At 30.8% G+C, this 57,671-nt stretch carries 49 protein-coding genes and 2 pseudogenes (2 of these 51 cut by a window edge); 38 read left to right on the top strand and 13 right to left on the bottom strand.

Going from position 1 to position 57,671, the window contains the following annotated elements; translation table 11 throughout:
* The 5 genes from LGK97_RS08485 to LGK97_RS08465 form a co-directional block, all read left to right on the top strand.
* A protein-coding gene (locus tag LGK97_RS08485) for a LolA family protein (RefSeq protein ID WP_226259324.1) crosses the window boundary here: on the top strand, positions 1-860 show its 3' portion. It extends 658 nt beyond the left edge of the window; only the last 860 of its 1,518 coding nucleotides appear in the window; its start codon lies beyond the left edge, outside the window; the stop codon is at positions 858-860.
* A gap of 233 nt (positions 861-1,093) precedes the next feature.
* Complete coding sequence (locus tag LGK97_RS08480) at positions 1,094-1,522, top strand: MarR family winged helix-turn-helix transcriptional regulator (RefSeq protein ID WP_413228426.1); 429 nt, start codon at positions 1,094-1,096, stop codon at positions 1,520-1,522.
* A gap of 24 nt (positions 1,523-1,546) precedes the next feature.
* A complete protein-coding gene (locus tag LGK97_RS08475) occupies positions 1,547-2,971 on the top strand; it encodes an MFS transporter (protein ID WP_226259323.1) in 1,425 nt (474 codons plus the stop codon).
* A gap of 90 nt (positions 2,972-3,061) precedes the next feature.
* Positions 3,062-3,250 (top strand): ferredoxin, encoded by a 189-nt coding sequence (locus tag LGK97_RS08470; protein ID WP_226259322.1) that lies wholly within the window; start codon positions 3,062-3,064, stop codon positions 3,248-3,250.
* A gap of 46 nt (positions 3,251-3,296) precedes the next feature.
* Complete coding sequence (locus LGK97_RS08465; protein WP_226259321.1) at positions 3,297-3,638, top strand: cupin domain-containing protein; 342 nt, start codon at positions 3,297-3,299, stop codon at positions 3,636-3,638.
* 115 nt (positions 3,639-3,753) lie between these two features.
* On the opposite strand, the gene LGK97_RS08460 is transcribed toward LGK97_RS08465, so the two are convergent.
* From LGK97_RS08460 to LGK97_RS20040, 3 genes and pseudogenes are all read right to left on the bottom strand, one after another.
* Positions 3,754-4,032 carry an SDR family NAD(P)-dependent oxidoreductase gene (locus LGK97_RS08460; protein ID WP_226259364.1) on the bottom strand — a complete coding sequence of 93 codons (279 nt, stop codon included), beginning with the start codon at positions 4,030-4,032 and terminating at the stop codon, positions 3,754-3,756.
* A 21-nt stretch (positions 4,033-4,053) separates the two neighbouring features.
* Complete coding sequence (locus LGK97_RS08455) at positions 4,054-4,509, bottom strand: DUF421 domain-containing protein (RefSeq protein ID WP_226259320.1); 456 nt, start codon at positions 4,507-4,509, stop codon at positions 4,054-4,056.
* A 15-nt stretch (positions 4,510-4,524) separates the two neighbouring features.
* A pseudogene (locus tag LGK97_RS20040) lies at positions 4,525-4,713 on the bottom strand (DUF421 domain-containing protein); the annotation flags it as partial.
* A gap of 504 nt (positions 4,714-5,217) precedes the next feature.
* Between LGK97_RS20040 and LGK97_RS08450 the strand changes: the two are divergent.
* From LGK97_RS08450 to LGK97_RS08420, 7 genes and pseudogenes are all read left to right on the top strand, one after another.
* Positions 5,218-5,598: a transcriptional repressor gene (locus LGK97_RS08450; RefSeq protein WP_226259319.1), complete on the top strand. Its 381-nt coding sequence runs from the start codon at positions 5,218-5,220 to the stop codon at positions 5,596-5,598.
* A 128-nt stretch (positions 5,599-5,726) separates the two neighbouring features.
* Positions 5,727-6,290 carry a 6-pyruvoyl trahydropterin synthase family protein gene (locus LGK97_RS08445; RefSeq protein ID WP_226259318.1) on the top strand — a complete coding sequence of 188 codons (564 nt, stop codon included), beginning with the start codon at positions 5,727-5,729 and terminating at the stop codon, positions 6,288-6,290.
* A 259-nt stretch (positions 6,291-6,549) separates the two neighbouring features.
* Positions 6,550-6,996: a MarR family winged helix-turn-helix transcriptional regulator gene (locus tag LGK97_RS08440; RefSeq protein ID WP_226259317.1), complete on the top strand. Its 447-nt coding sequence runs from the start codon at positions 6,550-6,552 to the stop codon at positions 6,994-6,996.
* Between the two features lie 135 nt (positions 6,997-7,131).
* A complete protein-coding gene (locus tag LGK97_RS08435; RefSeq protein WP_226259316.1) occupies positions 7,132-7,731 on the top strand; it encodes a nitroreductase family protein in 600 nt (199 codons plus the stop codon).
* Between the two features lie 300 nt (positions 7,732-8,031).
* A pseudogene (locus tag LGK97_RS08430) lies at positions 8,032-8,943 on the top strand (AAA family ATPase); the annotation flags it as partial.
* 50 nt (positions 8,944-8,993) lie between these two features.
* Complete coding sequence (locus LGK97_RS08425) at positions 8,994-9,872, top strand: HDOD domain-containing protein (protein WP_226259315.1); 879 nt, start codon at positions 8,994-8,996, stop codon at positions 9,870-9,872.
* A 175-nt stretch (positions 9,873-10,047) separates the two neighbouring features.
* On the top strand, positions 10,048-11,382 hold the full coding sequence (locus tag LGK97_RS08420) for a metallophosphoesterase (protein ID WP_226259314.1): 1,335 nt from the start codon (positions 10,048-10,050) through the stop codon (positions 11,380-11,382).
* A 39-nt stretch (positions 11,383-11,421) separates the two neighbouring features.
* Here LGK97_RS08420 and LGK97_RS08415 read toward each other — a convergent pair whose 3' ends face one another.
* On the bottom strand, positions 11,422-11,994 hold the full coding sequence (locus tag LGK97_RS08415) for an indolepyruvate oxidoreductase subunit beta (RefSeq protein WP_226259313.1): 573 nt from the start codon (positions 11,992-11,994) through the stop codon (positions 11,422-11,424).
* Position 11,995: 1 nt separating this feature from the next.
* The gene (locus LGK97_RS08410; RefSeq protein ID WP_226259312.1) at positions 11,996-13,816 is read right to left on the bottom strand and encodes an indolepyruvate ferredoxin oxidoreductase subunit alpha; all 1,821 of its coding nucleotides are present in this window, start codon (positions 13,814-13,816) and stop codon (positions 11,996-11,998) included.
* 237 nt (positions 13,817-14,053) lie between these two features.
* On the opposite strand from LGK97_RS08410, the gene LGK97_RS08405 reads away from it, so the two are divergent.
* Positions 14,054-15,154, top strand: a complete 1,101-nt coding sequence (locus tag LGK97_RS08405) for an NAD(P)/FAD-dependent oxidoreductase (protein ID WP_226259311.1) — start codon at positions 14,054-14,056, stop codon at positions 15,152-15,154.
* 106 nt (positions 15,155-15,260) lie between these two features.
* Here LGK97_RS08405 and LGK97_RS08400 read toward each other — a convergent pair whose 3' ends face one another.
* Together LGK97_RS08400 and LGK97_RS08395 are read right to left on the bottom strand one after the other, a co-directional pair.
* The gene (locus tag LGK97_RS08400; RefSeq protein WP_226259310.1) at positions 15,261-15,869 is read right to left on the bottom strand and encodes a hypothetical protein; all 609 of its coding nucleotides are present in this window, start codon (positions 15,867-15,869) and stop codon (positions 15,261-15,263) included.
* A gap of 120 nt (positions 15,870-15,989) precedes the next feature.
* The gene (locus LGK97_RS08395; protein ID WP_226259309.1) at positions 15,990-17,108 is read right to left on the bottom strand and encodes a serine hydrolase domain-containing protein; all 1,119 of its coding nucleotides are present in this window, start codon (positions 17,106-17,108) and stop codon (positions 15,990-15,992) included.
* Positions 17,109-17,360: 252 nt separating this feature from the next.
* Between LGK97_RS08395 and LGK97_RS08390 the strand changes: the two genes are divergently transcribed.
* The 13 genes from LGK97_RS08390 to LGK97_RS08330 all read left to right on the top strand — a co-directional run bounded on the left by LGK97_RS08390 (position 17,361) and on the right by LGK97_RS08330 (position 34,550).
* Positions 17,361-17,507 carry a hypothetical protein gene (locus LGK97_RS08390; protein ID WP_226259308.1) on the top strand — a complete coding sequence of 49 codons (147 nt, stop codon included), beginning with the start codon at positions 17,361-17,363 and terminating at the stop codon, positions 17,505-17,507.
* A 264-nt stretch (positions 17,508-17,771) separates the two neighbouring features.
* Positions 17,772-19,688: a ribosomal protection-like ABC-F family protein gene (gene abc-f, locus LGK97_RS08385; RefSeq protein WP_226259307.1), complete on the top strand. Its 1,917-nt coding sequence runs from the start codon at positions 17,772-17,774 to the stop codon at positions 19,686-19,688.
* A 46-nt stretch (positions 19,689-19,734) separates the two neighbouring features.
* On the top strand, positions 19,735-20,913 hold the full coding sequence (locus LGK97_RS08380; RefSeq protein ID WP_226259306.1) for an MFS transporter: 1,179 nt from the start codon (positions 19,735-19,737) through the stop codon (positions 20,911-20,913).
* A 24-nt stretch (positions 20,914-20,937) separates the two neighbouring features.
* Positions 20,938-21,744: a copper homeostasis protein CutC gene (locus tag LGK97_RS08375; RefSeq protein WP_319001554.1), complete on the top strand. Its 807-nt coding sequence runs from the start codon at positions 20,938-20,940 to the stop codon at positions 21,742-21,744.
* Positions 21,745-21,757: 13 nt separating this feature from the next.
* Positions 21,758-24,343, top strand: a complete 2,586-nt coding sequence (locus LGK97_RS08370; RefSeq protein ID WP_226259305.1) for a transglutaminase domain-containing protein — start codon at positions 21,758-21,760, stop codon at positions 24,341-24,343.
* A gap of 410 nt (positions 24,344-24,753) precedes the next feature.
* Entirely contained in the window at positions 24,754-25,983 is a 1,230-nt protein-coding gene (locus LGK97_RS08365) for an aminopeptidase (RefSeq protein WP_226259304.1), read from the top strand.
* A gap of 246 nt (positions 25,984-26,229) precedes the next feature.
* Positions 26,230-27,711, top strand: a complete 1,482-nt coding sequence (locus LGK97_RS08360; RefSeq protein WP_226259303.1) for a spore germination protein — start codon at positions 26,230-26,232, stop codon at positions 27,709-27,711.
* Between the two features lie 8 nt (positions 27,712-27,719).
* Positions 27,720-28,814 carry a GerAB/ArcD/ProY family transporter gene (locus LGK97_RS08355; RefSeq protein ID WP_226259302.1) on the top strand — a complete coding sequence of 365 codons (1,095 nt, stop codon included), beginning with the start codon at positions 27,720-27,722 and terminating at the stop codon, positions 28,812-28,814.
* Positions 28,811-29,923: a Ger(x)C family spore germination protein gene (locus tag LGK97_RS08350; RefSeq protein WP_226259301.1), complete on the top strand. Its 1,113-nt coding sequence runs from the start codon at positions 28,811-28,813 to the stop codon at positions 29,921-29,923. Before LGK97_RS08355 ends, LGK97_RS08350 begins: the two co-directional genes overlap by 4 nt.
* Before the next feature lies 1 nt (position 29,924).
* Positions 29,925-31,007 carry a GerAB/ArcD/ProY family transporter gene (locus tag LGK97_RS08345; protein ID WP_226259300.1) on the top strand — a complete coding sequence of 361 codons (1,083 nt, stop codon included), beginning with the start codon at positions 29,925-29,927 and terminating at the stop codon, positions 31,005-31,007.
* A gap of 84 nt (positions 31,008-31,091) precedes the next feature.
* The gene (locus LGK97_RS08340) at positions 31,092-32,213 is read left to right on the top strand and encodes a Ger(x)C family spore germination protein (protein WP_226259299.1); all 1,122 of its coding nucleotides are present in this window, start codon (positions 31,092-31,094) and stop codon (positions 32,211-32,213) included.
* An 83-nt stretch (positions 32,214-32,296) separates the two neighbouring features.
* Positions 32,297-33,442 carry a Ger(x)C family spore germination protein gene (locus LGK97_RS08335; RefSeq protein WP_226259298.1) on the top strand — a complete coding sequence of 382 codons (1,146 nt, stop codon included), beginning with the start codon at positions 32,297-32,299 and terminating at the stop codon, positions 33,440-33,442.
* A gap of 22 nt (positions 33,443-33,464) precedes the next feature.
* Positions 33,465-34,550 (top strand): GerAB/ArcD/ProY family transporter, encoded by a 1,086-nt coding sequence (locus LGK97_RS08330; RefSeq protein WP_226259297.1) that lies wholly within the window; start codon positions 33,465-33,467, stop codon positions 34,548-34,550.
* Between the two features lie 72 nt (positions 34,551-34,622).
* On the opposite strand, the gene LGK97_RS08325 is transcribed toward LGK97_RS08330, so the two are convergent.
* Both LGK97_RS08325 and LGK97_RS08320 read right to left on the bottom strand, forming a co-directional pair.
* Positions 34,623-34,829 carry a hypothetical protein gene (locus tag LGK97_RS08325; RefSeq protein ID WP_226259296.1) on the bottom strand — a complete coding sequence of 69 codons (207 nt, stop codon included), beginning with the start codon at positions 34,827-34,829 and terminating at the stop codon, positions 34,623-34,625.
* 23 nt (positions 34,830-34,852) lie between these two features.
* Positions 34,853-35,017 (bottom strand): hypothetical protein, encoded by a 165-nt coding sequence (locus LGK97_RS08320; RefSeq protein ID WP_226259295.1) that lies wholly within the window; start codon positions 35,015-35,017, stop codon positions 34,853-34,855.
* A 481-nt stretch (positions 35,018-35,498) separates the two neighbouring features.
* Here LGK97_RS08320 and iscB point away from each other — a divergent pair, with 481 nt between their 5' ends.
* The 3 genes from iscB (at position 35,499) to LGK97_RS08305 (ending at position 38,052) form a co-directional block, all read left to right on the top strand.
* A complete protein-coding gene (gene iscB / locus LGK97_RS08315; RefSeq protein WP_226259243.1) occupies positions 35,499-36,845 on the top strand; it encodes an RNA-guided endonuclease IscB in 1,347 nt (448 codons plus the stop codon).
* Positions 36,845-37,246: an IS200/IS605 family transposase gene (gene tnpA / locus LGK97_RS08310; RefSeq protein WP_226259294.1), complete on the top strand. Its 402-nt coding sequence runs from the start codon at positions 36,845-36,847 to the stop codon at positions 37,244-37,246. The genes iscB and tnpA overlap by 1 nt, the downstream gene beginning before the upstream one ends.
* 80 nt (positions 37,247-37,326) lie before the next feature.
* Positions 37,327-38,052, top strand: a complete 726-nt coding sequence (locus LGK97_RS08305) for a hypothetical protein (protein WP_226259293.1) — start codon at positions 37,327-37,329, stop codon at positions 38,050-38,052.
* 460 nt (positions 38,053-38,512) lie between these two features.
* On the opposite strand, the gene LGK97_RS08300 is transcribed toward LGK97_RS08305, so the two are convergent.
* The 3 genes from LGK97_RS08300 to LGK97_RS08290 all read right to left on the bottom strand — a co-directional run bounded on the left by LGK97_RS08300 (position 38,513) and on the right by LGK97_RS08290 (position 46,282).
* The gene (locus tag LGK97_RS08300; RefSeq protein ID WP_226259292.1) at positions 38,513-40,264 is read right to left on the bottom strand and encodes a recombinase family protein; all 1,752 of its coding nucleotides are present in this window, start codon (positions 40,262-40,264) and stop codon (positions 38,513-38,515) included.
* Positions 40,265-40,796: 532 nt separating this feature from the next.
* A complete protein-coding gene (locus tag LGK97_RS08295) occupies positions 40,797-45,272 on the bottom strand; it encodes a hypothetical protein (RefSeq protein WP_226259291.1) in 4,476 nt (1,491 codons plus the stop codon).
* A gap of 122 nt (positions 45,273-45,394) precedes the next feature.
* Positions 45,395-46,282: a hypothetical protein gene (locus LGK97_RS08290; protein WP_226259290.1), complete on the bottom strand. Its 888-nt coding sequence runs from the start codon at positions 46,280-46,282 to the stop codon at positions 45,395-45,397.
* A 490-nt stretch (positions 46,283-46,772) separates the two neighbouring features.
* Between LGK97_RS08290 and LGK97_RS08285 the strand changes: the two genes are divergently transcribed.
* From LGK97_RS08285 to LGK97_RS08275, 3 genes are all read left to right on the top strand, one after another.
* Positions 46,773-48,251: a hypothetical protein gene (locus tag LGK97_RS08285; RefSeq protein ID WP_226259289.1), complete on the top strand. Its 1,479-nt coding sequence runs from the start codon at positions 46,773-46,775 to the stop codon at positions 48,249-48,251.
* A 262-nt stretch (positions 48,252-48,513) separates the two neighbouring features.
* Complete coding sequence (locus tag LGK97_RS08280) at positions 48,514-49,362, top strand: hypothetical protein (RefSeq protein WP_226259288.1); 849 nt, start codon at positions 48,514-48,516, stop codon at positions 49,360-49,362.
* A 305-nt stretch (positions 49,363-49,667) separates the two neighbouring features.
* Positions 49,668-50,216 (top strand): antirestriction protein ArdA, encoded by a 549-nt coding sequence (locus LGK97_RS08275; protein ID WP_226259287.1) that lies wholly within the window; start codon positions 49,668-49,670, stop codon positions 50,214-50,216.
* Positions 50,217-50,314: 98 nt separating this feature from the next.
* Here LGK97_RS08275 and LGK97_RS08270 read toward each other — a convergent pair whose 3' ends face one another.
* Complete coding sequence (locus LGK97_RS08270; RefSeq protein ID WP_226259286.1) at positions 50,315-50,797, bottom strand: stalk domain-containing protein; 483 nt, start codon at positions 50,795-50,797, stop codon at positions 50,315-50,317.
* Between the two features lie 187 nt (positions 50,798-50,984).
* Here LGK97_RS08270 and LGK97_RS08265 point away from each other — a divergent pair, with 187 nt between their 5' ends.
* The 6 genes from LGK97_RS08265 to LGK97_RS08240 form a co-directional block, all read left to right on the top strand.
* Positions 50,985-51,353 carry a hypothetical protein gene (locus tag LGK97_RS08265; RefSeq protein ID WP_226259285.1) on the top strand — a complete coding sequence of 123 codons (369 nt, stop codon included), beginning with the start codon at positions 50,985-50,987 and terminating at the stop codon, positions 51,351-51,353.
* Between the two features lie 113 nt (positions 51,354-51,466).
* Positions 51,467-52,138 (top strand): hypothetical protein, encoded by a 672-nt coding sequence (locus LGK97_RS08260; RefSeq protein ID WP_226259284.1) that lies wholly within the window; start codon positions 51,467-51,469, stop codon positions 52,136-52,138.
* Between the two features lie 316 nt (positions 52,139-52,454).
* On the top strand, positions 52,455-53,756 hold the full coding sequence (locus LGK97_RS08255) for an Ig-like domain-containing protein (protein WP_226259283.1): 1,302 nt from the start codon (positions 52,455-52,457) through the stop codon (positions 53,754-53,756).
* Positions 53,757-54,635: 879 nt separating this feature from the next.
* Positions 54,636-55,256, top strand: coding sequence for a hypothetical protein (locus LGK97_RS08250; RefSeq protein WP_226259282.1), 621 nt, complete (start codon positions 54,636-54,638; stop codon positions 55,254-55,256).
* Positions 55,257-55,281: 25 nt separating this feature from the next.
* Complete coding sequence (locus LGK97_RS08245; protein ID WP_226259281.1) at positions 55,282-56,430, top strand: hypothetical protein; 1,149 nt, start codon at positions 55,282-55,284, stop codon at positions 56,428-56,430.
* Between the two features lie 199 nt (positions 56,431-56,629).
* Positions 56,630-57,671 carry the 5' portion of a site-specific DNA-methyltransferase gene (locus LGK97_RS08240; RefSeq protein WP_226259280.1) on the top strand. Its footprint extends 944 nt past the window's final position, so only the first 1,042 of its 1,986 coding nucleotides appear in the window; its start codon is at positions 56,630-56,632; its stop codon lies off the right edge, out of view.

Here is a 57,671-nt window from a genome sequence, read left to right as displayed (position 1 = left end):
ACGCAAGTATAGATTTTAAAGATGCCATACCAAAAGAGCTAATGGTATATAATTTACCAGAAGGGTTCAAAGAAGTGAATACCAGCCCTGAACAACTAGTAACCAACATTGAGGAAGCTAAAGGCATTGTTGACTTTATGCCAAAGTTACCACAAGAGATTCCTAATGGATACAATAAAGGTATTATATCTGTAGTCACTAATGATCAAACTGTTAAGACAAGTTACACTTCCACAGATGAAAAGAAAACTATAATACTTTTGCAAGGAAAATCAAAGGGTAAATTAGTACCTGTTTATTCTGCAATCCTTGGAAAAGTCGATAATAATATTGCAGAAATACAATATCCTATGGAAAGCACCTCTAGAGTATTAGGTGGTGGTATGTATGACAGTATGACTAATATAAATTCCATTAGGTGGCAACAGGATGGGTTAGAATTTACAATGCTTGGAGATACAACGCTTACAGAATTAGCTACATTCATAAAAGCCACCACCAATAGCACTGTGGAGTTGCCAAAAGATGAAGCATTGATAAAGGCACCTAAAGTAAAAGTTCCCTATGATTTAGAAACTGAAAGAAATGATCAAAAAAGTATAGATGCAGGACATTCACCTTGGAGACTTGACCCTGTTTTTGTTTCCCAAGTTTTTGTAAGTTTAAAAATTTCACCTCAAGGTATTGTAGGAGATTATCCTATTAAAGAAGAGGATTTAAAACTTATTGAAAAAAATGATAAAGAGGCTATTGTTGAGGTAAGTGGAAGTAAAACACCTATAACAAAGGTTTACTTAGAGAGATTAGTAAGACAAGATTCTACAGGGATATGGACTGTGGTTGGATATGACCCAAAATAACCTTTCAAACCTTAATATTATAATTTAGAATATTTTTATATAAATTAGGATTTTGTTTTATAGAATTAGCAAGTGGAAACTAGGATTTAGTAACTAGTTTTTACTTGCTAATTTTTTCTTTGCATAGCAAGAAATATAGTTGACTAATCAATCAAATATGGTTATAATAAGGTTGACTTGTCAATCAAAATGATAATGATTTCTTTATAATAAGATATGAAAGGGGTTAACCATTGCAAGAGGATATGATACTTTTGATTAAATTAAATAATAAGATCTTCAGAACTACACAAGTCTACTTGGATAAAGCATTAAAAGAATTCGGATTAAGTAGCGGTTCTTACCCATACTTACTTGTATTAAATAAAAATGAAGGTATTAGTCAAAGTCAGATAAGTAAAGAGATAGGTTATGATAAGGCAATGTCAGCGAGAACTATCACAAAACTTATAAATCTTGGATATTTAGATAGAAAAGAAGATGAATCTGATTCTAGAGCATATAAGTTATATTTAACAGGTAAGGCTAAGATTATAATTCCAAAGATCCTTGATGAAATTAACAAGTTGGCAAATTCTATAACCGTGAATTTAAGCGAAGAGGAGAAGAGTATTACAATGGATTCCTTAAGCAAGATTCTAAATAACATTAAAAACATTTAAGTCAATACATAAAGGAGAAACAGAATGGATTTAGTAAAAGATAGTGGTAACAAAAATAGGTGGATGATATTATTTATAGTTGTAATGGTAACTTTTATGTCTACCCTAGATAGTAGCATTGTAAATGTAGCACTGCCTGTTATGGCTAAGGATTTGAACGTAACATCAGCTAGCATCCAATTGGTAGTAACAAGTTATTTAATTATAATTTCAGCAACCATATTAATATTTGGAAGATTGGGAGATATGCTAGGTAAAACAAAGGTATTTAAGTTTGGAATAGCTTTGTTTACAGTAGGTTCTTTATTTTGTGGAATAACAAGCTCACTTTTAATTTTAGTTATAGCCAGGGGAGTACAGGCAATAGGTGCAGCTGCGGCCATGGCAAACAGTCAAGGTATTATTGCTGAAGTATTTCCAGCAAATGAAAGAGGAAGAGCACTAGGAATTACAGGAACCTTCGTGGCTCTAGGATCTTTAGTGGGTCCACCTTTAGGAGGATTCATAGTAGATGCTTTTAGTTGGGAATATATATTTTTAATAAATGTGCCAATAGGTATAATAACTTTATTTTATGGTTTTAGGATGCTTCCTAAAGGACACAAAACTACAAAGGGAAAGCTAGATGGATTAGGATCAGTGCTATTTATGTTTGCAATAGTTCCTTTATTTGTAGCTCTAGGTCAAGGACAAGAGATTGGATTTACTAAACCAATAATCTTGCTGGGCTTTTTATTGGCAATTATCTCATTTATTGCGTTTATTATGGTGGAGAAAAAACTCGAAAATCCTTTATTAGAATTACAGATTTTTAAAGATCGCTTATTTTCACTGAGTATTTTTTGTGGGTTTCTATCTTTTGTAGGTATTTTTAGTTCAATAATTATTCAGCCTTTTTATCTTCAAGATGTACTTAAACTCTCTCCGGGATCAGCAGGATTAGTACTTACAGCATATCCTTTAATTTTGGCTGTAGTAGCACCAATTAGTGGATATTTATCTGATAAAATAGGGTCGGAGGTTCTAACTTTTATTGGTTTATCGTTGATATGTATAGCCTTATTATTAATGTCAACGCTAAATGAGCATTCTTCTATAATAAACATGATATCTTTTATAGTAATAATGTCCATTGGAAGCGGACTATTTCAATCACCTAATAATTCCTTAATAATGTCTACGGTACCTAGAGACAAATTAGGAATTGCTGGAAGTGTAAATGCACTTATAAGAAATCTTGGAATGATATGTGGAATAGCCTTAGCTACTACCATTTTATATAACAGAATGAGTTATAAAATGGGATATCATGTAATGGATTATGTTGTAGGACGAGATGATATATTTATTTACGGCATGAGGATTGTGTACATAACTGCAGCAGCAATTTGCATGATTGGGGTGGTTTTAACTGCATTAAGATTATATAGAAATAAAGCTAAAGTTTGATTCAAATCACATCTATAACATTTAGTTCTGGTTATAATTAACTCATAAAGATTCACTAGGAAAAACACTTAAATAAAGGAGATTGTTATTATGAAAGCTTTTGTGGATAAAGACACTTGCATAGGATGTGGGTTATGTGAAGGGATATGCCCCAAAGTTTTTAGGATGGGCGATGATAACCTTGCAAATGCATCAGAAGATGAAATTCCGGAAATACTAATTAAAAGTGCAAAAGAGGCAGAAGATGCATGTCCAGTAAGTGCAATAATAGTAGAATAATCAATATCATAATTAAAATTAAAAGTTAAATGAAGGAGGAAATACTATGAAAATCGAAAAAATATCGGACAAAATAATATATAGCGAGGAAAAGTTTACTAAAAGGGTTCTTTTCAATGAAAATAGGCTTTTAAACTTTATTCTAAACTTTAAACCAGGCCAAGGAGTTCCAGCTCATAACCACGAGCAAAGTGATCTTATAGTTCACGTACTTGTTGGTAATGGTGAAATGGGTGTAGATGGCGTTATGCACAATATTACTGAAGGGGACGTTATACATTGCAAGGGCACTGAAGTATTTAGTTTAAAAAATACTGGAGATAAAGATATGTCACTTTTCGTAATTCTTGGACCAAATCCATCTCCTGTGTATTCAAAAGAAGTATAGTAAATAGACTTAAAGATTTTATAAAAATCTTAACTGACGTTTGGATATACTTAATAGTATAAGATAAGAAATAATAAAAAACCTTTGAAAATTAAATTTTTCAAAGGTTTTTTGATTATAATTGTTTATATAAAATTTCTTTTTTATCACCCTTGGTGTAAAGTTCCCAATAGGATTCAGCGATTAGATCTGGATCAAAAAATGTTCCTGATTGTACTACCCCGCCAATAGTGATAGTACCAACAGTAATTCCACAAGGTGACAGTTCATCTGCCAGTGTGAAAGCTAAATTCCGTAAACCTGCTTTGCTTATTGATGCAGAAGCCCTTGAAGCAACCGGATTTAATGCTAGCATTCCGCCAGTAAATAGGATTGTTCCTTTTTGGCGTTCAATTCTGCTAAAATCTTTTCCCCATTATAAGTCTTTACTATTGTTTTTAGTAATTACCTCCAACTGTCCACCCGATGTGAATCCTGCAAATATTATATCTGTTATGTCTTTAACATTTTTTAAATATAGTTGTTCCTCTAACCATGATCTATCCTTCTCTGCCAGCGCTAAATTTGATTCTATAATTCTTCCGTTAATAATCAAATTTAAAGTCAAGCCTTTATATGGTGTAGATATTTTTAAATCTTTAAGTGTTACCGTATTATATGGAGCCTTCTTCAACACACTCAATTCCCCATCTACTTCTAGTAACGCAAATTCTACCTCAGATAAATCAAATATGTCTTTCTTTCGAAGTTGCATTAGTAAATCCTCTATGTTATACCTTGCCTTTTTCAAACTTATGTCATTTACCATCCCGTTTTTTATTAAGATTAAAGGCTCGCCAATGGTAAATCTTTTAGATGACAAGTTTTTCATATTTATATACGAAATAATTATCGGAACAATAACCCAAACTGCAAGTGCAATAATACCCTTGTAGATGCTTACTCGTTCATCAATACTTACTGTACCTGCTATCGCTCCAATTGTAACTCCAGATATATAATCATAATGCGTTATTTCAGATAACTGCTTTTTACCTGTTATTCGAATAAGTATAAAAAGTACTATAAATATAATTAAAGGTTTAAAAATGTTGCCATAGATATACCCACAAATATCTTCCTTCCACCTCTTGCTAAGGAGTTAATCCTAGATATTATTATGACCATTAACAAGACAATAATTCATTGTTTGGAAATATGAGTAGGATTGGATTCAGAAGTTAAAATGTAAAAAAATTAACCTTTACTACATCCTTGAGTAAGGGTCGACATATCATAATCTATAAATAGGTAGTTTTATATTTATCACATTGTAACTTCACCTAAAGCCATATTCATTTCAATAATCCTACGCGAAAATATTCTGTGGAAAGATATGCCACTATGATAATGCATGTAAAGCAGACATAGGCACTTCCTTTCGGTGGAATTAGGATATGGTAACTTAATTCTAACCGACATTCTCTATCTCTGCTCTAATTTTTCCCTTTACTGTCCAATATGTATTTCTATTGACATAATATACTTATTGAGATATTATACTATTAAAGAATTAAGTGCCAGAAGGATTGATTATATTATGAATAAACGCATCACCATTCAGCGTTCTTTAGTTCTTGAAGCAGTAAAAGGGTTGCAGTGTCATGCTACTGCTGATGAGATCTACGATACTATTGTGAAGGAACATCCCAATATTGGCAGAGGGACAGTATATCGGAATCTGAACCTATTGTCCGATATCGGTGAAATTCGTAAAGTGGAAATGCCAAGCGGAGCTGACTGTTTCGAACATCAATGCCACGAGCATTATCACGCAAGGTGCGTAAAGTGCGGACAAGTCTTTGATGTGGAAATGGAGTTTATGGCAGATTTGGAAAAGAACATTAAAGATACTCACGGGTTTGAGTTTACCGGCCATGATGTTATTTTCAAGGGTATCTGCCTTGAATGTAATACATGATTAGTTAAGGGGAGTATTGTAATGATAAATCTGAAATATCATAGGTACAAGCAGTTGGCAAACTAAAATATGTGCACATGCGGGAGCAAAAAACACCCGTAAATATATATAGTAAGAGGAGAATAAAAATGAGAAGTTTTACTACATTAGACTTACAATATGCACACAGGTTCTATGGATTCAAAGGCGAAGCACAGTATTTGCACGGACATACGGGGATACTGACAATTGAAGTTGAAAATACAGTAAACATGGGAGTTAATATGGCATTTCCATGTAATGAAATTAAGAAAACTGCTTGGGAAGTTTTGCAAAACTTTGACCATGCGTTGATTTTAAGAGAAGACGATCCATTGCTTCCTGCTATTCTTAGCGTATACGAAACACAAGGCATTAAGAACGGTGCACCAACTAATATGCAAAAGGGTCCTGCTTTCAAGACGGAACTTGCAACAGCTTATCCGGAATGCCGTCTAGTTGTTACGAAAGAAACAATGACCGTTGAAGGTATGGTTAAAATAGTTTACGATTTACTAAAAGATAAGCTAAATATTGTTAAACTCACGTTTACAAGCGGAGTAAATGGTGCTTCAGAACAGTACGAGCCCCAAGAAGATCTAGACCGTTGTCCTTTATGCGGCATTACATTAGACGAAAATGGCCTCTGTCATAAATGTGGATACAAGAAATAGTCTTATTCGATAGCGAATTTGCTTAGCACATACCCCACATGAGGAGCATGAACAAATTATTAATACAATTTGTTTAGCTATAGTGTATTTAAATTTAATGTGTTTTAAAATCCCCCAGACTTAGTTTAAAGTCTGGGGGATTTTTATTACCAACTTTTAATTTATAAGTAAAAGTTATTAATGGTAAAGCGATATTAAGTCATAAAATATATAATAAAAAATATTTGACAATATTACTAATTAGTAATATATTATAAATATGAATAATAATAAAAACACTTATGGAGAATTAGAAGATTTAAATTTAAAAGCACTAATAGCATTAAGTAGATGTGCACAGAGTGTCCATAAAAGAGAATATAGAACTATTAAAGAAGGTGGGTTAACAGTTTCCCAGTTTGCAGTACTTGAGATATTATATCATAAAGGAGATTTAAGGGTCTGTGAAATAATAGATAAAATCCTTTCTACAGGTGGCAACATGACTGTGGTCATAGATAACTTAGTTAAAGAAAATCTCGTTAAGAGAACCATTGACACAAAGGATAGGAGAGTTAATGTCATAAGTATTACTGAGGAAGGAAGAAATCTTTTAAGCAGAATTTTCCCCAGACATTTAGAAAATACAAATGAAATATTTAATGTCTTAACATCAGCGGAAAAGAAAAATTTAATAAGCTTGTTAAAGAAGTTATCAGGTGTATAAATACGTACACCTTGCATTTTATTTATTTATTACTAATTAGTTATAATTTAGTTGTGATGAGATTAGAAAGCAAGAAGAATTATATAAAATAAATCGGTGTACAAGAAAGTACATTAGATATGAGGAGTGTATATTATGAAAAAAGATTTTTATGCTGCAGTGTCAGCTAGGCGTTCAGTTTATGGGATTAGCAAAGAAGAGGTTGTTTCTGATGAGAGGATTCAAGAAGTTATTGAATATGCAGTAAAACATACACCATCAGCATTTAACTCTCAAAGTGCAAGAATAGTTTTATTATTAGAGAAGCAGCACGACAAACTATGGGACATTACAAAAGAGGCATTAAGAAAGATAGTCCCTGTTGATCAATTTAGTTCTACTGAGGATAAAATAAATTCGTTCCGCAGTGGATATGGCACAGTTTTATTCTTTGAAGATAATAGTATAGTTGAATCTCTTCAAGAACAGTTTGCTACTTATAAAGATAACTTCCCAGTTTGGTCGTCACAATCCAGTGGAATGCACCAATATGTTATTTGGACTGCATTAGAAATAGAAGGGTTTGGTGCTTCGCTTCAACATTACAATGAACTTATTGAATTAGAAGTAAAGAAAGAATGGAACATACCAGATAATTGGAAACTTATCGCACAAATGCCTTTTGGAAAACCTGTTGTAGAACCAGATGAAAAACAGTTTCAGCCATTAGAACAACGTATTAAAGTATTTAAATAAATTGCAACCATAATTTGTTTTCTAATAATTAATTAAGGCTATCAGTGAAAGCAAACATGAAAAGACTATAGAAACTAAAATAGGTTAGGTCTTCCATCAAATTATGATTGATAGACCTCACCTTTTTTTATCATCTTTTATGTTGTTACAAATGCAAACACCCAAAGCTTTCGCCACATCTTGACAACATTCGATGCAACCCAGGGGGTCTTTTGTTAACAATTAAAATTCTCTCACTAGCTATATTATTCCGCATATAAATGGTAAGATTAAACAATGAGAATGAAGGAGTGAACTTATATGAAGAGAATACATTATGGCATTTCTAATTTTGAAGTTTTAAGAGAAAAAAAATATCTTTATGTTGATAAAACATCGTATATAGATATGCTAGACAAATATTCACCCTATCAGTTTTTTATAAGACCTAGAAGATTTGGTAAAAGTTTATTTATATCAATGCTTGAGAATTACTATGACATAAATAAAGAGAATAAGTTTGAAGAGTTATTTGGAGATTTATATATAGGTAAAAACCCAACTTAAGAGAAGAATAAATATCTTGTTTGGAGGATTAGCTTTGCAGGAATAGATGTTGGAAATGGAGAAGAAGGTTTAAGAAAAAGTTTCAATTTTAAAGTTAGGTCCTCGGCTAAAGAATTCTTATTTAAATATGCTGATATATTAGGTGAAACAAAATTACCATCCGAAGAAATAAGTGCAGAGATGGTAGTAGAACATATAAATATGCTTAGTAAAATATATAATAAACAGGCTTTTGTTCTCATAGATGAATATGATAACGTTGCAAATGAACTAATCACCGGAGGTAAACATAATACATATAATCGATATCCTAAAGAAATGATAGATAATAATGTAAAAACAGACTATGGCAAAGTTAATCAGCTAGCCTATAACTTCAATGATAGAGAAGCTTTAGATGAAATAATGTGTACTGGTGAAACATCAACAGTTCTTGTGGATAGATTTAATATTCATACTATGTACAGCGAAAAAGAAAATTTTAAATCCCTACTATTTTATCTTGGGATGCTTACTATAAAAGAGCAGGGACCTCTTGGGACTGTATTAAAGATACCTAACTATGTTATAAGGACTATTTATTGGGAACAGCACTTTCAAAATATAAATGAAAATTATAATATTGAAACTCAGACAATTAGAATTGCAGTAAATGAAATGAGAATGAGCAGGATATAAAAATCTTATGTTGAAATAGTATATGGGGAGATGATAACGTGAATAGTTTAGAGATTCTTGATGTTTTTAATAAGTCCGATGAGTTGCCAGTAATGAATAGTGAGATAACTAAAGTAATAAACATGATTAGTGATTCTGAAAATATCGATATTGGAGAGTTTTCTGATAAAATAGCTAATTGTGGCAATTTAAGTGAAGTTCTATTGAGGAATGTTAATTCAGGCTATTTTAAATTGCAAAGAAAAATAGATTCTTTAGAAGAAGCAATAGTGTACTTAGGAATGCGAACTGTTGAAAAGTTAGCAATTGCCTATTTAATTAAGTCTTTGATTCCAGTTGAAATAGGAAAATCAAAAGAATTAAATAGAGATAAGTATTGGAAACATTGTTTGGCTACTTCAATTGCTGCAAACTTGTTAGCTGAGAAACTAGGGAAAGTAGATAAGTATAAGTACTTTGCTTATGGCTTGATCCATGATATAGGAATTGTAATACTGGATATTTGCTTACCTAACCTTATAGATGAAGTTGTAAATATGCAAAAGAAAGGAATTCATCAAATTGTAGCTGAAAGATTAGTAATGAAGGGATTTACTCATGAACAATCAGGACGCTGGCAATGTGAAAAGTGGGGATTACCTGAAGACATAAAAGCAATTGTAGAGCATCATCATACTCCTTTATTAGCTGAAAAATATTTTGAAGAAGTCAATATTATGTGTCTAGCAGATTCAATTAGTTCATTCTACTATGAGAGGTTATTGTGCTTGAATACAAGCTATGTGTTCAATAGAAGTGTAATGAATAAACTGGGAGTTACAGACAATGACATTGAAGAAATAAGTAGAGTACTTCCTATAAAAGTTGAAGAGGCAGATAAACAACTCAATTTTAATTTGTTCACTGTTTTAAAATAATAGTATATATATGCCAGTGATACTGGTAGATATGGGTAAAAAATAATAAAAAACCTTTGAAAATTAAGTTTTTCAAGGGTTTTACGTTTATAATATAGGTATATTAATTTAAAAAGTAATTATTTTTACTTATGGAAAATTACAATGGACATACTAAATTACTTGGAGGACGTCTATGAAAAACAAGAAAAAATTATTAATTGTAGGGTTTGTAATACTAACTTTTATTTTAACTTCCCTATATATTAAATCAGGAACTAACAAAATTAGTCCCCAAATAAAAGCAAAGGAGGATGTTACATTTTTTGTAGCATCAGACATGCATTATTTAGCTAAAACCTTAACTGATAATGGGAAAGCATATAAAACATTTATAGAAACGGGAGACGGGAAAGAGCTTAATTATATTGATGAGATAATGGAATCATTTGTATCTGATATTAAAATTAAGAAACCTAATGTGCTAATTTTAAGTGGCGATTTAACAACAAACGGAGAAAAATCTAGCCATTTGGAACTTGCTAAAAAACTTAAAAAGGTAGAAGAATCAGGTACGTCAGTTTATGTAATTCCAGGAAATCATGATGTTTTTAATCCTTATGCAAGAAGCTTTAAGGGTGATAAGCAATATATAACTGACTATATAAGCGACATGGATTTTAGTAAGATATATGGAGATTTTGGTTATAATGATGCCATATCAAGGGATAAAAGTACTTTAAGTTACCTAGCTACACCCTCAGAGGATATTTGGCTATTAATGCTTGATACCAATGAATATAAGAATAATATTATGCTTGGATTCCCAGAGGTTGGAGGAGTGATTGGGAATAGCACTTTTGAATGGATAAAACAATGCAGTAAACTTGCAAAGGTGCATAACGCAAAGATTGTTACAGTTATGCACCAAAATCTATTGGACCATGTAACGGGAATTACGAAAGGGTTTACCATTGATAATAGTAAAGAAGCAGTGACGGTTTTTAGTGAGGTAGGCATACAACTAAACTTAAGCGGACATATTCACATTCAAGATATTAAACTATATGACAATGGCAGTGGTCCCATTTATGATATTGCAACAACTGCATTAAGCGTATATCCGCAGCAATATGGTATTTTAAAGTATTCAGCGAAAAGTGGCTTTGACTATAATACATCTCAAGTAGATGTACAAAGCTATGCAAAGAATTTAAATCTGAAGGACCCCAATTTAATTAATTTCAAGGAGTATTCAAAAAAATCTTATGAAACTCACGCTTACAACTCTGCAATTAGTAGGTTATTAATATCTGAGGAGTATACGGATGAAGAAAGCAAAGAAATTGCTAAAACAAAAGTGATGCAGAATATATCGCGGAATATGGGAACAACCAATCAAGATAAAGAAGCAATAATGAATTCTAAGGGATTCAAATTATTGGAATCATCCAAGTCAGGCTATTTTAAGAATAATTTTGATAGTGATAATAATAGAATAGACAATAATAAATTACATATAAAAGGCTAAAGAAAAATCTTTAGCCTTTTACTATCAATGAGGATACTTTTAAATTTTTCTTCCAGCCTTAAATGCAGCAAAATTAGCATCTATGGTTTTTGTGGGAACTCTTTTCTCAATAACATTAAGCCAAGTTTCTTCACTAAAGGGTAAAAGTTTTGATAACTTTCCTAGTAGAACAATGTTTGCTGTTTTAATGTTACCAATAGATCTTCCAATTTCTTTTGCATTGATAGAAATAACTTCGTATCCTTTACTTTTCAAAGTGTCTTTTATATTTTCAGGATACTCATCTTTTTCAATGAGAACTCTATTCGGGAAGATAATCTCTTCATTAAGTATAATTTTTGCACCTGATTTTAAAGAACTGCAGAGCCTTAAGCCTTCCAGTTGCTCCATGGCAAGTAATATATCTCCTTTACCTTCTGGTATAAGTGCTGAGTGAACTTTTTCTCCAAATCTAATGCTCCCCCAAACCTTACCGCCTCTTTGGGATAATCCGATAACATCATTTGTTTTTATATCAAAGCCTTCTATAAAGGCAACCTCTGCTAATATATCAGTAACCATAACCAACCCTTGACCACCAACGCCAGATATATAAATATTTGTTACACTCATTTTATTTCACTTCCTTTTTGTCAATGATATTACTGCTTTTTATGGCTCCAACTGGGCAGACTTGAGAGCACACTGAGCATCCAACGCACATATCAGGATTAATATATGAGTTTTTCTTTTCTTTTCCAGGGTACATTTTCATGGAAATAGGAGGACAATTTGTACGTATACAATTTCTACAGCTTATACAAACATCTGGATCTACGTAAAAATGTGGTTTCTTTATTTTAAAATTTAGTGCACAAGGACGAGTTGTAACCACAACAGATAGACCTTCTCTTTTCATAGCTCCATTAATTACTTCCTTTGTTTCTTTATAATTAAATTGATCCACTACTGTTATATCCTTGATTCCAAAGGATTTTAAAATATCAGGAATATTTGCATGATATATAGTTTCATCTTTAAAATAGTCCCCAGTTGTTGGAGTTGTTTGACCACCAGTCATAGCAGTAGTTCTATTATCCATGACAATCACTGTAATATTTTCTGTAGTTTTAGCAAGCTGTAAAAACCCTGTCATTCCTGAGTGGAAGAAGGTTCCATCTCCAATAGTAGCTACAATGGGCTTACTCTTGTTTATTTTAGAGTGTACAGTAGCGACGCCAAGAGCCATACCAAGTGAAGCGCCCATACTTATATTGGTTTTATGAACTTCAAAAGGTTCATATATTCCTAGTGAATAACAGCCTATATCTCCTATAACAGTGGCATTGTTTGCTTTTAGAATATGGAAAATAGGTCTATGAGGGCACCCAGAACAAAGCATAGGTGTCCTTATAATAATGGGTTCCTTTTCAACTATATGCTTATTTTCATCACTGTTATCTTCTTTTGAATTTACTAAAACTCCAGCCTTTTGTAAGCCTCTTTTTACATCTTCAATGGTAAGCTCCCCTGTGAAAGAAAAGAATTCTTTACCCTTTGCTAAGATTCCATTAATTTTAAGTTCCTCTTCCATAAAAGGCAGCATTTCTTCAAGCACAATTATATTTTTATAGTCCTTGCTTAAACCTTTAATTTTAGCTATAGGAAGTGGCCAAATCATTCCAAGCTTCAATATGCTTATATCTTCTAATTGTAATTCTTTTAAGGATTCATATACAAGGCCAGAGGTGATAATTAAAAAATTCTTCCCTTTTCCTTCTTCCAAAACATTATGCTGGAAGGTTTCATTAAAAGCTTGAAGCTTCTCCATTCTTTCTTTCATAAAATATTGCTGTGCATTAGAATTTGGAGGAAGCATACAGTATCTTGATTGATCAGGAGTGAAGCCTTCGGGAATAGATTCTTCTCGCTCACCTAATTCTACAACACCTCTAGAATGGCATAACCTGCTAGTAAGTCTTATAAGCACAGGCGTATTAAACGCCTCACTAATAGCAAGACCTAGCTTTGTAAAAAGTTTAGATTCTTCTGGAGTTGCTGGATCTAAAATAGGTATGTTGGCATATTTGCCCCAAACTCTACTGTCTTGTTCATTTTGCGAACTTGAAAGACCAGGATCGTCTCCAACAACTAATAAAAAACCACCATTTGTTTTTGTTTGAGTAAAAGTCATAAAAGGGTCACTTGCAATATTTATACCTACGTGTTTCATAGAAACCATAGATCTAGCACCTGCTATGCTAGCACCCATTGCAAGTTCCATTGCTACTTTCTCATTTGTACCCCAATCACTATAAATTTCATTATATTGCTTTAGTGAATCTAAGATTTGCACAGTTGGAGAGCCAGGGTAACTAGATGCAAGCATCCCTCCACCCTCATAAAAGCCTCTACTTATGGCTTCATTACCAGTTAAAATTACTTTATTACTCAAAATGCCACCTCACCTTTATAATTATTTAAATGTAGCTTTTAGTGCATAAATATTTATATTTTTTTAATAATTACTATCTTATGATTATTATTCTACGTTAATCCTTAAATTCCTCCTTTTTTATAAATTAGTGCCACCCAGGTGGCAAGTGGCATCTTTTGAATTTATTTAATGAATCATAACAATGTATATAAATTTAATTGATGTATACACTATATTAAAAAAGGAGATATATCAATGGAAGTTGCTATAATGGGAGCTGGAATATCTGGGCTTTCTTGTGCCATCACCCTAGAGAGACATGGAATTACACCAACTATTTTTGAAAAAAGAAGTAGTGTAGGTGATAGATTTGTTAATGGAGAAGCAATGTTTAGCATATTTAATAGACCGGTAAAAGACAGTATATCTTATCTATCAGAAAATTATCATATAAAGTTAAAACCTATAGATGAAGTTGAAAAACTATTTATACACTCTAAAAATAAGATAGGAGCTATTGAAGGGGAAATTGGGTACACAAATGTACGTGGAAGACATATAGATTCCTTTGAAAATCAATTAAGAGATCAAGTTAAAGCAAATATAAATTATAATTCCACCTGTGAATACCAAGAACTGTGCAAAAACTTTGATTATGTAGTATTAGCCACTGGAGATGGGGAGTATGCTTCTCGTTTAGATAACTACAATAACAATCTTACTTGCAGCATAAAGGGTGTAACAGTTCAAGGAGAATTTGTAACAAGCAACCCACATGTGTTTTTTAATTATGATATAGTTTCTAAAGGGTATGGGTGGCTTATACCATTCTCAGCAAAAGAAGCAAATTTAGTTATGGCTTATCCTGATTATCCTGAAAATATAAAATTGGATGTAAATGATATATGGGAAAAATACTATAACTTAGTATGTAAGAGTTTGGACCAAAACTTTAAAGTAACAGATAACTTTGAAATTACAAAGTATATGATGGGGATATGTAACAAAGCTAAAATTGATAATACATATTTTGTTGGGAATTGCTTTGGAGCCATTTCACCAGGCATGGGATTTGGGCAATATACGTCAATATTAACAGGAATATACTCGGGGCAAGATATTTGTGGAATAGGAAATTATGAGGAACTTACTAAACCCCTATTTGAAAATTACAATCATTCTCTTGTACTTAGAAAGTTTATAGAAGATTTAAGCGATGATAAATTGGATAATGTAGTTAAAAGTTTAGATAGTAAAGTTGTAGGGAAATTAGTTGATGCTATATGTAGTAATAAGAATGGTATAGAAATCCTTAAGCTGGCAACACCTACTATGAGAATAATGAATAAGATTTGAATAAGTAAAAATCAGTTAATCCACCAATGGGTTAACTGATTTCTTTTGGAAATCTTTTTAGTTAGTATAAATATTCTACATACTAAGGCAGAACATTTATATTAAATTATTTTTTCATTTCTTGCTTTCCAGTTATTTTACTTGTAGCATCCATTTTGAATGTGGATTTAGCTTCATCCGTAGTAAAGTATACATTTCCCTCAACTGTAGCATCTTTTAACTGGAAGTTGCTTGCTGAAACATAAAGGTCACCTTTGAAAGTTCCATGTTCTATACTACCCATAGGACTATTAAATGTCATTTTTGGTGCAGTTAAGATGTATCTTGCTGTTACTACATGATTTTCATCTTGAGCGTATAAAGCTATCTTACGTTGTATAATGTCTTTGCCAGCTGTGTCTTTTTTGCCGTTTTTATACTCACCTTCGACTAAAAGATCTTTATTAATAGATAAATCTTGTGTTGTAGCAATAATCCATGTACCTTTGCTACTTATTGCTTTTTCAAAGGCAGCTTCAGTATTTACTATTGAAGCTGTAGTTACTACATTTGGTGTTGTTTCCGGTGGTGTGGTTTGTGGTGGTGTTACTTGTGGAGTTGTCACCGGTGGAGTTGGCGTTGGTGTTACTGTTGGTGTCTTTACAGGTGTTTTAGCACAGCCTGCAAATAGTAGTGTTGATAGAGCTAATGTTAACAATATACTTTTTATTTTCATTATAAATCCTCCTTGTTATAAATATAGTTTATACTTCAAACCTAGTATAACCAAAAGGACGAAAATTAATGTTTTTTTACTAAGTATACAAGAAGAATATTATTATTTCCTAGAAAATATTTATTTAATATAGTCCTTTACTAAAAAGGTTAATTCCTCCATAGATATATCACCGAAATTACTTACAATTATAATTGTATTTTTTTCTTCTACATTTCTAAATATATAGCTTCTATATCCAGAACCTACTCCATAATGCTCATAGCAAGTATCTTCATTTGAATTTTTATACACATACCAACCATAACCATAATTATTTTGGTAAGATGTATATATTTTATCATAAGACTCTTTACTTATAAGTTTTTTATCTTTCAAAGCGTTATCCCATTTTATCAAATCTTCAACGCTAGAACAGAGTCCTGAGGAGCCACGGATTGTTCCAATATTTGTTTCAGTCCAAGATTTATCTGCCTTATCTTTTTTAGAAGATAAATATCCTACAGCTAAGTTATCAATAGAAGAATTTTCATTTTTAAAGCCTATGTTTTTCATATCTAAAATATTAAAAATATTTTCAGTAAAATAGGAATCTAAGGTTTTACCAGATGCTTTTTCTATAATATAACCTAATAAAATATACCCAGTATTACTATAACCAAAACTTGAACCTGGTACAGAGGAAAGAGTTACTTCAATTTTCTTTGCAGTAGCATCTATTTTACTTGAAGGTCTAAATTTTCTTATATCAAAGGTGTCAGGATGCTCTGGCAACCCTGAAGTATGAGTTAGTAGCTGATGTATTGTTATTTCATTTCCATGTGGAAATAGAGGTAAATATTCATCAATTTTATCATTTACATTAAGCAATTTTTTTTCTTCAAGCTGCATAATAGAAAGAGCAGTAAACTGCTTTGTTAAGGAAGCCAAGTCAAACTTAGTTTGAGCTGTATTACTTATTCCCTTTTCAAAATCTGCCTTTCCATAACCTTTGTCTAAAATAATGGAGTCATTTTTAGTAACATACACATACCCGCTGAATTTGTCTGCACCAAAAAAATCAGTAAATAATGTATCGGTTTTTGAGCGTGCATCTTTTAACTGCTGATCTTCAGTATTAACAACTGAAACCGTATCATTGTTAACAACAGAAGCCTTGTCATTATTTTTTTGTGCACAAGCTATAAATACAGATGTAGATAAGATTGCAATAATGCTAAATAGTGTTATCTTTTTCATCTAAATATCCCCCTCTTTAGAATAATAATACATTTTATTGATTAGAATACAATTTTAACATGAGTTAAACTGAAAGTATAGAAATTATTTGTAAATATATTGCTTATGTGTTTTATTATTATAATAGCTTATGGTTTCTGTATAAATAATATTGAACTTTACCATAAAATAATAAATTCCAATGTTGATATTTAATAAAACTTATGGTAATATTAATACGTTAAACTTAAAAAATATATGGAGGTGTAAACGATGGCTAAGTTCTTTTTAGAAAATTCAATTTTAAACAGATTACCAATGGCATTATCTGGAATTGCTCATGTTGATTTCATGCTTACGGGAGAAGTCTACCCAAAATTGAATATATCACTAAAAAGAAGTGAGTTATCTTTGCCTTAAATACATTATAAATTTGTTATGTGTAAACCCAGGTGAGGATTGTCTTACCTGGGTTTTTTAGTTTTGATAATAGATAACTAAATGCAATTGCTCAACTGTACTTTGCAACATTTTAATAATGTGCCAATACAGATGACAAATTATTAGTGAAATCTTTAAAAAATAAAATCAAAATACAAAAAACCTCGGTAGGAGTTGCTTACTGAGGTTTTATTATTTTTAGCAGAAAAATTGCACAAAGCAAGCATATAGGAGGAATTAATAATGATAGAATTAGCATTAAAAGAAATAGAAAAATACTTCGGAGGAAATAGAATTTTTAGCAATATTACATTTGAAGTACAAAGCACTGAAAGAGTTGGGTTAATAGGAAGGAATGGTACTGGTAAAACCACAGTATTTAAAATTATTGCTGGTATTGAAAAGCAAGATAAAGGCAGCATATCTATAAGAAAAAATTCAACGATAGGATACTTACATCAGATACCGGTTTTTCCAGAGGAATTTAAGGTGATAGATGTTTTGAAAACTGCATTTGAAGCACAATATGAGATAAGCAGGGAATTAAAGGTATTAGAAATGCAGATGTGTAGTTTAAAGGAAAAAGAATTAGAGCATACGTTAAAAAAATATGGAGATCTTAATGAGCTTTATGAAACAAAAGGCGGATATGAAATAGAAGAGAAAATGAGTAAGGTTTGTACAGGTCTTAAAATTACTGAAAAACTTTTAAATAGGGAATTTATGAGCCTAAGTGGTGGAGAAAAAACCATTATAATGCTTGGTAAAATCCTACTTGAAAATCCAGAAATACTTCTTTTAGATGAGCCCTCAAATCATTTAGATGTGTCATCTATAGAATGGCTTGAAGGTTATCTTAAAGCATACAAAGGTTCAGTAATAGTTATTTCACACGATAGATATTTCTTGGATAGAGTTGTAACAAAAATAATTGAAATTGAAGACGGGGAAACGTCTTTTTACAATGGTAATTACTCTTATTATGTTAATGAAAAACAAAGAAGGGTTTTTGAACAGTTTGAAGATTACAAAGATCAACAAAAGAAAATAAAGGCCATGGAAAAAGCAATAAAACAACTAAGAGAGTGGGCTATTCAAGGGGGTAATGATAAGTTTTTCAAAAGAGCAGAGAGCATGCAAAAGAGGTTGGACAAAGTAGAAAGAGTGGATAAGCCACTAATTGACCAACCTAAAATCCAATTAGACTTTGCGGATACGGATAGGTCTGGAAAAGATGTGGTAAGTATTAAAGGCTTATGCAAAAGCTTTGGTGATAAAAAAATATTAGAGGACTTATATTTAGAGGTTAAATATGGCGAGTCCACAGCTTTAATTGGTGATAATGGAAGTGGAAAATCAACAATTATAAAGATACTTTTAGGTGAAACCAATGAAGATATGGGTGAAGTAAAGCTGGGAGCTAGCACTAAAGTTGGATATCTACCTCAAAATATTAGCTTTAATAATGAAGAGTTAACAGTACTAGAGACTTTTAGAGAGGATATGAGTATTTTAGAAGGTCCAGCAAGGGGAATTCTTGCTAGGTTTTTATTCTATGGGGAGAGTGTTTTTAAAAAGGTTAAAAATCTTTCTGGGGGAGAAAAAAGCAGGCTTAAACTTTGCAAATTAATCCAAGAGGATATAAACTTTTTGATACTTGACGAACCTACAAATCACTTAGATATAGATTCAAGAGAAAACCTTGAAGAGGCTCTAACAGAGTTTAAAGGAACTATACTATTTATATCCCACGATAGGTTCTTTATAAATAAACTTGCGGAAAGAATATGTGAAATAGAAGATAAAAAAATCAGCAATTATAATGGTGGTTACGAGTATTACCTTGAAAAGAAGAATGAATTCAAGAAAAATAAAATCGAAACTCCAAAAGAGCCAAGCAAAAATAAGCAGCAAAATGCAAACAACCAGCAAAGCCATGAAAAATCTAAAAAGCAAGTAAGTACCAATAAATTAAAGCAAGTGGAAAACTTAGAAACTATAATACAAGACCTTGAAGCAAAGCTAAAAGATATAGATATTGAAATGCATGATAATGGTGCTGAGTATGAAAAACTAATAGAGCTTGGCAAGAAAAAGGAAGATATACAAAGGGAGTTAGATACAGTCATTGAAAAGTGGATGGATATAGAAAACTCTTAATAGCAGATAGTGTTAACACTATCTAATGGCAAATGGGGGAAGTAAAATGGAATATAAAAAGGAACTGAAAAAAAATATACCTAAAAATTATGTGTTTACATTTTTAAGAGACTTTGATCTTACACATGGAATATGGATGATATATTTAGCATCAAAAGGCTTAACATTAACACAACTTGGCCTAATAGAGGCTATATTTCATATAACTTCATTTTTCATGGAAATACCTACAGGAGCAGTTGCAGATATTTGGGGACGAAAAATTAGTAGGATTTGTGGAAGAATAGGTCAATTATTATCCGCTATTATAATGGTGTATTCTAATAGTTTCTTTGGGTTTACAATAGGATTCATAGTTACAGCATTATCCTATAATCTAGAATCAGGAGCTGGTGAAGCCTTGATATATGATTCCTTAAAAGAAACTGGTGATGAAGAAAAATATATGAAAATATCAGGAGTAAACGAAATAATAATGCAAACAGCTCAGACCTTTGGACTACTACTTGGTGGGTTTTTATCTAAGTTTAGCTACAGTTATGCCTATGGTGTAACTATAATTGTTAGCTTAATATCAATAATGCAGGCTTTGTCTTTTAAGGAACCCAGTGTTAAAATGGAAGTGGAAGAGAAAACTTTCAAAATATTTAAAAATCAAGTAAGAGATAGCTTTAAGATTATAACTGAGAATAAAAAATTAGGATTTTTAATCTTATTTTCACAAGCGATTTTTATGTTTAATACAAGCATCTTCTTTTATTTTCAAAACTATTTACTAGGTAAGGGTATTTCAAAAGGAAATATTGGTGTAATACTAGCTATTTCAGCATTTGGCGCTGCAATTACAGCATCTCAAACCCATAAGATTGAGAAGAAAGTAGGGGAAAAAGTAATAATATTATTACTCCCCCTAATTATTTCTATATGTATATGGGGAGTGGCCTTAAGTAAATATTATTACGTGTTTTTTATAATTATAAACAGTATTGAGTCTATTATTTTCATCGCTGTGGGTGACTATACAAATAAATTGATACCATCAGATAAAAGAGCCACAATACTTTCTATGGCAAGTATGATATTTAGTTTATACATGATAGTTATATTCCCTATTATAGGTAAACTTGGTGATGTGTATTCATTGCAGTTTTCATTTAAAGTTTTAGCTTTAATTGCAACTCTTATGGCTTTAGTAAACATTATTGTTCTTAGAAGAAATAAATAATATATTACACAGGAGGATTGAGTTATGAATGAACTAAGATATAGGCAAGTACATTTAGATTTTCATACTAGTGAGTATATTCCTATGTCATTTATTTTGGAAGCTTGTGTGGATTCAGTAGAATCAGCTATGGAAGCAGTAAAAGGTGGAGCAAATCGTCTTGAACTTTGTAGTAATTTAATCATTGGTGGGACTACACCTAATATAAACTTATTTATATTAATAAAGGAAAAAACCGATATAAAAATTAATGTTTTAATAAGGCCGCGATATGGCGACTTTTGTTACACGGAAGATGAATTTGAAATAATGAAAAGAGATATTCAAATGTTTAAAAAGGCTGGTGCAAATGGAGTAGTTATAGGCACATTAAACCCAGATGGAACACTAGATATAGCTAGAATGAAAGAGCTCATAGCAGAAGGTGATGGAATGTATATAACTCTTCATCGTTGCTTTGATCTGTGCAAAGATGCTTTTGCTACATTAGAAGAAGCGAAGAAGCTGGGGATAAATTGTATTTTAACTTCAGGTCAGAAAAATAAATGCACAGATGGTAGAGAGCTTTTAAAAGAACTGGTGGAAAAATCAGAAGAAGAAATAGAAATTCTCATAGGAAGTGGCATAAATTCAGGCAATGTAGAAGATATAATAAGCTACACTAAAGCCTATGCGGTACATACTTCTGGAAAGATAGAAATTGAAAGTGATATGAAATATAGAAAAGAAGATATAAGCATGGGCTTTCCTATACTTAGCGAATATGTGATTCTAAGAACTGAAGGTGAGGAAATAGCAAGGGTTAGGAAGGTCATGGAGAAGTTTTTTTAAAAGGGGGGCAAATATGCTGTACACAGATGAGGTAAAACAACATGTAAAGTCTAGATTCCTAAAGGCTCTAGACTTACTTGGATATAAGAAAGAAGATATATTTTGTAATCTTTCTAAATGCATGGAAGAGGAAAGATTTTTAATGGAATACTTATATTCCACAATGCCTTTAAGTGATATCATAAGCTATGATTTTCAGCTGTTTTATGAATATGTTAAACATGCTATATTTTTAAGGGAAAACACCCCTTGGGGAGATAAAATTCCAGAAGATATTTTCCTCAATTACGTGCTTCACTATCGCATTAACAATGAGAATATAGAAGACTGCAGAAAAATATTTTATGAGATGATACATCATAGATTAGAAAATAAAACCATGCATGAGTCGATATTAGAAGTTAATTATTGGTGCGCAGAAAATGTAACCTATAAATCAACAGATGATCGGGCAATTTCACCGCTAAGTTTACTTAAATGTGCCTATGGAAGGTGTGGAGAAGAATCTATTTTTACAGTTACTGCTCTTCGAAGTGTTGGAATACCTGCAAGACAGATATACGCTCCAAAATGGTCTCATTGCGATGATAATCATGCTTGGGTGGAGGTATGGTGTGAGGAAGAATGGCATTATATAGGAGCATGTGAGCCAAAACCAATGCTGGACAAAGGATGGTTTACTGCAGCTGCTTCTAGAGCCATGGTTATTCACAGTAAGGTATTTTCTGATTATTGTAAGAATGAGGATGTAATCTCAAAGAATAAGTCAGTAACTATCACTAATAATATTAGTAGGTATGCAGACTTTAAAAATTTTTGTGTGAAGGTTATAAATTCAGAAAATATGCCAGTAGAGGCTGCAGTGGTGAGATTTGAAATACTTAATTATTCTGAACTAGCACCAATAGCGACATTGCATACAGATGAAAAAGGATTAGCCAAGATAAATATTGGGCTTGGAACAATAGCTATTCATGTTGTAAAAGATGATAAATTTATTTGCAAAATAGTTGATACAAAAGCTTCAAGTAAAATTATATTTAACATTGATGATGCAGTAGAGCACGAGGAAGAGGTAGAAGTAGAGCATATTGATATTGTACCGCCAATGGATAAAAGGGTCTTGACCTACATGATAACAAAAGAAGAGAAAGCCCAAGGGAAAAAAAGATTTGAATATTGCAATACTATTAGAGAAGAAAAAACTAGTAAAATAATAGCAACTATAGATAAAATACAGCACATAGATAAATATGATTTTGAAATTAGAAACATTCTATTAAGCTCCATGGAAAACTATACTGAGATATTAGAATTTTTAAATTGCCACAGTAATGATGAGGATTTAAAAAACAGAGTAAACTTATTAAGGTCTTTATCAAGGAAGGATTATGTGGACAGTAAATGTAACATATTAAATTCTCACATTAATAATGTTGATGGTTTTCTGAAGGGTTATCCTGAAGAAATATATTTAAACTATGTACTTTGTCCAAGGATATACCTAGAAAAAATCACAGACTTTAGGCCCTATATTATTAACCATTTTAATAATGACTTAAAAGAGACTTTTATAAAGAGTCCTGCAAAGCTATGGAAGTTTATTAAAGAAAATATCACAGAACTTCCAGAACATGAATATGAAGAGTTATATGCTACCCCTGTAGAAGTGCTTAAAATGGGAATGGGTAGCCTTATATCTAAAAAGATTTTATTTGTTGCTATATGTAGGAGCTTTGGTATACCTTCTAGGATAAATAGTAGCGATTTATCTATAGAATATTATGATGAAAGCAAAGATGCATTTATAAAAGTAGAGGATAAATATAACACATTAAATTCACAGATTCTAATTAATAATATGGATAAAAAGGACCTTTACTACTATCAAAATTGGACTATAGCATCATTAGAAAATGGAGTCTATAGAACCCTTGTTTTAGATGAAAATATACCGGTGGGAAATGAAATAAGCATTACTGTTAATCCCGGGCATTATAGAATTTTAACCTCTAATAGATTGCCTAATGGAAGTATATTTGCAGCGAAGTATACTTTTCAGGTTAATCCTAAGGAAACAAAAGTTGTAAATATAAGCCTTAGGGATGCAAAAATTTTAGACTTGTTAGAGAATTATCAGCTTAAAGATTTTAATCTTATGGATAAAGAGGGAGATATAGTAAAGGCTTCTGATTTAATAAAAGATAAAAAAAGCATCATTATATGGATTGAAGAAGGAAAAGAACCAACAGAGCACATCCTAAATGAAATCATAGAAATGCAAAAGGATTTTATAAATATAGAGAAGCAAATTATATTGGTTCTAAGAAACAATGAGGCAAAGCAGAACAAAACACTACAGAGAGTGTATGAACTAATTCCAAACATACAAACTTATTATGACGATTTTTCTGAAAATGTAAATACCATAGCCAGAAGAATGTATTTGGACCCAGATAAACTACCTTTAGTGCTTGTTGCTAATAGTTGTGATAGTATTAAGGATACTACCACTACAAGCATAAACGGAATCTATGCTTGTAGTGGATATAATGTGGGAATTGGAAGTATGCTTATTAAGATTATGGATCTAGCCTAAGTGAACTACCACCACTTATAGAAGTGGATGGCTTCCTATAATTCTTCCCAACCTACAAAGTAGGATATTATTTTATGGGATATCAGTTTCCAAGGCTATGGGTTTTTAAGGTGAACCCTTTCCGTAGTTCCTACGGTAATTTGAAAACCTATAATATTATTATAACCAATTTGATACTAATTATACAAATGTAATTATTGTAAATGGTATCGAACCATTTATAATAATATGCTATCAATCACCCACCTAAGAGGTTTGTGAATTTCGCACAAAATCAGTTAAAATCATGAGAGAAATATTTTAATGTTGGATTTTTATGGTATAATATATAAAGGAATATGATTAAATTATTATAAACAAAGTTAATGAAACACATAACGTATATGTTAATTGTAAAGGAGAGTTTTATTATGAATAATGAATTATTAGAAAAGTATGCACTCTTATTGGTGAAGACAGGAATTAACATTCAAAAGGATCAAACATTGGTTGTCAATTCGCCTATAGAATGTGCTTCTTTTGCTAGAATGGTTTCTAAAATTGCTTATGAGCAAGGTGCTAGAGAAGTAGTTATGAATTGGAGAGATGAATTATCCTCTAAAATTAAATTTATGCTTGCACCAGAAGAGATTTTTGGGGAATATCCAGACTGGCAGAGAGATTTTTACTTATCAAATGTGCGCAAGGGAGCAGCTTTTTTAAGCATTTCAGCCTCAGACCCTGAGCTTATGAAAGAGGTTGACTCTGAAAGAATGGCAAAAGCAAATAAAGCAGCTAGTACTGCTATAAAGGAATATAGAGAAAGACTTATGAGCAATAGAAATGTTTGGTGTGTAGCATCAATTCCAACTGTAGCTTGGGCAAAAAAAGTTTTCCCGGAATCATCAGAGGATGAAGCAGTTGAAAAGCTTTGGGGCTCCATATTTAAAGTAGTGAGAGTTGATACAGAGAACCCTGTTGCTTCATGGGAAGAACACAAAGGCAAGTTAAAGAAAAGTATGGATTTTTTAAATTCAAACAAATTCAAGTATTTACAATATAAAAATTCATTGGGTACTGACCTTAAAGTTGAGCTTCCAGAGGATCACTTGTGGCTTGGAGGTTCAGAGTATACCCCTGAAGGAGTAGAGTTTATAGCTAATATGCCTACGGAAGAGGTATTTACACTTCCTAAAAAGACTGGTGTTAATGGAATTGTAGTAAGCTCAAAACCTTTAAATTACAATGGAAATCTAATTGAAAAGTTTTCACTTACTTTTAAAGAAGGAAAAATTGTAGATTTTAAAGCAGAAGAAGGCTACGATACTTTAAAGAGTCTTATTGAAACTGATGAAGGATCATGTTACCTTGGTGAAGTAGCATTAGTGCCACATGATTCTCCTATATCAAATTCAAATATATTATTTTATAATACACTTTTTGACGAAAATGCATCTTGTCATTTGGCTATTGGAAAAGCGTACCCAGTGTGTATTAAAAATGGTGAAAATCTCAATGATGAGGAACTTGCAAAATTAGGAGTTAATGATTCTCTTACACACGAAGATTTTATGGTTGGAACTGAAGACTTGCAAATAATAGGTATTACAAAAAATGGAAAAGAAATATCTGTATTTGAAAATGGGAATTTTACATTTTAGATACATTTGAGATCAAAATGTAATAAAAATAAGAATTAGAATTTAAAAGAAAAGATTAATAATGAGACACCTTAATTTCTTAAAATATATAGAAATTAAGGTGTTTTTATTTTTAATTTTTATAAGATAAAAAAAAGTGGATATTTTAGACTATATAAGAGAAACTATATAATAATAGAAATCAAAGTTAGAATCAATTTAAAATCTTAAAGTTATTTATATATAAAAAAAGGCGTGGTGATTGCAATGGAAAATGGAGATCTAAGTGGAAATATAGAGCTAATTAGAGAGGGGCTAGGCGGGCAAAGTCCTATTGTAGTAAAGCATTTTTATATTGGCATTGACCAGCCTTTAGAAGCTGCTATTATTTATGTCAATGGTCTTGCTAACAAGGATATTATTGATAGGGATGTATTAAATCCTCTTATGCTTCATATAGAAGAAAATTTAAATGGGAAGATAGGTATAGGAGATTATCTTTGCAAAAGATATATTTCAATGAGCAATACATTAGTAGAATCAGATTTAAATCTTTTACTAGATCATCTTAAAAGAGGAAAAACTGTAGTGTTAATAAATGGTGCTTTAGAAGTAATAGTAGCTGATACTACAGGTGGTACACAAAGGGCTATGATAGAGCCTATGAATGAAACTGCAGCAAAAGGCCCAAGAGATGGTTTCGTAGAAAATTTAGAAATAAATGTTAGTCTTATTCGAAGAAAAGTCAAGGATAAGAATCTCACCTTTGAGTCATTTAAAGTAGGAACGCGACTGCAGAGTGATGTGGTATTGGCATATGTAAATGACATAGTAGATAAGCAAGTGCTGCAAGAATTAAAAAAGAGAATAGAAGCCATTGATGCAGATAGTGTACTATCAGCTGGAAAGCTTGAGCAATATATTGAAGATTATACTTACACGGTCTTTCCACAATGCTTTAGCACAGAGAGGCCAGATAGAGCTATTGCAAATATGTTAGAGGGAAGAATAATTGTTATTGTAGAAGGAACACCACTGGTGCTTACATATCCAGCAATATTCATGCAGTTTTTCCAGGCTGTGGAGGATTATACTCAAAGAACAGTAATTTCATCTTTTGTAAGACTTCTTAGGATTATGGCGGCTATTATTGTTGTTACCCTACCCTCTGTTTATTTAACACTAATAAAATTTAATGTAGAACTTATACCTATAAAATTTGTAACTCCCATTGTTCAGTCAAGGATAGGAATTGCACTAACTCCATTTTTAGAGATTTTGGCTATGGAAATAGTTGTGGAGTTTTTAAGAGAGGGGGGCTTAAGGTTACCTACTAAAATAGCTCAAACACTAAGTTTAGTGGGTGGTATTATTATAGGTGATACAGCAATTAGATCTAAAATGGTTAGTCCTACTACTTTGCTTATAGTGGGGATTACGGTAATTACTACCTTTTTAATTCCTAATTATGATATGTCTCTTTCTATTAGAATTTTACGGTTTCCAATGCTAGTTTTAGCAAATATTATGGGTATCTTTGGAATAGCAGTAGGATGGTTTTTAATTTTAGTTCATCTTTCATCTTTAGACAGTTTAGGTGTACCTTATTTTGAGTTTCATAAAAGTGACTTAAAGGATACCTTTATTAGAGCGCCTTTGTGGAAGATGAACAAGCGGCCAGAGGGAATTCCAAATACAAACCCAATAAGGCAGACAGATTATAGGTATAAGTTTAAGAAAAAAAGGTAGGGAACGAAATGGAAGGTAGCTCTAATAAAAAGCAAAGTTACTTAACTGTAAATCAGTTTGCACTTATTATCTTCGGTAGCATTGTTGGAGTAGGTATTTTATCACTTCCAAATGGTGTGGTAAAAGAAGCTCATCAGGATGGCTGGATTTCAACTTTAATAGGGGGGGTATATCCCTTATACGTTGTAATTATAGCAAGATATATAAGTAAGAAATTCCCTAATGATAGTATACTGATTTTAAGTAAAAAATATTTTGGCAGAGTTTTTGGAAGTATTTTTAATTTCATTTTTGCAACTTACTTTATTTATACTGCATCAATGATAGGAAGTTATTATACTAACCTAATGCGAAATTATATAGTTGGATTTTTAACTCCTTTTAAAATCATAGCTATCCTATTTATGTGCATTATTTATGCATCTTCTAAAGGATTGAAAGTAATAGGAAAGATTAGCGGGATTTCTTTTTATATTACAATAATCCTACTTTTCTCACCTATATTAGCTTTGAGAGAGACGGATATTACAAATATTTATCCTGTATTTGGTTCTGGGGTTAATTCAATATTTAAGGGAAGTCTAAAATCAATTTTTTCTTATTCTGGAGCAGAAATAATTTTACTAATTTATCCTTTTCTGAAAGAGAAAAATAAAATGCTGATATCTTCATTTGTAAGCGTAATACTGGTTATAATTGTATATGTATGGTGTGTATTTATAACCACCTATTATTTAGGTCCGGATATTGTGACCAAAAACAATTGGTCCTTTTTATTAGTGCTAGGAAGTGTAACCGTAACAGTAATTAATAATTATAGATACATTTTTATGACATTTTGGAGTTTAGTTGCATTTAAAAGCATAAGTATTAACACTTATGCAAGTTTATATACTTTAAAAGATTTTACATATAAAATGGAGATGAAAAAGCTTTACTTTTTAATGTATCCACTACTTGTATATTTAGCGTTTAAATATGGCAATGAAATAAGTAGGCAAAATATTAACAATAATGTTGAGCCCTATTATGTGATATTTAATTTATTATACATGACGATTATCGCAATACTTGTATTTTTTAAGGAAGGAGTTAAAGCTTGAACAAGAAAAAATATTTCATCATAATCATTGGTGTTTTTATTTATATATTTATTACCCTTGGGCAAAACCGTATTCCTATTGAAGAGTTAGAAACTGTTATTGGTATAGGTTATGATATAGAGAGAAAAGGAGAAGGAACCATTGAATATAGTATACCAATTAGTGTAAATGTTTACAAGCCTAATGGCGTGCAAGCGAACTTGATATTTAAGGAGCAAGCTCAAAACTTAGGAGAAGTAATTCAAAAAAGACAAGAAAAGATGAGTAGAAAGTTTGTCCAAGGACAAGAAAGAGTTATTTTGATTAGTGAAGATTATGCAAGGTATGGTTTAAAAACTTTAATCGAGGATAAATTTAGAAATTCAGAAACAAACGATATGGCTTATATGGCGGTATGTAAAGGTAGAACAGACGATTATTTGAAATGCAAGGTAAAAGGTTATAGCAACGCTTCAGAGTATATAGGCGGGCTGATAGATGATTCCGATGAATACAGTTTCTTTTCTGACAATTATAAAGTAATAGATGCCTATGTGAGGATTGGAGCGGAGGGTAGAGAGTTAGCACTTCCATATATAGAAATAACAAAAGAAGGAATAAAAGTAACTGGTATGGCTATTTTTAATAAGGATAAAATGGTTCAAATTGCAGATGGCAAAGAGAGTAAGATGATTAATTTTTTAAGGCGCGGCAATGCAAAAGGGATAATGTCATTGCAAAAGAGTAGTAAAGCCTACATTGATTTTGAAGGAAGGACTGGAAAGAGAAAAGTTACATGCTATAAGCAAGGAGATAAATACAGTTTTAATATTGATTTAACCTTTACAGGTGCAATTATTAGTAATGAAATGTATGATGATATTTTAAAGGATAAAAACACAAAGAAAGAATTTGAAAAAGATATGGCAAAAAGTATAGAAAAACAATGTGATGATTTCATTACGGTAATGAAAAATAATTATAAAATAGATTGTATTGCATTAGGAAGAGAAGTGGCTGCCAAGTATGGAAGGCAGAAAGGTATAGATTGGAATGAAGTGGTTTCTAATGCAGATATTAAAGTAAATATAAAGGTTAATGCGGATTTACAAGGTAGAGGAGATTATTAGGATGCAGATAGAAAAGAAAAATCTACTAACTCCAAATGAAGTTACTTTTATATTAATAGGAATTATGCTTGATGTAACAGCAGCAAATTTACCTAATGGGGTAATGGATACTGCAAAACATGATGGGTGGATTTCTGTACTAATAGGAGCTATATATCCACTATATATAGCTCTCCTAGCTATATATGTTAGTGGGAAATTTCCTAAGGATAATATTTTAGTACTCAGTAAAAGATACCTTGGAAAGACTCTGGGAAACATATTAAACTTTCTTTTTTTATTAAGCTTTTTTAGTTATCTTCCAGCCTTGATTTCAGTTATAGGGGTAATTATAAGAACAGATGCAGTGCCTATTTTAACTCCTTTTAAAATTTATGTGGTCTTATTTTTTGCATGCGTATACGCTGCCAGTAAAGGAATAAAAGTGCTAGGAAGGGTATGTTCTATAGCCTTTTGGATGGTGCTGGGAATCATGATCCCTACAATTTCTATTTTAAAACAAGGAAGCCATTTAAATATAAGCCCCATATTTGGAACAGGTATTGTAAACATTTTAAAAGGAAGCTTATCTTGTGTTTATGACTACTCATTAATGGAACTTATATTTTTAATTTATCCATTTATAAATGACAGTAAAAAGATAAAACGTTCCGCTTTAAATGCAGTAGGATTCACTGCTATTATATATACCTGGATTACTTTTATAACCATATATTATATGGGGGAAGATATAATTCCCAAAGCAACATGGAGTTTTTTCACAGTTACAGAGGCGGTAACTGTCGAAATAGTAACTAATTTTAAATATATTTTTGTGTTTTTTTGGATAATAATAGCGATTAAATCTGTAGCCATATTTAATTACGTATGTGTTTTTATTTTAGAGGATATTAAAAAGATAAAAAGCAAAAAAATAGTATATGTAGTTATGGCGGTGGTCGTTACTATGATTGCAAAGACCTATTATGGAGATACGCTCGCAATGGAGCAAATAACAAAATATACATCTCCAATTAGCACTATATACAATGTAATATATCTAACCCTCATGGCGAGTTTAATATGGATAAAAAAAGGGGGTTGAAGCCCTAAATGGGCTTCGACGGGTAATTTATGAGCGAAGCGAGTGGGGTTAATTACCCCGGGTTCCGACTAAAAGGAGGACAAAATGAAAAAGTATATGAATATAATATTTATTATTCTTTTGTGCATTACTTTCCTTATCACAATGTTTGGCGGTGAAAAAATGAAATTAAGAAGTGCGGAGGAGATGGATATTCATGTGGGAGCAGGAATAGGGATAGATAAAAATGGTGAAGAAAATATAGCATATAGGGTTTCTGCCACCACTAATGCATATAAAGAAGATGAAACAACTGAAAGTGTATTAAGTGTTGGAGTAGGAGATACTATAGGGAAAACAAGAGAAGATAGACAAAAAAAAGAAGGGAAAAGATTTTTTTTAGGACTTTTGAAAGTTTATATAATAGATGAAGAATATGCAAGACATGGGGTAATAAATTTCATAGATATTAATTTTAAGAATCCTGTGCTCAATACCAATACATTTATAGTGGTATGCAAAGATAAGAATGAAAAATATTTTAATTTTACCACACCAGGATATGATAACGCAGCAGAGTATATAAGTGATATGATTAAAAGTTCAGTAAACTATAATTTTTTTAAGGAAGGATACATGTTTAAAGATGCAGTATTATCAATAGATGCAGAAGGAAGAAATATGGTTAGTCCCTATATTGAAATAACAGATGCTGGAATTAAAATAACAGGAATTGTAGTTTTTAAAAAGGATAAACTAGCTGCTATTTTGGACATGGAGGATACAAGAACAATGAATATGATGAGAGATAGCAATGTAAATGGGATATTAACCATACAGGGAGATTCAAAAAAATATGTAAATTACAAAGCAGAAGCTAAAAGAAAAATTACCTGTAAGAAAATAGATGATAAATATGTTTTTGTCATTGACTTAGATTTAAAAGGAGAAATTATTAACAATGAATTATATGAAAATATGTCGGAAAAGGTAGAGGTAATACAAAAGTTTGAAGAAGATATGGCAAAACAAGTGAAAGAAACATGCACTACTTTTTTGGCTAAGATGAAGAATGAATATAAGGTAGACGCACTACAGCTAGGATGGGTTGCAGCAGCCAAATATGGAAGAGACACAGGTGTAGATTGGGATAAGGTTGTGTGTAGTTCCGATATTAAGGTAAATGTACGGGTGCATGTTACCAAAGTAGGAAGAGGGCAGTATTAGATATAAGATATGCAAGGGAAAATAGAAGAATTAATGATTAATAATCATTAAGTATGGGATAGGAATATAGGAGAGAATGATTTATGAAGAAAAAAGTAATAATTATGTTTTTAGTAGCCCTTATAGTTTCTGTTTATGCAGAAAAATTGAAAGTAACTCCTATGGAAGAGTTTAACATACCTATAGCCATTGGGTTTGATATTAATAAAGAGTTAAAGAATTATGTGCAATATAACATTCCTATTAGTATATATAATTTTAAAAATAAGAAAAAAGATAATATACCTATAACTACTAGAAAGGAAACGGTTACTGAAGAGATTAGTAGTAGTGTTTTAAAAGGAAAAGCAAGCAGTATTGGAAGGGCAAGAGAAGATAGCCAATTAAAGTCCAGTAAACCTCTTCTAATTGGACTTCAAAAGATAGTTATTATGAGCGAAGAACAGGCTGCTTATGGAATATTAAATGCAATAAATATATTCTTTAACGATGAAAAAACTAATGATAAAAGTATTTTTGTAGTATGTAAAGGTAAAGCAGAGGATATATTAAAGTTTAAAATAGATGGGTACCCTAGTTCTGCAGATTACATGGAAAGTATGGTTAAAAGTGCAAGGAACTATAATTTTATATTTTCAGAATATAATTTATTTAATATATATGTAACGCTAGATTCAGAAGGGAAAAATTTAGTTCTTCCTTACCTAGAGATAAAGGAGAAAGAGCTTGCTTTTACAGGCATGGCCTTATTTAAAGAGGATAAGCTGGCATATGTATTACCTATGGATGAAGGTAAAATCATGAATATGCTAAGGGAGAAAAAAGGAACAGGAATATTAAACCTGCAGGAAGCCCCGGATAAGTATATAAATTATGATGCAGAAGTTAAAAGAAAAGTGAAATGTATTAAAACTGAAAGAGGATATGAATTCAATATTGAGTTAGATTTTCAGGGAGATATCATAGAGAACACATTGTATAAAAGTATGGAAAAAGAAAAAGAAAAAGAATTTGAGAAGTTCATGGGAAAGAAAATAGAAAAAATATGCAATGATTTTTTGGCCAAGATGAAAGATGTCTACAAAATAGATTGTTTAAATCTAGGAATGTACGCCGTTGCTAAATATGGCAGGGAAACTGGGGTAGATTGGAACAAAGAGGTGAGTAATGCAGATATTAAAGTAAGCGTAAAGGTAAAGGTAGATAAGATTGGAATAGGGCAATACTAAAATACATATGGAGAATAAAAACATGAAGAAAGTAAAAAACAACTTGCTGGGAGAAAGCGAAGCTACGGCAATGGTAGTGGGATTTATAATCGGAACAAGCATTCTAGCATTACCCAATGGAGTAGTGCAGGACGCAAAGCAAGATGGGTGGATAGCGATAATAGTTGGTGGATTGTATCCTCTATATTTATCTTTGCTATCTATCTATTATGTGAAAAAGCATCCCAATCAGGATATATTGTCTTTAAGTAAAATATATTTAGGAAGGGTATTCGGAACTATATGTAATATTATGTTTATGGTTGAATTTACAACACTAACAATAGTTGCCATTGTTAGTTTAAGTAATATTTTTAGAGTGTATGCAACACCATTTTTGACACCAATAAAGATTTTTATACCGAGCATACTATTAGCCATGTATCTAACAAATAAGGGCATAATAGTATTGGGAAGAATCAATAAAATTTCTTTATATGTTATAGTTGTTTTAACATTGATATTATTGATGTTTGTAAAGAATGGTAATTATTTAAATTTACTTCCCATATTCGGAAGCGGGGTTAAGAATATTTTGAGTGGAGGTAAGGAGTCAGCGTTAGCATATGGAGGAATGGAAGCTATATTTCTGATTTATCCATTTTTTGAAGAAAAAAACAAGATCAAAATGATAACCTTAAAAGCCTTGTTTATAACCATGGGGATTTATGTTTTGGTTACATTTGCATGTATTTATTGTTTAGGATATAAGGTTACATCTATAGCCTTATGGCCAGTTTTATTAGTAACAGAAGGGGTAAATATAGCAATAATAAATAACTTGCGATTTTTATTTTTATTTTTATGGAGTATAGCAATGTTTAAGATTATAGCAAATGAGTACTATGCATTTACGTATATTTTAAGCGATATATTAAAAATAAAAGATAAAAAGAAGATGTATTGGATTATACTTCCTATAATGATTTACTTATGCTTAAAAATTAAAAATGAAGTGCAAAGGAGAGATTTGCTTAGCTATATCGTTCCTATAATAACTTTGTTTAATATTATATACATATCTATTATTGCTATATTGATATTTATAAAAGATAAATGGAAGAAGTAAAGAGAAGTATATTCTAAAAACCTCAGAATGGTTCTAAAGTTTTTAGAATATACAAAAGCTTTATTTAAAGTTTTAATCGTCTATTTCATAAGTATAAGGATATACATCTTCAATAGGTTTATTTAAACCATGAGCAAATTTTTGAATATCAATTTCTTCAATAGTAGCATCATTTTTAAATACTCTTGCATTCCATACTTCACCATCCGAATTAACTAGTAATTCTGCATTATAGGTGGAACCATCATCAAATCGTATCTTACCTTTTTTCCATGGCATAGAACGTTCCTCCTTTAAAAATATTATTTGTTATGAGATAATTTAGAGCGTTTAGTGAACTTGTCATTATTTGCATCAATTTTTGAACCATTTTCAATTCCTATATCACCACCACTTTGAGGAAACATTTTTCTAAGTTCTGCATTAGATTTTTTATCAGTTTTCATGTGACTTTTATTATTATCCATAAGTTTCCCTCCTTTTAAATTAATTTAGAATATTAGTATTAATATAACCCCAATATCATAATAATATTTGTGATAAAAAATTACTAAAGTGGTAGTATTATTTTTTATATCGAATAAATATATAAATAATTATTTTCAAAATTTGTATTTATGAATTTCCAATAGAGGTATAATAATAGTTATAAAGTGTTTTAAATGTATGTAAGTCAACAACCACTAGCCTAAAGGCGTAGTGGCTTGTAGTAGAAATATCACAAGCCAAGTTGAATAGCCTAAGTATTAACTTACTACGTTATATAAGAATATATATTTACCCATGGATACTTCTCTAGTCTGTGGCTCTAAGCTTTAATATTAAACATCTCTGAGGGTAGGAGAAGTGTATTAAAGATACAAAACCTTATATAACATTGGCGAAGAGAGCTTACCTTAATATAGCAATATATTAGGAGTTTAAATTATCTGAAAGGATGTGTAATTAATGGTATATGTAATTAGTATTGATGGGAAACCATTAATGCCAACATCAAATGCTAAAGCAAGAATATTATTAAGAGAAAACAAAGCAAATGTTAAAGAATTGAAACCTTTCACTATTCAATTAAATTATAAAACTGAAACCGAATATACGGAGGAAATCATTTTAGGTATAGATTCAGGATATAATAATGTTGGTTTTAGTGCTATAACAAGCAATAAAGAATTAATTGTAGGAGAATTAAAACTACTACAAGGTATGAAAGAAAGATTATTAGATAAAGCAAGGTATAGAAAAATAAGAAGACAAAGATTAAGATATAGAAAACCTAGATGGAATAATAGAACTAAGTCAAAACCCAAAGGTTGGTTAGCCCATTCACTACAACATAAATTGGATAGTCACATTAAATTTATTGATTATTTATACTCTGTTTTACCAATAACAAAATGTATTGTTGAAGTTGCTAATTTTGATATTCAAAAAATGAATAATGACTCTATCAGTGGAGTTGAATATCAACAAGGTGATATGATGGGATTTTGGAATCTTAGAGAATATATTCTTCATAGAGACAATCATAAATGTCAAAATCCTAACTGCAAGAATAAAGACAAAGAACAAATACTAGAAATACATCACATTAAATATAAAAGTTTAGGTGGTGTGGATAATAAAAATAATTTAATAACTCTATGCAATAAGTGCCACACATCTCCAAATCATAAAAAAGGAAAATTCTTATATGATTGGTGTATGGAAGGTAAGAAAGTTAGAGGATTTAAAGATGCTACATTTATGAGTATGGTTAGATGGTATTTAATTAATCAACTTAAAGAAAATCATTCCAATGTTTATTCAACTTATGGGTATATAACTAAAAATTATAGGATAGAAAATAAGATAGAAAAAACTCATTACAATGATGCATTTGCTATAGCTAAAGGAATGAGCCAAATTAGAAATACAAAAATACATGAGGTTAAACAATCAAGAAGAAATAATAGAAGTTTAGAAATGTTTTATGACGCTAAATATATTGATATAAGAACTGGTGAAAAAGTTAGTGGTGGAGATTTAAATAATGGTAGAAGAACAAGAAATAAGAATTTAAACTCTGAAAATTTACATCAATACAGAGGACAAAAATTATCAAAAGGACAAAGAAGGATAAGAAAAGTTAGATATTTCTATCAACCTAATGATTTAGTTAAATATGAAGGCAAGGTGTATAGTGTTAGAGGAACACAAAATGGTGGTGCTTATATAAGATTAAATGAAATAAAGAAAGTGCCTAGAGTAGACTTATTAATACCCTACAAATTTAACAAAGGAATAGTGTGGATCTAATGGATTATATAAGTCAAAATCATTCAAAACATTTAATAATGGCACATTTAATATTTTCAGTTAAATACAGAAAGAAATTGTTAATCAAATATGGCAATGAAATTAAGAAAATATTATATGATATTTCAGAAGAAAAAGATTTGAATATAATTGAGATGGAAGTAGATAAAGACCATATTCATATTTTGGTTCAATATCCATCAACAAGATCAATATTAGATGTAGTGAGATTGTTCAAACAAATGTCTACTTATAGAATATGGAGACAAAATAGTAATCATATTTATTTAAAGAAGCAATTTTGGTACGAGAATACATTTTGGGGAGATGGTTATTTTGCTTGTAGTATAGGTCAAGTATCAAAGGAGACAATTGAAAAATATATACAAAATCAAGGATAGAACGGTATTCATCCACTACCCTAAAGGGATAGTGGCTTTCTACCTAATTCGTTGTAAAAAATTCAGGAGGAATAATTAATATGCCTTTTAATGTATATGATAAAAATAAAAAATATTTAGGCTTTGTCCAATCTGCATATCCTCAATATACCAACGTATTCATGGTGGCCAGTACAGAGATTAAGTTAGAGGATAAAGATTTTAATATAAACAATATGAAATCAGAGCTTGCAAGCTTCTTAGGTTGTAAAAGTATTTTAGGTAAAATTAATGATGCAAGGTTAAACAAAAGTATAGATAGTATAATAATTAAAGAATTTAGTAAATTTAAAGACAATACCTATGAAGAATTATTAAAACTAGTATATCTTAGAATCTTGAGGTATGAAGAAAACTTTCGTTATAAAAAAGTTGAAGATGGACAAATCAATGGATACTTCTTGGTGGATATTAATAAGGTTGTAATTGAAAATGATTCTATGATTATAGATGAGAAAATAGATTACATTACCAATGAAAGAATAGGAAAGCTTATTCCTATAGTTGCAAAAGTTACTGATTACCCGAGAATGCAAATTGACAGTATGACCTCTGGACAGGGGCTATTGCTGGGCGCAGATCTTGCAGACTTAGCTGGAAGAAATCATATTCATAGAACAAAATTAAAGGTGAAATCAGGGAATTTTACCTACGAAATTAATTTTCCAGTAGAGTTATACATAAAAAAAGATGACACCATTCAGATGTATATAGATAATAGAGTTATTAAGAGGATATTTTGCAATGGAATAATATATGAGTTTTAATGATTTTTAGCAATTTATACAACTAAGGAGTAGAGAATAATGTGCTATTTTAGATTGAGAGTTTTTTCTTAGATTATGCTATTACGAAAAGCATATATTGCTGGAAATGCATTCACTTAGCCAAGTAATTCTAAAATTTATTTTTTTACAGATGCTAAAAAATACAAACTCGCTGACACTCAAACATGTATTTTTCTTCACGCATCTGTAAAGAAAATAAATTAAGAATTACTAAGGCACATTCAAATGCATTTTACGCAACATATACTTTTGTTAGCATAGTCTAAGAAAAATATCTAGTTTTGAAAGAGCACATTATATAATATTTGTAGAATAGTTGTTAATATTGCAGCTTCGAAGAAGATGATTTAAAAGAGAAAAGGAAAAAACAGTATTGAATTAATAGAGAATACAGAAAAAATTAACGATATAAAATCACTTGGAAAATTTAAGCATAAAATCATAACAATACAAATGTAGAATGGAGAAATGAATATGTATATAAATGAAACAAAACTAAAAGTAAGATACGTCGAGACAGACCATGTCTTACTCCTAAATTATCATCTATTTTTTTTTCGGACTTAGTCCATTCCATGATATTAGCATCACTAAAGTTTAGTATAATTTCTATAGCCTTTCTGTCATTTATTTTTTTGGCAGGGGCTATTTTTATATCTTTAATCAAAAGGTGGATAAATTTCTTTTGCTTCTCGTAATCAGTGCTTGCAAATACTTTATTAAAATTTTTTAGCATTAAAGCTATTTTGCCAATATCTAGCGAGTTTACCTTAATTCCAGCAAGTTGAGATTGTTTTAAAAGTAATTCTTTTTCAAGTTTTTTAATTATATCAGCGATAGTTGCTATTCTTTTTATAAGTTCTTTTTCATCCAAAGATAACATTTGTTCTTCATCTTCTAAACGTTTATAATTTTTATCTTTTTTACGTTCCAAGTCACTAATATTTTTCTTGATTTCCTTTATTTCATCTTCTAATTCAAATGTATCAACCTTTTCACTTAATCGTCTTTCAAGTTCTGGTATTAGATTAGGATTGTCTGCAAACTTTTTAACTTCTTCAATTACTTGATTTTCAATAATATCTGCTTTAACCAAATTAGATTTACATAAATCAGCTTTATGGTTCATCCAATATCCACAAGCATAGTAACGATAATATGTTGTTACATTTCCGTCTTTATCTTTTTTTCCGTTTCCACGATAAAATATCATTTTTGCACCGCAACTTGGACAGGTAGGAATTCCAGACAATAGATATTTTATATTAACTTTTTTTTCATTTTTAATAGTTCTTAATTTCCTTGATTCTTGTGTTTTTTCCCACAACTCTTTTGTTATTAATGGTTCTATAAGACCATCTTCTGCTTTTATTATTTCAACATTTTCAACTTTTCCTTTTCTTCTTTCTTCACTCCAATTTTTGTATTGACCATATCTTATATATCCACAATAGAACGGGTTCTCAAGGATTGTTACTATAGCAACAGATGCAAAAGCTTTTCCTTTTTTAGTTTTAATTCCTTTTCCATTTAAATATTGTAATATTTTATCATATCCCCATCCTTTATTAGTGTAGAGGTCAAAAATTTTTTGGACTACTTCCCATTCTTTATTATTTTCTTCTTTTACAAACTTACTTGCCTTAACTGTTTTTCCGTTTTTTTCTTTAAAAGATGCTTCCAACTTGTAGCCAAATGGTACTGTTCCGCCATTCCATCCGCCCTGTTTATGTTTTTGCTGGCGTCCGATGAAAGATTGAGATGCAATATTCTCCAATTCGAGTTGTGCGAAAATACCCGCCATGTATACGAAAGCTTCTCCAAAACTTTTACTGGTATCTAATCCATCGCTAACCGATATTAAAGCAACATCATTCTCTTTAAAAACTTTTACTATATCAACTAAATCAGCCATATTTCTTGAAATTCTTGATAGTTTATAAATTACGACAGCATCGATTTTTGGTTTTTGAGATAATCTTTTTAACATTTTTCTTAATGAAGGTCTATTCTCGATAGATTTTCCAGAAATCCCAGCATCTTCATAATGTTCAAGTATTGTATAACCTTCTTTATCACAATAATTAATTGCAGAATCTTTTTGTCCATCTAAACTAAACCCTTCTGTCTGCATATTTGTCGATACACGTCGATAAGCAACAACATTTTTTATTATTTTATCTTCACTCATAATTTTTATCTCCTTTATTTTTTTAGGGTAATATCCGTTAAAGTTATTTTACACTATCCTAAAAAATAAGACAATAAAAAAACACCTAAATTTAGGTGTTTTGATGAGTTACTAATTAATTTATATTAAAACTTTACGAAGCAATAGCCAATTCAGTTGTATTTTCAGTAAAATCAAATTTGTCTTGATTTTCTAGTAAAATTTCTTGCATTAACTCTAATAACTCGTTAAATTTTTGTTGTTCTTTGCTAATATTGTTAAATCCAAGTATAGTGTTATTCATAATTTCTCTATACAGTTGCACTAGTAACTGTATTGAACCTCCTTTTTTTTATTAGCCATATTTGGCTAGTAAAAGGATTGGGGGGAGACAAATTAACGTTTGAAAGATGATATAACAATTTATATCATGCAATTTTTTAAAATGCTTGCTTTTCGAAAAAATAATCTAAAACTTTTCTATACCGTTAATGTAGTAACATTATTGGCTTAAAAACGCACAAAAAAGAAGCCTGTTAAAGCTTCCTTTTATTTATTGAACGGACGTAGCACCTCCTGTTACTGGAACTGGACCCTGCACCTTAATTACAACTGTTTTACAGTCCTTAAGAGGCACTTTAGGGTGATTAGGGTCACTTTCATACCCTTGCACAGCATTTGTTTGGATAAGTAGTTTCATATCCAAGTCTTTCGTGTTTACTGGGACATACCGTTTCCCAAAAGGGGAAAATGTTGCAGTTCTTGCATACCAATCGCCAATATAGCCTGTGGGTTGAACATTTGAGTAATTTTCTACTTGTACAGGGCTAACATTAAACTGCACATTCAAACCCTGTGGTCGATAAATAGGAGATAAATTTGGGCTTAAAGTGCCATAATTGCACATGTCGTAATAAAAGCGTCTATATGGTTCTGCATTACGGTTTGTATTATATTGTGTCTTTATCTGTACCTCAAACCATTGCCCAGCCCTAACAATCGCTTTAGAAGGTTCTGTTAAAACATCAATCCATTGGGAACTAGTGCTTTCCGAACGGAACATTATATTTGTAATACTATAACCTTCTCTATAAGTAACAACTGGATTATCTGTAAATGTTGTTACATTTTCACACCAATAAATTGTGTATGGCCAGCATCCTCCATCCTTGCTACAAGCAATTGCTTGTCTTTGCTTTAATACTCCATTTTTTTGGAAGTAATAAAATTGGTTTGACCAAGTATTGCTAATTCTAACGTTAGAACAATCTATAATTGTGTCTGTTGCCTTATAAACGCTAATGTCACTAGAATCTTGATTATTAGTCCTGTCTAGTTCTGCATATTTATAATAATTAAAACTCCCCGTTATTCCTCCGTTTATTGCGATTACATATCGATAAGTAACATTTGCATTTAAAGTAATATCTTCTGTATTATTGTATTTAAATAAGCCTGCTATAGTGTAAGGATTTCCATTGCTTAGATTAACTTCTTCGTTATACATAATCCTTCCAGTGTATTTAAAATCAGCATCCTTGCTTGTTCTAGCCATTTCCCTAACCTCTATTGGGACTTTTTCTGCTAGACTATTATTTCCTTTTGTATTCCCAAACGCGTCGTAAAAAATATTTGCAGAGAAATTCATTTTTTGTGTAGAATTTATTTTACTTTTATCAACTAAAATAATTTTTGGAGACACTTCAAACCCTTGCACAGCAAAGTCATACACCGCTTTCCAAGCTTCTTGCTTGTTGTTATTAGCCATGTTATCGTCGGGAATATTTAATGTAGCGTTAATATCTATTAAACCATTAAAACCGCTTAAATCGTCTAACCTATACTGTATTTTATCCCCAACTTTAACTAAATCTTTTCCACTATAAGGATTTAAGGTTGTATTTATTGTGTTACCAGTTTCGCTTAGCTTGTATGCAATATCTAAAACAGGTAATTTATCTACCATTGCAACATCGCTTCCAGTCAGCCTTTGGACTGTTATTATTGCATAATAGCCAACCTGCATAGGGTCTAAACTCTGATAACTGTTATTAGTTCCATCGATATACTTGGTGGCATCTTTATACTCTTTAGCACTTTTGTCGAACAATTGTATATCTACTACTGCATTATCTTTCTTAGTATCTTTATTTATAGTGTAATGCAATGTAACGCTTTCCCAATCATTTAAAATATTGTTGTCATTTGGGTTTAGATTGCCAGAAATATAAGGATTATAAACGCTTGGTATCTGTACTTGTATATCCCCAAAGCTAACTCCTTTAACTGTTTTAATGGGTATTATTAGAGGATTAAAGGCATTTTTACTAGGGTCGTAACTTTTTACATCTACCGTGCTATATCTGCCATTTTGGGGGCTATATAAGCCTATATCTCCATCTTTCCAGTAGTTACTAAGGTTAGAAAGTGCACTATATTTGCCAGAGTTAATATCCATCGTCGTAGGAGGTTGTCCATTATAGTAACTAATTACATTTGTTTTAATATCTTTATTTATACTTGTTTTGGTATTTACAGGATAACTAAATCTTGTTGCAACTTCTAAATAATAATTCTTTGTTGCATCTAAAGTACCAAGACTAACATTTGAGATTAAATCATTATTTGTTATATAAACCTCTTTAACTAAATTTTTGTCTTCATCAAAAACCTTTATTTTATTTAGTGTTAAGTTTCTACCAAACAAATCTCCAATACTCAAATCTGTTCTAACCCAGTCGTTGTCTAGGTTTTCGTTAATAATTTTTGTAGGATTATTTGTTCCATCTTTAAAAGTGTCTTGGTTCTCTAGGTTAAACATTAATCCCACTTTTTCTAAGCTTGCTTTTTTATAAATATTTGTGCTGTTTGTGTTCCATTTTATATTATCATTTACGATACTATCCCAATCTGGAATTGTGTAAGTAGTTCTAAACTGGAATACCATGCCAGTACTAATTTTTATATCTGCATCGGTATCTACGTTATAATCCTTTGCCCCTTTTGTTATATTTAAATCGGAATTGTAATCCCAAAATCTTATTAATTCCATTCTGTTATTTGTTCTATAATCGTAATTTTTATAATTATTATCTAACTTAACGCTTAAATCGCTGTTCGTAGGATTAACAGTTTCTGTGTAATACATTTGTAAGTCTTTTAGCATTGCTGGATTATCTTTTTCCAATGGTAATAAAGATTTATTATCTCTTGCCACATACACATCTACATTAACCTTTTCCCCCGCATATAGAACGTCTCCGCCTTCGAAAGCAATTTTTGAACCATCCACCCTAGTTACATTTACCCCATCCAAAGGATAAGAATTAGTCCAGTTAATAATATTAGGAGTACTTTTATTGTACTTATTTGCAACTATAATGTCTTTTGGAGGAACAGTTACATTAAATGCTAACCAACTTTCATCATCCCGCAAATCCCAATTATCGCTACCTTCAAGATTTTTACCGTCGCAATAGCTGTTTAGTGGGTCTTGTGTTGCGATACGTGCTAGTAAATCTATTTTAGTTGTCTTGTTACCGTTAGAATCTTCTTCTGGAATTGTAAAGATATAATTATATTCTTGTAAGTTACTAGCTAAAACTGGACTATAATTAAATTCTTTACTGTAATACGCTTTAAGTTTATCAGTATATTTATTAGCATCTACGTCATTTTTATCGAAAGTATTAATCTTATAACCAGACTGTAAAGGCTGGAACAACTCTACTGTACTGTAGTTTCTGCTTCCATTCAAAAAACCATAAAAATTTGTTTTTATATCCGCACTTGTAGAAGAAGTGTCTACATTTTTAATTAAAGCATCATTATTTTCGTAACCCATAAAGGTTTTAAGAACATATTTTTTTCCAGCGATTAACTTTTGGGTCGTTGGAATAGTTACGCCTGTTTGAAAATCAACAACTCTTGTTTTATAAGCCTCTTTTTCGACTGCTGTCGAACCTATAGCATAGCCAACGCTAGATATATGCAAGTTCTTAGCTACATAGTTTTTAGGGGTATTTATAGTAAAATAATACAATCCACCGTTTATAACCATCTTAGCCTGTGCTACGCCATAACTTTGTTCGTTCGCAAAGCTTCTAACTTCAAAATAATTTAAAAATGTTTTAATCTGTTGGTCTAAGGTTACTGGATTGTTAACGTCAATATTCTTTCTTTTAAAAAAATCGTTTAAGCCTTTGCTACCCCATACTTGTTTAAACATAAGGTAAGTATTAAGCATGTCTTTGTCTCGATTGTTGGTAGAATTAACAAAAGAATTTGGACCAATCCATTGCCCATTGCCATATATATAAAATTTGTTTATCGAACCTTGCGACCAAGGCAACAAGTGGTCGGTTAAAGCTGGCTGGTAGACTAAATTAGCATTAATAAAATCGAAAGTATAATTACTTACAGAGTCGTTTGGAAAGCCAATAGTCCCTTGATAACCAGCGTTTTTATCGAATACAAATCTCGGAGTGCCTAGTATGTTTTTGTAATTTACAAATAATTGGCTTTTATCTGGAATTTTGTCTATTAATTTTGTGATTGGGTTAGTTGTTTGCGTTTTAAAATTTCTATTTTCCACGCCAGAAGTGTATTTTGCTGGATAGCCATATACACTTCCATAGTCTCCGTAGCTGTTGTTATAGCTATTTAGATAGAGGTCAGACATTGTTTTATAACTGTTTGTTGCGGTTCTTATGCTGTCTAAATTTTGTATATCCCAGTTTTTGGTTGGAATTGTCCAGTAGAAATATTGCCCTTCAACTGTCCTTTTGTACGCATTTTGTTCTTTAATATACATATCTTTTTTAGTATTTTCTAGCCGTAACTCATACAAGTAGAAGTCCTTCCACTGTTTTATATTTTTATCCTTCCCTTTAAAGGTATATGGTAACTTCTCCGACCCCAAATCTATTGGTATAGGTGTAGTTGCAAAGGCTTGCACGTTTGTTGTTAGTTTAAAAGCTATTAAAGATATAAATAAATATTTAAGTAATTTTCTCTTATTGCTAACCATAATTTCATCACTCCTTTTTAATTTTATTTTTACTTCCTCTTATATAGTATGTTTTTTTAAGTCATATATAACATGAAAATGTGTCCTACGACATAAAAAAACAAACCCAAGAGGGTTTGTCTTTAAATTGCATTAAGTTTAAATATAACTTGCATACCGTCGCTTAAAATTTGATATTTAAATCGACCTGAACTTGTTTTCACTGCACTTGCAGAAGCATCAACAAACTTTAATTCATCTGTAGTAGCATTTTCATTAAAAAATATATTCTCGAATTTCTTAAGCTTAGTTACCATTTCATTAGCATCTGTTGCCCCAGAAACTTCTGTTAAAAATACTTTAATAATATTATAAGTTGTACTATCTGCTTCACTTTCGAGATAAATAGTGCAAGAATTATTAACTTTTACAATGCTTTGCACACCATTTATAGTTGAGAAAATAAGTCTATTAGCATCGAAAGCCCCTATGTCATTTTCTGGTAAGCTGTTTACTAAACTCTTAAGAGAACTCATATTTTCCATGCTTTTGCTAAGATTGTTAGTAGCACTTGCAACTACAGTTGGTGCTTTTGTTACTGCTATTTGTGGTGCAGGAACAGGTACAGTCGCAATCTGTTTTGTTGCAGGTTTAACTACTGTTGCAACCTTAGTTGTAGTTGTAGTCTTAGCAGTAGTTGTAGCTGTAGTAGAACTTGCTGTAGATGTCTTAGCTGGTGCTGTCGTCTGTGGTTTAGGTTGCGTAATAGTTGGCTTAACTTCTTTAACAACAGCCTTTTCCTCTACCACTTTTACTGGTTCATCAATTTTTACATTGTTAACAACAGTATCACTCAGTTTAACATTTTCTATCTTATCTACTGCTGGTATTTCCTCCTTTTGTTGCACTTGCACAGCATTAACGGTTTCTACTAGTGGTTGTTCTTTTAGATTAGAATAAATCCCAGCCGAACCTCCGATAACAAATGCAGTTACTGTTAACATTAAAACTCTTTTTATATTCTTATTCATTTTTTATTCCTCCTTTTTTTATTTTATTTTTATCAATATTGAATTGTATGTTTTTTTAAGTCATTTATAACACTAAAAAACAATAAAAATGTTCTACAAAACAAAAATAGAGTAAATCCTTTATAAATTCCCACGCAAAATAAACTTTTAAACCTAAAAGAAAATTCCTGCCATTTATAAATTCTTACTCCAGTTTTTCTATATTTCTTTATTATATATAGTTAATTGTACTTTAATAATTATAAAACCAAAAGATATTTATAAAAAATTATAAAACAGAAAGTAGCGGTATAGAATACTAGAAAACAAAAAAAAGAGAACTTGATACCCGCAAAAGCATCCAAGTTCCGTTAAAAGATTGTTTTTTATGCATTTCTATATTTTATGCTATATTTTATAAAATATAACTAAGACTTGTGTAATTAAGCATATTTTTAAACTTAAAATGGGTATCAAGCAATCTCTTAATAAAAAAGGAGGTTGTTTTTTTATGCATACAGCACTAACAAAATTAGACTATAATACAGCAATAAGAGATTTAAACATAACAGATGTTATAACAATTACAGATAAAGCTTTAAAGCAAGCGGTATTCCATCTCTTAACATTTTTTGATGTGCCTTTTGGGAATTTATTATTTTGTTATAAAAAAATGAATTTTTATCATGGATACGATATAAATAAAATAACTGTGCAAGACGTGTACGACTTAATTTATACAAAAGGCGAAAGTTTACATTATTCTCTAAGCACATTTTCCTCTAAAATCCAACGAAGCGGTAGCAAAGCGGTTTGCAACAGCGGATGGACAATAGATTTAGATTATTACAAAACAGAGTATAGCCATTTAAGTCCGCAAGAATTAGTTGCGAAAATGAGGCTAGATGGGGCTTTTGACATGATTGAACCAGATTATATCATTTTTTCTGGACAAGGCTTATACTTAGTTTATTTAATAAAGAATATAAATATAAATCAAAATCTAGACGATTTGCAAATTGATATAAACATAGACAAACGCAGAACTATAATAAAAGCACTTATAAAAAATTTTGCAAAATATGGCGGAGATGAAAAGTGCCACGACATTGTTAGATTAAACAAGATGGTGGGGACTGTAAATTTTAAAACAGGAAATTCTACAGAAATATTAGACTTCAACAAAATTGCTACAACTCAATTTAAGAGAAGGACGCTAGGGCACCTCTACAATCTTTTTGTTAAAAAAGGTTATATAATCGAAACAGAAGCTAAAAGTAAAAAGACGGTTAAAGATGCTAAAACAGTTAAAAATACAAAGGTTAAAACATCTAAAGAAGTAAATAAATTTAAAAAAGAAAGTAAATATACAATAAAAAGAAAATGTAGTGAAGAAGAATTAAAACCTTTCAAAAATTTTGTAATAAAAACTGGCGGAGAAACTAGAATTATAACCCCTTTGGTTATAAATAGCGATAGAATAAGAGATTTAAACAAATTGTTAGAAATTAGAAACAATATGCTAGGAGAACAGCACTTGCGAAATGAATTTCTACACATTTATAGTGTTATTTTAAGCAAAATAGAAGACAAAGAAACAGTTATTAAGGCTATAACAGAAATAAATAACAAATTTGATAAACCGATTGAAAATATAGATTATCTAATAAATCAAATTTCAAGTCCAGATTTTAATTATAATTTTAAAACAGAAACTATAATAAGAAATTTAAATATATTAGATGTAGAGATGCAAAGATTAAAAACAATAATAAGCAGAAAAGAAAAAACAAACAGAGACAAAACTACAAAAAAGGTTAATAGGCGAAATGAAAATGGTTTAACGACAAGGAAACAACAAAAAATGGACAAGCTAAATGCAATTAAAAACTTATTAGATAAAGGATATAAACAAGTTCAAATTTCGACAGAATTAGGGTTAGATAAAAAACTTATAAGTAAATACGTAAAACAGCTTAAAGCCCTTTAAAATCAAGGGTTTTCATTTTTTTTTGAAAAAGTCGCCTGAAACGTCGTTATATATATAAATAATAGTAATAAATAAAAATAATGAAATGAATATAAAGTAGATGGGAATTCCCCTTTTTTATTTTATTTTTTGTAAAAGAGAAGAATGGCTATGCACTTTTTATGCCTGCTTAGAACTAATTAGTAAATATTCTTTTATCAAACGACTTATTTTTGCATAGCATTCAATATGAATAAAAATAAAAAAAAGGAGTGGTGAAATTATGAAATTATACAAAGCATATTATTTTAACACGGAAGCAATTATACAAACAGAATCTACAAAAAGAGGTTATAAAGCGTATGAATATATTAAAGGTGAGGATTTATACTTTGTCCCCAAAGAAGCATTAGAACAATATAAAGAAGATATTGAAAAAGAAGACAATAAAGCATTTAACAACTTTGTAGATAATATTTACAATATATCAAAAGAAAGAAGCAATATAATTCCACAATATGTCTTACTAAATGGCGGGGAAGATGTTGCTGTATTCGACAGACGTGGCTTTAAAGACCTTTTACAAGATATTACTTTAAATCCTACACAAGATTTTAGTGATTTACTAGAAAACTCCAATGTACTTCAAATAGATGAATATGCAAACTATATACAACCTTGTGAGTACCTAGAAGTAGAAAATAAAAATGGCGAAATAGAAAGGTTAGAACTAGTGACCCTAGATAAAGATATAAATATAAGAGATGTTGCAGAAGCAGAAGACAACTACGCAAAAATAGCACACTTATATAATACTCTAAAAGAAAACGATGATGATTTAGTAAATAATATTAATAATTTTAAAGTAGTAGAAATCGAAAATGAGTTATATATAAGTCTTCCTATAGATGGCACAAATGTGTTGATAGACGAAGCTTACTTAAGAGAAAGAATCGCCGAAAACGATTATAATAAAGATGGAAATGAACCAACCGTTGGTGGAATGGAACAGGTACAGTCGCAATCTAGCGAAGAAATTGTGCAGGATTTTGAAGAGTTAGTGTCCAGCAACGAGAGAGACAGTAATAGTAGCGAAGAACAGGTATTTTTCGAACAAGAATTAGAAATGTAAAGAGGTGTATACCTCTTTTCTTTGATTCAATGACGTTTAAAGCGATTCTAAGCGACTTTGTGCTAAAACAGTATAATTAGACCATTAAAGCCTTATAATTCAAACAGGACGAATTTAAGCACTTTAAGTGATGCTTAATGTTCTATTTGCAATGTTATAAACAATCTATAGAACTTATTTATAAAAGTTTTTAAAACTAACTATAATAAAGAAATATAAAAAAACTGGAAAGATTTAATAAGGCACGAATTAAATTTTGGGTGGGAAATAAATAGGGTTTAAATTAAAACTTGGGAGGAATAAAAATGATAAATATTTATATTGCAAACCTTGGAAAATATAACGAAGGCGTATTGGTTGGAAAGTGGTTACAGCTACCGTATTTACAAGGCGAATTAAATGATTTATTCGTCGAAATTGGGCTTGGCAAATACGTAAATGGTAAGTACGTGCATGGCATAGAAAAAAATGGACAAACTTATGAAGAATATGCAATTCACGATTATGAGGCTGACTTGGAGATTACCATTAATGAGTTTGACAGCATTGCTAAGTTGAATGAATTAGCAGAACTTTTAGCAGACTTGGATGAACACGAACTAAAGAAAGCAGATGCGTTGTTGGAGTGGAATGTTTGCAATTCTTATTTAGAAGCTGTAGAAAGCTTAGATAATTACACTTTGCTAGAAGGCGTCGACAGCGAAGAAAAATTAGGCGATTACTGGCTTCTCGAATCGGGTTGCTATGAAATTCCAGATTTTTTGGTCAATTATCTTGACACAGAAGCGTTTGGAAGAGATATGTCTCTAAACGAAAATGGCTATTTCTCAAAATATGGCTGGATAAGCGAATAATTTATTATATTTTCCAAAAAAGAAGCTTAGAAATAGGCTTCTTTTTTTATGCAAAATAAAAAACTAGCTGTTTATAGCTAGTCCTTCTATTTATTGTTTTATTTTTTATTTAAATAGATTGCAGTAACTGTTTCGGAATTAACAGCCATAGTCTCCAAGTTTAATAATTGTGCAAAAAGTGTAACTGGGATATATACTTGTCCATTTTTTATAATAGGTTTTACATAGCCTTTAAAGTTTTTACCATTTAATTTATAAGAAGAATCGTCGATTTTAAAATCTAACTTGTTTTTATTGTAAGTAATACTATAGCTTGTATTGTTATTTTTAGCTACTTTGCAATTTAAAACAGGTGCAAAATCTGGCGTAACCATAAGTGTTGTAAGAAAGCTTCTATCCAGATACATTTTTACATTTTTTGGTACTACCAATCTCTTATTATTAAGCATAATTGGAATTATTGTTTGTATATCTTCTTTTACAGCAGTATTAGTTTTAGTGTTACTTGTAGCAAACGCATTTGAATTCGTTAAAAATGTTAGAGACATAATTATTGCAAGTACATTCTTTTTGTTTATCATATTCTTTTCCTCCTTTTATTTTTTATTTGTTTATCTTATATTCTATGCCTTTTTAAGTCACTTATAACTCGGAAACCTTATATTAGAACACTTTTTTACAAAATATTTTAATTATTTATAGATTTCTTTTTAATTAGACTAAGAAAGGCATAGTATTTAATATAAATAAAAAAAGGGGTGAGTAGAAGTGATAAAGAAAGTATTTATTCTAGTAATGTTAGTGCTATTGTTTAAAAACAATCTTGCATGTGCTAATACAGTAAATGCAAAATATAATTACAATGCAATTGAAATTCCCGTAACGGATATTGACGATATAACTAGCTGGGCTAACCGAAAAGGATTTGAGATAGTGCATTTTTTACAAGTGCTTGCACAACCAATCATAATTATAATTTTTATAATTTCAGCAATTCTGCTACTTTTAGGAACTTTGGGTAATCCTTACCTTACTGGAAAAGGTTTTATGGGTTTAATAATGTCTATTTTTATATATGCTTTAATTCTATATGCATCTTTAATTATTCAGTCGTTTGCGGGCTGGGTACAACATTAAATCTTAAGTATGTATAGAACATATATATATCGCATATCTACCTTTTTAAATAATATCTGACTAAAAAAAGCATACAATATAAGATAAAATATAATTAAAGGAGTGAATAAATTATGAATGAAGAATATGTAATAAGCAGAATTAAATTTTATGCAGACAAGCTAAGTAAAGAAAAAGGCTTTAAAACCAACTATATTCCAAAGAAATTTAACAAAAGCGACAAGTGCAGGAGATTGCTGTGCTGGCTAAATAAATATAAAATGCTAAAAAACACAGACTTAGACAATGTAGAAGTTCTACAAAATTTGGGATATAAAACTTATGAGAATGAAGAAAAAGAACGTATTATTAATAAATTAAAACTGTATGCAGATAAATTAAGTAAAGTTAAGGGCTGGCAACAAGGCTATATACCAGCCAAAATTACGACCGAAAAAGAGTTTGAACGTATAAATTTTTGGTTAAAAAAATATAGAGAATTAGAAAGCACAGACAAAAACAATATAGAAATATTAGAAATTCTAGGCTATAAAATTTACAAAGATGAAGAAAAAGAACGTATTATTAAAAAGATAAAACTGTATGCAGACAAATTAATAATTACAAATAACTGGGAACAAGGCTATATAGACAAACTAAAAACTAGCAATAAATATGTAAGACTGCTTTTCTGGCTTAATAAATATAAGATTATTACAAAAACAGAAAAAGATTTTTTAGATACACTAGAATTTTTAGGCTATAAAGTTAATAAGGCAACAGCATTAAAAAAGAGAGTTAGTTAATAATTCTCTTTTTTATGTTTTAAATAAAAGCATCTATATACGCACCTATATATGTTAATTAACATTGTTCAAATAAAGTACTGTTCGCAATTGCAGATATAATAAGCCTATAATGTTCTCTAATCAACTTTATTGCGGTTTTAAGGTTATAGACATAGCACCTATATAACATATATACATGTTATAGATGTTATTTTATTTGAAAGTAGAGTTGTTATCTTACAAGAAAATATTTCCCCATTATGTATATTGTGTTATATTAATAATTAACACATCTACATAATTTCCTATAAAAAAAAGAAATGGGGGAGTTCTAATGAAAACGGAAAACTTATTTAAAAAAATCATAGTGAGTCTAATGGTGTCAATCTTCATAATGGGAACTATAATATCCCAAGTATCAGCAAAGGAGATTGAACTAGAACAAAAGACCAATGTTCCGACTAATAAAGTATGGAATGTTAAATTAACCCAATCAATATCTACGGATGGGCTTTCAAGCAAAGTAACAGTTGCAGATTCCGCAGGGACTGTAATTCCAACGGATGTTACAGTTGGTGCTGACGGAAAAACTATCATAGTAACTCCTAAGAAGGATTACGAAGGTGGAAAAACTTATACTTTGTCAGTGTTAGCAGGTATTGTATCAAAAGATAAAGTAAATTCATTGAAAGATACAGTTAAAATGAACTTTACAGTATCTAAAACTGCATCAAATCCAGTATCAGAAATTGACGCAAACTCAAATATGGGTGTTTACCTAAATGGAGTTAAAATCAATTATCCAGCATCTGGCATTCAACCTAAATTCTTAGGAGGAATCGTTTATTTGCCACTGGAAGAAACTACAAAGGCTATGAAATTTGATACTAAGGTGTCAACAACTGTTAGACCCAACGTAATAGTGACTACATCTACTGGAGTAGCGGAGGGAAGCTTCAATTCTCCTAGAATAACAACTGCTACTGAACTTCTTGGTTTGAGTGGCAAGATTACAGCATCAGCTGATTCAGCTGGAAAATACAATGGATGTTATGTTCCTCTTGACTTCTTTGAAGTAGGATTAGGATTTAAAGTTAACTACAAGATGGCAAAAGCAGATGGAACTCCAACTAATGTTACTCACATAATTACTTTAGATGGAACGTTAGGAACTGGCGGAACTGTTTCAGGGGATGACCCAAGTATAGATGACTTCAAGTTAGTACCAAATACGCCTTCTATCAAGAAGAATGCACCTGAAATGGCTAACTTACAAGCATTGGTTAAATCAATCCCTAAAAGAGATGTAATTGATAACACCTTTAACTGCTTTGAATACGACAATGGTCAAACAGTAATAAGATATAAAGAATATTTAACTTATTCAGAATTGAAAGTCATGGGAGAGTTGAAAACTAACCCAGTCGGTTCAAAAATTGTTTCTACAATTCTTTATGACCTTCTTGGAGAGAAAGATGGTGCACAATTAAATTCAATACTAAATGAGTATAACTCAAAGTTTGAATTGGACGATGCTATAATAGCCAAATATTTAAATTTCCAACCAACTGCAAGCAAGCAATATCAATTTAAAATAACCCATGACTATAGAGAGGTTTACTTAGAACTTAAATAGATATTATTGCTAATAACAAACCCAATTGGGTTTGTTTTTTTTAGTTACACCAATAGAGACAAAGTATGATAGTAAATAGCCTCTTAGAACCGTTTATTTTTGCTTTCTTTGTTTTTGCAAGCAAAGACCTCACCGCATAGAATATTATTTTTTTTACACATACAAGGCGTGGGTAAATTATCAACTTAATTAGATACCCACGTGTCACAGGTAATTTGTAAAATGTTAGACCTTTTACAAAACAGTATCGGCTGGGATAGGTAAAACAGTCCAAACCAGCACTACAACAGCGTTGTAGAAAAAGAATATTATATCTAAGCTGTGCGTGTAACCACTCACAGCAAAGACCTTATTTTTTAATAAAAAAATAAGGTCTTTTTTTACGCAAGAACTGCGATAGGGGGATGTCTATTTGTACGCTTATTGCTACAAATAAGCCAAAAACAGTCCTTTTTTGCTTAAAAAAGCCCTTTTTTTAGCACTTTACTGCGATAGCCCCCCTATCCCAGCCACTTCGCAAATTGAACCCAACCCCAGTAAAAATTTTATTGGCGACGATAGGGTATTTCGTTATAAGTCAGTAAAATCAGCATATCATAAGATGTAAAGATAAAAAAAGAAGAAGAAGACGATGCAGAACCTCACTACAACACCTCTCGCCCCCCACACTTCATTTGCTAGCAAACGAAGGGGGGACAAGAGGACGTAAAGAATTGTGCCTTACAGGCACCGAATTTGTTCCAAATTCTCAATTCTTCACTTGTTTTCGTTCGGTTCTTCAAAGTCCTTCGCTGTGGTCTTTTTCAAGGAAAATTCTTTAGGGTCTTTTTCTACAACAACAATAACAAGCTTTTACTAAAGCAAAAGGAGGTGTTATTTTTGGGCAGAAAAAAAGAATATATTACAGAATTAAGCAAAAAAGATGCAAGACTAGCCCAGTGCTTTTATTACAGCAAGACAATTAAGCAAGAAGATGTTCTAAGAATTATTGCTAAAAATCGCCTAGGTAATTACATCAAGCAAGGGTTGGTACAAAAGTGTAGTTATAAGGAACGTAACTTTGACAAAGTAAGTAAAGATGATGCCTATAGGCTTACAGACATAGGATATTCGTTTTTCAAAAAAAATTATCCAGATACCTTTGCTGATAGTAAAAAATATGGCGGAACATCCGCAGTGCATGATTTAGCATTGGCAAAAGAAATTACTAAGCTAACGGACGCAGAGTTGAGAAGTGTTCAAAGCGAATTGGATTGCAGGGATAGGCTAAAAGAATATATCGAAAAACTAAGAGAAACAGATATAAGCAAAAGCGAAGAATTAAGACAACAGTTGCAAGAACATACAATCTCTCCGCCAGATTGCGTTTACATTCGTGAGAGTGATGGACAAGCAGTATGCATCGAGATAGTAACGCAATACTATACGCAAGAAATGATAGAAGCTAAGCAGGAATTTTGTGCAATTTTCAACATCGAATATCAGCAAACAAGAATTTAAAAAATAAAAAAAGGAGTGATAAATTATGGCAAAAAATATAAAAGAAAAACAAGTAATAACAAGAGAATATAAAGAATATATGCAAAAAAAATTACTAGGTGATTACAATAATTTATTTAAAATAATAATGTACAGCCTAAATGGTCTTTGCTTTAACGTACACGCTAAAACATTTTTAGAGGATATGGAAACACCCGACGGAAAAAAACTTCCTAAAACTTCTCTAACAAAACTTTTAAATAATTTTGAGATGTATGGTCTTGTAGATATTCTAACGTTCCATAAAAATAGAATTATTAAGTTAAAAGCACCCGTTTATACACACTTTAATAAAAAAATGGAAATAAATAAATTAAATAAAAGTGAGGAAAATAGTGACAATAAAAATATTAAAGTTAGTTACAAAACAACAAATGCAAGTCATTACAACTATTTACAATCAGCCCTTATTGGAGAAATATTGTGTAGTAATTGGCAGGGCTATAGCACATATGTTCAAAATTTTATAACGACAAATTTATCTTTTAATTTAGAAACAAAGAGTTATACATTTTTAAATAATGTTCAAAAATTTATAAAAAAGAACGCAGATGTAAAAGAATTACCCATTTTAGAAAGACAAAAAGAACTTCTTAAAAAGAGATATAACTTTAAAGAGAATAAAGGTTATAAAATAGTAGATGGTAAGTTAATTAACGCTGGTAAAGGTGAAAAACTTGATTTGGGAATAAGTTCTGCCGAAAAAGTTGATTACTTGGATTTTGCTTTGCTATCTTATAAAAACATATTTTTAGAAAAGATAACTTATGACAAAGATTTAAATGCATTAATCCCAGAATTTGCGATATTAAATTTTACAGAATTAACACCTAAGAAAATTGCAGATTATTTAATAAAAGTTTGGAGATTTGCTAATCAAGTTTTTGGGGACATAGAGGGAAAGTTTTATCCAATAATAAAGGTTTATAGCCTTACAAGCGTAGCACAACCAAATAAAGATAGAATTTATAAGTATATAGAAGTAGATAATGAATTTACTTCCGACGGTAGCTATATTAGCTTAGACAAGAAGCGAATTCCACTTAAAGCTAATATTAAAACAATATTCCAGTTTATCGATTTTGATGCAAGTTCAAAACTACTTTCTAATAAATTAATATCAAGTATTTTATAAAGAAAGGAAAAACAATAATAAGTAATTTAAAGAAAAGCCTTATGCAAGGCTTTTTTTATTTGCAGATAAAAAGTATTTATTTAAATTTTAAAGCAAGTTTGATATACTTTGGTATGTAAAAGCATAATTGGTAGATAATTATTTATGGTAAGTAAAGTTGTTTTTTTATAGAAATGTTGGAAGGATTGGAGGAAGTAAAGTGAATTTTGAAGAAATGTCTAAGGAAGAGATAATAAAAGAACTTTTAAGGCTTCGGGGGGATAACAAATACGGAATACTATGGGAGGCAAAACCTGAAAAGGTTGATGAATTATTAAACGATTATTATCCAGTATTAACAAACCTACAAGAAAAAGATATTGTTTATGCAGATATTAATAATGCTAATCTGCTAATTGAAGGAGATAACTTACATTCGTTATATTTACTAAACACTACGCATGAAAATAGTATTGATTGTATTTTAATCGACCCACCTTATAATACTGGAAACAAGGATTTCTGTTATAATGACCAGTACGTTGATAAAGAAGATAGCTGGAGACATAGTAAATGGTTATCATTTATGTATCGAAGACTTACATTAGCAAGAGACCTTTTAACGCGAGACGGTGTAATTTTTATACATATTGATGAAAATGAATTTGCACAACTTAAATTGTTATGTGATGAAATTTTCAGGCAAGAGAATCATTTAGGGGCTTTTATATGGAAAAGTAGAAGCGGTAAGGGCGGAACTAACTCTAAGATAGCCACAGAACATGAATATATATATTGTTACGCAAAGAACATTGATGAAGTGAATTTTAAATCTATTTTAAATGTTGGAAAAAGCAGAAAAGAACAACTTAAACAATGGGGTCAGGAGGTAAGAAGAGAAGATAGAACATATATGTTCTTTCCTTTATTATATAAGGAAGATGAAGACATAAGGACAACAATACCCCTAGAAGAGTATTCAAAATTATATGATAGGACAACAGAAACGTTTGATGATGAGTATTTAATGCATTTAAAAGAGAAGTACGAGAAAGAAGGGTACATTTTTGTGTTGCCGATTTTAGATAATGGTGGATATGGAAGATGGAGGGCTGGAAGAAATACTATAATAGACCTTTTAGAGAATAAAGAAATTATTTTTGAAAAAGTTGGAGATGTGTATAAAGCCTATAGATTGTTTGAAGAAGGTGATGTAACAGAAGTTGCATTTGGTTCACTATTGCTTGATAAAGGAACAGCAT

The organism is Clostridium sp. CS001 (assembly GCF_020443565.1).
Classification (GTDB): Bacteria; Bacillota; Clostridia; order Clostridiales; family Clostridiaceae; genus Clostridium_AD.
The sequence above is the reverse complement of the archived record's forward strand: the minus strand, read 5'-3'. Positions and strand labels throughout refer to the sequence as shown.

Excerpts from the sequence above, each read along its gene's own strand:
- LGK97_RS08475 (WP_226259323.1), top strand. The coding sequence starts at position 1,547 with ATGGATTTAGTAAAAGATAGTGGTAACAAAAATAGGTGGATGATATTA.
- LGK97_RS08470 (WP_226259322.1), top strand. The coding sequence starts at position 3,062 with ATGAAAGCTTTTGTGGATAAAGACACTTGCATAGGATGTGGGTTATGT.
- LGK97_RS08465 (WP_226259321.1), top strand. The coding sequence starts at position 3,297 with ATGAAAATCGAAAAAATATCGGACAAAATAATATATAGCGAGGAAAAG.
- LGK97_RS08455 (WP_226259320.1), bottom strand. The coding sequence starts at position 4,509 with ATGAAAAACTTGTCATCTAAAAGATTTACCATTGGCGAGCCTTTAATC.
- LGK97_RS08450 (WP_226259319.1), top strand. The coding sequence starts at position 5,218 with ATGAATAAACGCATCACCATTCAGCGTTCTTTAGTTCTTGAAGCAGTA.
- LGK97_RS08445 (WP_226259318.1), top strand. The coding sequence starts at position 5,727 with ATGAGAAGTTTTACTACATTAGACTTACAATATGCACACAGGTTCTAT.
- LGK97_RS08440 (WP_226259317.1), top strand. The coding sequence starts at position 6,550 with ATGAATAATAATAAAAACACTTATGGAGAATTAGAAGATTTAAATTTA.
- LGK97_RS08435 (WP_226259316.1), top strand. The coding sequence starts at position 7,132 with ATGAAAAAAGATTTTTATGCTGCAGTGTCAGCTAGGCGTTCAGTTTAT.
- LGK97_RS08420 (WP_226259314.1), top strand. The coding sequence starts at position 10,048 with ATGAAAAACAAGAAAAAATTATTAATTGTAGGGTTTGTAATACTAACT.
- LGK97_RS08415 (WP_226259313.1), bottom strand. The coding sequence starts at position 11,994 with ATGAGTGTAACAAATATTTATATATCTGGCGTTGGTGGTCAAGGGTTG.
- LGK97_RS08405 (WP_226259311.1), top strand. The coding sequence starts at position 14,054 with ATGGAAGTTGCTATAATGGGAGCTGGAATATCTGGGCTTTCTTGTGCC.
- LGK97_RS08400 (WP_226259310.1), bottom strand. The coding sequence starts at position 15,869 with ATGAAAATAAAAAGTATATTGTTAACATTAGCTCTATCAACACTACTA.
- LGK97_RS08395 (WP_226259309.1), bottom strand. The coding sequence starts at position 17,108 with ATGAAAAAGATAACACTATTTAGCATTATTGCAATCTTATCTACATCT.
- LGK97_RS08390 (WP_226259308.1), top strand. The coding sequence starts at position 17,361 with ATGGCTAAGTTCTTTTTAGAAAATTCAATTTTAAACAGATTACCAATG.
- abc-f (WP_226259307.1), top strand. The coding sequence starts at position 17,772 with ATGATAGAATTAGCATTAAAAGAAATAGAAAAATACTTCGGAGGAAAT.
- LGK97_RS08380 (WP_226259306.1), top strand. The coding sequence starts at position 19,735 with ATGGAATATAAAAAGGAACTGAAAAAAAATATACCTAAAAATTATGTG.
- LGK97_RS08375 (WP_319001554.1), top strand. The coding sequence starts at position 20,938 with ATGAATGAACTAAGATATAGGCAAGTACATTTAGATTTTCATACTAGT.
- LGK97_RS08370 (WP_226259305.1), top strand. The coding sequence starts at position 21,758 with ATGCTGTACACAGATGAGGTAAAACAACATGTAAAGTCTAGATTCCTA.
- LGK97_RS08365 (WP_226259304.1), top strand. The coding sequence starts at position 24,754 with ATGAATAATGAATTATTAGAAAAGTATGCACTCTTATTGGTGAAGACA.
- LGK97_RS08360 (WP_226259303.1), top strand. The coding sequence starts at position 26,230 with ATGGAAAATGGAGATCTAAGTGGAAATATAGAGCTAATTAGAGAGGGG.
- LGK97_RS08355 (WP_226259302.1), top strand. The coding sequence starts at position 27,720 with ATGGAAGGTAGCTCTAATAAAAAGCAAAGTTACTTAACTGTAAATCAG.
- LGK97_RS08345 (WP_226259300.1), top strand. The coding sequence starts at position 29,925 with ATGCAGATAGAAAAGAAAAATCTACTAACTCCAAATGAAGTTACTTTT.
- LGK97_RS08340 (WP_226259299.1), top strand. The coding sequence starts at position 31,092 with ATGAAAAAGTATATGAATATAATATTTATTATTCTTTTGTGCATTACT.
- LGK97_RS08335 (WP_226259298.1), top strand. The coding sequence starts at position 32,297 with ATGAAGAAAAAAGTAATAATTATGTTTTTAGTAGCCCTTATAGTTTCT.
- LGK97_RS08330 (WP_226259297.1), top strand. The coding sequence starts at position 33,465 with ATGAAGAAAGTAAAAAACAACTTGCTGGGAGAAAGCGAAGCTACGGCA.
- LGK97_RS08325 (WP_226259296.1), bottom strand. The coding sequence starts at position 34,829 with ATGCCATGGAAAAAAGGTAAGATACGATTTGATGATGGTTCCACCTAT.
- LGK97_RS08320 (WP_226259295.1), bottom strand. The coding sequence starts at position 35,017 with ATGGATAATAATAAAAGTCACATGAAAACTGATAAAAAATCTAATGCA.
- iscB (WP_226259243.1), top strand. The coding sequence starts at position 35,499 with ATGGTATATGTAATTAGTATTGATGGGAAACCATTAATGCCAACATCA.
- tnpA (WP_226259294.1), top strand. The coding sequence starts at position 36,845 with ATGGATTATATAAGTCAAAATCATTCAAAACATTTAATAATGGCACAT.
- LGK97_RS08305 (WP_226259293.1), top strand. The coding sequence starts at position 37,327 with ATGCCTTTTAATGTATATGATAAAAATAAAAAATATTTAGGCTTTGTC.
- LGK97_RS08300 (WP_226259292.1), bottom strand. The coding sequence starts at position 40,264 with ATGAGTGAAGATAAAATAATAAAAAATGTTGTTGCTTATCGACGTGTA.
- LGK97_RS08295 (WP_226259291.1), bottom strand. The coding sequence starts at position 45,272 with ATGGTTAGCAATAAGAGAAAATTACTTAAATATTTATTTATATCTTTA.
- LGK97_RS08290 (WP_226259290.1), bottom strand. The coding sequence starts at position 46,282 with ATGAATAAGAATATAAAAAGAGTTTTAATGTTAACAGTAACTGCATTT.
- LGK97_RS08285 (WP_226259289.1), top strand. The coding sequence starts at position 46,773 with ATGCATACAGCACTAACAAAATTAGACTATAATACAGCAATAAGAGAT.
- LGK97_RS08280 (WP_226259288.1), top strand. The coding sequence starts at position 48,514 with ATGAAATTATACAAAGCATATTATTTTAACACGGAAGCAATTATACAA.
- LGK97_RS08275 (WP_226259287.1), top strand. The coding sequence starts at position 49,668 with ATGATAAATATTTATATTGCAAACCTTGGAAAATATAACGAAGGCGTA.
- LGK97_RS08270 (WP_226259286.1), bottom strand. The coding sequence starts at position 50,797 with ATGATAAACAAAAAGAATGTACTTGCAATAATTATGTCTCTAACATTT.
- LGK97_RS08260 (WP_226259284.1), top strand. The coding sequence starts at position 51,467 with ATGAATGAAGAATATGTAATAAGCAGAATTAAATTTTATGCAGACAAG.
- LGK97_RS08255 (WP_226259283.1), top strand. The coding sequence starts at position 52,455 with ATGAAAACGGAAAACTTATTTAAAAAAATCATAGTGAGTCTAATGGTG.
- LGK97_RS08245 (WP_226259281.1), top strand. The coding sequence starts at position 55,282 with ATGGCAAAAAATATAAAAGAAAAACAAGTAATAACAAGAGAATATAAA.